This is a genomic window from Cereibacter ovatus (assembly GCF_900207575.1).
GTDB lineage: Bacteria > Pseudomonadota > Alphaproteobacteria > Rhodobacterales > Rhodobacteraceae > Cereibacter_A > Cereibacter_A ovatus.
Genome location: NZ_OAOQ01000001.1, coordinates 113,678 through 169,461 on the forward strand (window position 1 = coordinate 113,678; position 55,784 = coordinate 169,461).

Sequence of the window (55,784 nt, forward strand, 5' to 3'; positions counted from 1 at the left end):
GGCGCCTTTCGCGCCTTCGGTGATGAACACGAGTTTTGGCCCGCGGGCGAGGATCGTGCGGGCGAGGGCTGTCGCCTCGCCCTTGCCTTCCAGCCAGTGCAGGTCTTCGTCTGACAGTTTCACGATATCGGCCAGCGCGATCATCCGGCCGATCCGGGCACGGTAGGTGGCTTCGTCGCGGATGAAGCCGGGGCGGATGTTGGGGTCGATCATCATGACGCGGCGCGGAGCCTCGCGTGTCATCAGGGCTTCATAGCTGGCGGCTGCCGGTTCGTTCACCAGCGAGATGCCGCCGAAGAACAGGGTCGTGATCTGATCGGGCAGCGCGGGCAGGTCGGCCGTCGACAGCAGGCGGCCGGCGGTGTTCTCGTCATAGAAGGCATAGGTGGCCTGACCGTTCACCAGCCGGACGAAGGCCAGTGTGGTGGGGCGGTCCGAGCGGGCGCAGAGCGTGGTATCGACCTGGCTTGCGGTCAGCGTATCGGCCAGTTGCGTGCCGAACAGGTCGGTCGAGATGCCCGAGAAGAAGCCCGCCGGCGCCCCTATCCGCCCCAGCGCGATGGCGGTGTTGAACACCGCGCCGCCCGCATAGGGCGCGAAGGCATGTTCGCCCGCCGTGCTTTCGCGGGGCAGCATGTCGATCAGGGCTTCGCCGCAGCAGAGGATCATCGCGGTCTCCGGGTCAGCGGGTGAAATAGGGGGCGAGGTTGGCACGCACCCGCGCCAGCGGCGTTTCGCCCGACAGGTCGGGTTCGAAGCGGCGGCCGGTGATGGTTTCGTAGGCTTCGATATAGACGGCCGAGGTTTGGGCGATCATCTCGGGCGGGATCTCGGGGATGTCGTCGTGGTAGGGGTCGCAGCGCGACGCGACCCAGGCGCGGATCACGTCCTTATCGAAGGATGGCGGGCGTGTGCCATCGCGGAACGCCTGGTCATACCCCGAGGCGATCCAGTAGCGGCTGGAATCGGGGGTGTGGATTTCATCCGCGATCAGGATGTTTCCGGCCTCGTCAGTGCCGAATTCGTATTTGGTGTCGACAAGGATCAGGCCGCGTTCGGCCGCCATCTGCTGGCCGCGGGCAAAAAGCGCCAGCGCCTTGGCGGACACCTCGTCCCATTGCGCCTGTGTCAGCAGGCCCTGTGTCACGATCTCCTGTGCGGTCAGCGGCTCGTCATGGCCGCCGTCGAAGGCTTTCGAGGTGGGGGTGATGATCGGCTGCGGCAGGGCTTCGTTGTCGCGCAGCCCGTCGGGCAGGCGGTGGCCATACATCTCGCGCTGGCCCTGCTTGTAAAGCGTCAGGACCGAGGTGCCGGTGGTGCCGGCCAGATAGCCGCGCACCACGACCTCGACCGGCAGGATCGTCAGCCGCTTGCCGATCACCACATTCGGGTCGGGATAGGCCAGCACATGGTTCGGGCAGATGTCGGCCGTCGCGTCGAACCAGAAGCGGGCGGTCTGGGTCAGCACCTGTCCCTTCCATGGGATTGCGGCCAGGATACGGTCAAAGGCCGAGATCCGGTCGGACGAGATCAGGATACGCCGCCCGTCGGGCAGGTCATAGCAATCGCGGACCTTGCCGTAATAGGGGTTCGGAAGTTCGGGGATATGCGCATCGGGAAGAATGCGGGAAAGGTCGGGCATCGGGGGCTCCGCTGACAGGTGCGGGTTCTATCGGGCCGGGGGGCGGGTCTGTCAACCGGCGAGCGTGTGGAACCCCGCCGCAAGTGCGGCGTAGCGCCCGGCCTTGCCGATGCCCACAAGGATCAGGAACGGCCAGAACCCCACCCGCAGCGCGCCTGCCGCCACTGTCAGCGGATCGCCCACCACCGGCACCCATGCCAGCAGCAGTGACCACAGGCCATGGCGGCGATACCAGCGTTCCGCCCTTTCCAGCGCCCCGGCCGAGACCGGAAACCAGCGCCGATCGCGCCAGCGCATCAGGAACCGCCCCAGCGCCCAGTTCACCAAAGAGCCGGCAAGGTTCGCCGCCGCCGCCACCGCCACCAGTGGCGCCGCGGCATGGCCCGTGGTCAGTTGCGCCAAGAGCAGCGCCTCGGACGAGCCCGGCAGCAGCGTGGCCGAGGTGAAGGCACTGGCGGCCAAAAGCGCAAGCGTGGCGGGATCGGCCACTCAGCGGCCCTGCGCGACATAGGCCGCGGCGGCCGCCAGCAGCAGCGCCAGAACCACGGCAAAGGCGATCTTCCAGACCGACCACGGCCGTTCGCCCTGCACGCGGCCGGTCTGGCCGTTCACCACAAAGCGGTAGCTTTTGCCGTTGTAGCGGTAGGCGGCAGTCCAGACCGGCAAGAGGATGTGTTTGAACGTCTCATCCGACCAGTCGGTGTCGATCGCCGTGATGCGCTGTTCATCGCCGCCGATGTCGCGGGCCACGTCGCCCCGGATCGTCTGCGCCATGACCTCTTTTGCGCGTCCCCAGCCTTCGGCAAGGCCGACGGTGTAGCCTTCGGCCGCGAATCCGGCAAGGAAATCGGCGCGATAGGGGGCCAGTGCTGACAGATCCCACGGCGCCAGCGCCTCGGTATAGCTGCGCGGCAGACTGGCCGAGGCCATCACCAGCACGTCATTGAACGCCCGTGCGACGCGGCCCGAAACCGAAGTCCAGCGGATGTGGCGGACCTGTTCGGTGCGCTGGTGTGGCTTGCCGTCAACCATCACCGTCACGGTGCGGCTGGTGTAATAGGCATCGCCCCGCTGGCCGGAATAGCGGCTGCGGGTGGCGGTGTCGAACGTCCAGTAGGGGACATAGATCCCGGTCAGCGCGCGGCCCTTGCGGGCATAGGCGCGCAGTCCGTTCGGCGCGAACCACAGCCGGCCCAGCCAGCCCACCATTGCCGCGCGGGCCTCGCGTTCGGTCAGGCGGAACGGGATCACCGCCTGCGGCTTGATCAGCCGGCTTTCCCCGGTGCCGGCCACCACGGGCGTGTCGCAGAACGGGCAGCGCGTGGCATGGGTGGCGTCGCGGAACTCGACCAGTGCGCCGCAGGACGGGCAGGGCGTGGTGCGGATCTGTTCGGCCGCGGCGGCCGGCAGGGCGCCTGTCAGCGCCGGGCGCAACGGCAATTCGCCCAAGGCCTGCGGGTGGCCGGGGCTGGCGTCGGGGATCGCCTGCTCATGGCCGCAATGATCGCAGGCCAGATGGCTCTGGCCGGGGGCGAAGCGAAGGTCGGCGCCGCAGGCGTCGCAGGGCCAGTGCCGGATCTCGGACAAGGTCAGGCCCCCGGCGGCAGCGGTGGCGGCAGGGGGGCAAACAGCGCGGCCAGTGCCGGAACCTCGGATGCGGGGGTCCAGCCCGCCATGCCGGCCGACCACACCAGCGTGTCGCGCCGAAGCTGCCCGGCGGCGACGCGGCGGGCCAGATCGGCCTCTGTCAGTGGCCCTTCCGGGGCACCGTTCGCGGCCACATGCCATGCAACCCCGGCCGGGGGCAGCGGTGGTGGCGGTGGCGGTGCGGCCGCCGGGGCCGCCCCCCACGGCCCCTGCATCCGTTGCGCCATGCCCAGCCCCATCGCCGCCCCCATTCCGGCCGCAAGGCCCGAACCCGCGGCCCCTTCTGGCGCGGCCAGCGCCTCGGCGGCGCTGAACTGGGTATAGCGGTGCAGATCGCCCACGATTCCCATCGATGTCCGTTTGTCCAGCGCCTTCTCGACCTCTTCGGGAAGCGAGATGTTTTCGATGTAAAGTTCAGGGATCGCAAGGCCATAGGCCGCCACCGTGGGCGCGATCGCCTCGGCCACCATCCGGCCCAGATCGGCGGTGTTGGCGGCCATGTCCAGCACCGGGATGCCGGACCCCGCCAACACGCGGGTCATTTCCTGCACGATCACGTTGCGGATCTGGAAGCTGATCTCGTCCGAGGTGAATTCGCCATCGGTGCCGACGATCTCGGTCATGAAGCGGCCGGGATCGGTCACGCGCATCGAATAGGTGCCGAAGGCGCGCAGGCGCACCGGGCCAAATTCGGCATCGCGGCAGATGATCGGGTTCTTCGTCCCCCATTTCAGATCGTTGAAGCGGGTGGTGGCGACGAAATAGACCTCGGACTTGAAGGGCGAGCGGAAGCCGTGGTCCCAGTGTTGCAGTGTGGTCAGCACGGGAAGGTTGTTGGTTTCCAGCATGTAAAGGCCGGGGCCGAACACATCGGCCAGCTGGCCTTCGTGGATGAAGACCGCGGACTGCCCTTCGCGCACGGTCAGCTTGGCGCCGTATTTGATCGCATGGCCGTGCCGCTCAAAGCGCCAGACCATCGTGTCGCGGGTGTCATCGACCCAATGGATGACGTCGATGAACTCGCCGCCGAGGAAATCGAAGATCGGCATCGGGGGTCTCCCTCTGGTTCAGCTTTCGCCGCCGACAAGTTCGTAGGCGATGGTCTGCACGATCGGGCGCGCTTCCTCGACGGTCATGCCGGGACGAAGGCGGGGATCATACAGCATTTTCAGCATCAATTCGTCCTGCCGGGTCAGCAGCGCGAATTCCTCGTCGTCGTTGAAGATCGAGGGCCGCGCCGAGGGGCTGTCATTGGCCAGCCCCAGCCCCTGCGCCAGTTCCTCGTGCAGGCAGGACAGGCGCAGAAGGTCGGGATGTTCGGCCCGGATCACCGCGAAGGCGCGGGTGTAGATGCTGGTGGCATCGTCGGACAGCGCATAGACAAGGCAATAGGTCGACCGAGGCATGTCGGTGATGCCGGCGATCTCGGCCGGCGACAGGCCCGGAAGCGCCGCGCCGATGGCGGGGGCCAGCGTGCGACGTTCGTCCTCGGCGACGATATGCAGGAAGAAGTTGGGCGAGGTATCCGACAGCGCGACCGGATGGCCGGTGATCGCAGCCAGCCGCCCGAGATACGAGGCCACGCGCGCCCGGTCGGTTTCGCGCCGTTCCAGAGGGACCGAGGGGCCAAAGCTCAGCCCCACCCGCACCGGCCCCGCCCAGCGACGCAGCCGGCTTTCGGTCTCGCGTTGGGAAAAGCCGCCGTTGCCGCGGGCATATTCGTCGTAAAGCGCGATGCGGATGAAGTTTTCGGTCAGCATCCGGTCGTTGAACGGTGTGTCGCGGCCGCCGCCGTCGGTGCGCAACAGGCCCTGCGCCAGAAGGTCGGCCTGAATCCGGGCGTAATAGGCCCGCATCGCCTGCGCCTCGGGGCTTTCGGCCACGGGCCCTTGCAGGTCGTCGGGACGCGGCCGCGGGGCAAGCCCCGCTCGCGTGTCGGGCGCGGGCGGGGGGGTGCAGGCGGTCAGCGCCGCACAGGCGGCCAGTGCAAGGCCGCGCTTCAGACGATCAGTGAGGCGCGGACCCCGGTGCATGATGGCCTTTCCTCAGGGTCGGACGGCGGTGCCGGTGGTGTCGCCCGTGCCGGTGCGCCGGGCGCGGGCCGCGGCAAGCGTTTCGCGCAGTTCGGCCTCCATCCGTTTCAGTTCGACTTCGGCGGCGGCACGACGGGCGCGGCCTTCGTCAGCGATGGCAAGGCTTTCGTTGATCGTGGCGATCAGCGTGGCATTGGCCTGTTTCACCGCCTCGATGTCGAAGACGCCGCGTTCCATTTCCTGCCGGACGATCCTGTTGGCCTGCTGAAGGTTCTCGGCATTGGCAGTGAGCAGATCGTTGGTCAGGTCGGTCGCGCCGCGCACCGCCTCGGCCGCCTCGCGCGAGCGTTGGATGGTGACGGCCTGCGCCAGCTGCGTTTCCCACAGCGGCACGGTGTTCACCATCGTCGAGTTGATCCGTGTGACCAGCGCCTTGTCGTTTTCCTGCACCAGCCGGATCGAGGGCAGCGACTGCATCGTGACCTGCCGTGTCAGTTTCAGGTCATGCACCCGGCGTTCCAGATCGTCGCGCGCGGCCCGCAGGTCGCGCAGTTCCTGCGCTTTCAGCATCCGGTCGGCTTCGGGGGTGGCGGCGACCTCGGCTTCCTTGGCCGGGATCACCCGGCTGTCCAGATCGGCCAGCATCGCGTCGCCCGCCGCGATGTAAAGCGCCAGTTCGTCATAGAAATCCAGCGTGCGGGCATAAAGCAGGTCAAGCGCCTTGATGTCTTTCAGCAGCTTGTGTTCGTGGCTGAGAAGATCGGCGGTGATGCGGTCGATCTGCGACTGGATCTCTTCGAACCGGGCGACGAACCGGGCAAAGGGCGCGGCGCGGCCCATCAGGCGTTCCCACCAGCTTGCCTTGCGCCGCACGTCAAGCTCCGAGACCGAGAAGCCGCGGATGGTCGAGACGACCTCGCGCAGCGAATCGCCGGCGGGTCCGACATCCTTGTTCTTCACATCGGCCAGCATCTGCTGGCTGATGGTCTGAAGTTCCGCCTGCGCGGACGAGCCGAAGGCGATGATCGACTGGGTGTCGGCCAGATCAAGTTGCGCCATGCGGCGGCGGATTTCCTCGGCCTTGGCGGGCGGGGCCGAGGCCAGCGGCGTGATTTCGGGCATGGGGGCGGGCAGGGTGGTGCCGGTGACTTCCTGGACTTCGGGCAGGGTCTGGGCGGCTTCGCGACGGATGCTGTCGGTCATGGCAAAATCCCTTTGGGCTGAATGGAGGTCATCCGGCCACGCCGCGTCCGGCGTCTGCCTTTGGTATAGAAGCGCCCGGGGCGCTTCTCAATCATGCGCCGCAGGGCGGGACGTCCAAGGCGCGCATGGGTTGCAGTCCTGCCGCAGTCGGCGGCGGGATCGGTCAGGTTTCGCGCGCCAGACGGTCGCGCAGAACCTCGATCTCGATATCCAGTGCGGTGCGGTCGTTGGTCAGCAGCTTGCGGGTGCGGTCGGCAAAGCGGGTGCCCAGATCGTCAAGCAGGGCCTCGTAATCGGCGCGCACCTGCGGGTCGCGGCCGCGGTCGTAGATGTCGGTGAACTTCGCCGTCGCGTCACGGGCGCCCATCAGATAGACCGACAGATAGCGTCGCGCGGCCGTCAGGTCGCCCGGATCGGCCTCGACGCTGCGGAACAGGTCGCGTGCGGTGGCCGAGAAGGCGTCCACCCGCCGCGACAGTGCCGGGTCGCGCAGCCGCGCCACCGTCTCGCGCATTGCGGTCAGGTGGGTCTCGGCCTCGGCCACGGCGCGGGCGACGCGGTCGCTTTGGAAGCCGTCGACGCCGTCGGGCAGCTTGTCCTTCAGCGGATCGGGGCCGAAGGCCAGCAGGTGCAGACCCGCGCCCAGTGCCCCCCAGCCGGCGGCAAGGATCGGCCCGGCATCGCCCATCAGCCCGCCGGCAAACAGCCCTGCGCCGGTCAGGACAGAGGCCAGGATCTTGCGCGGGATCGCCGGGCGGCGGGCGATCGGGCGGGCGTCAAAGGCTTCTTCGGCGCGGATGCCTTCGCGCGTCAACCAGGCCGACAGAAGCAGCGCGCCGAAGGCCACAAAGCCGGGGATCACGCCCGAGGGCGGACCAAGCAAAGCGTTGGCGACAAACAGGAAGGGCAGGAAGAACAGGATATTCGACCGCCCGCCGGCACGGCTGCGGCGCTTGCGGTCCCACGGGTGGATGCTGCCGCGCTGGGTGGCCGGCCCACCCGAGGGCGCCGGATCGGTCGGGCGCGCGTTGGCCGGGCTGAAGCGCCCGCCGAACCGTTCGGCCATCAGGCGCCCCCCCCCCCTTGTGCGGCGACATAGAAGGTCAGGCCCAGAAGCAGCAGAAAGGCGAGTGTCCGCAGGCTTTTCACGCTCATGGGTGGTGCCCCTTCCGGTTGTCGTGCCCGGTCAATATAGGCGCGTGATGCGCCTGTTGCCAGTGAAACGGCCGAGATCCGGGTGGTTTCAGCGCCCACGCGGCCCGCCTTTCGGCTGTCGCGCGGGGCCTTGTCCGTCATTTTGCCCCGGAGGCTTCAGCGCCCGTGCAGCCTGCCTTCCGGCTGTCGTGCGGGGCCTTGGCCGTCATTGCCCCGGCGGGTTTCAGCGCCCGCGCGGCCCGCCTTTGGGGGGCGTCTTGCGCGGGCCCGGTGCCGTCCCCGCGCCCCGGCCCGAGGGTGCCCGCGCGCCCGGTGCCGTCTTTCCGGCGCCGCCGCCCCCCTGTGGGCGTGGCGGACGTGCGCCGGGTGCCGCGCCGGCTTTGCCGGCCGTCGGGCCCGCCGTCTTGCTGGCGCCGCCGCCCCCCTGCGGGCGTGGCGGACGCGCACCGGGTGTCGCGCCGGCTTTGCCGCCTGTTGGGGTTGCCGCCTTGACGGGGCGGCCCTTGTCGCGGGCGCGTGGGGCGGCGTCGATGGCCGTTTCTGGCAGTGCGGCACGCGGGGGCCTTGCGCCTTTGGGCGCGGCGGTGGGGCGGCGGCCGGTCTTTGCCGCGGTGCCGGTCTTGCCTGCGTCACCTTTCCGGGTGTCGGGGCGCGGCTCGGGGGTGGTCGCCTCGCCCAACTGGTCGCGCAGGACGCGGGGGCGGATTTCCTCGACCTCGCCGGGCTGAAGCTCGTTCAGGCGGAACGGGCCATAGCTGATGCGGATCAGCCGGTTCACCGTCAGGCCGATGGCCGACATCGCGCGGCGGATCTCGCGGTTGCGGCCCTCGCGCAGGCCGACGGTCAGCCAGGCATTGGCGCCCTGAACGCGGTCGAGGGTCACCGTCATCGGCTGGAAATTCTCGCCGTCCAAGGTGATGCCCTTGCGCAGCGGCTCGAGGTCGGGGTCGGTGGGGTTGCCCTTCACCCGGACGCGATACTTGCGCAGCCAGCCGGTCGAGGGCAGTTCCAGCCGCCGCTTCAGCTCGCCATCGTTGGTCAAGAGCAAGAGCCCTTCGGAGTTGAGGTCGAGCCGGCCCACCGGCATGACGCGGGGCAGCCCTTCGGGCAGGTGGTCGAACACGGTATCGCGGCCCTTTTCGTCCGAGGCCGAGGTCACCAGCCCCTCGGGCTTGTAGTAGAGCCAGAGCCGGGCCGGTTCGGGCGGGGCGAGCGGTTGGCCGTCGACGGTGATGCGGTCGGCGGGGGTCACGTTCAGCGCCGGACTGTCGATGGTGCGCCCGTTGACCGCGATGCGGCCGAGTTCGATCATCCGTTCGGCATCCCGGCGCGAGGCGATGCCCGCGCGGGAGAGAACCTTGGCGATGCGCTCGCCGTCTTTGGTATCGGTCATGGAGGGGTCCCGGATTGAGGGCGTTCCGAAAGGCGGAACCCCCGGGGGCCTTCCGCCCCCGGACCCCCTGAGGATATTTGTGCCAGAATGAAAGGGCAAGGCGCGGCGCTTGCGAAGGGATGTGTGGGTTGTCCGCCCGGACGCGGCGCTTGCGCGGGGGGACGTGCCGGGGCAGGAGGGGGGATGGGGTTGTTTCGCAATCATATGGCGGAGGCGCTGGCCGAGGCGCGGGCGGCCGGAGCGCGCGGTGAGGTTCCGGTAGGGGCTGTTGTCGTGGATGCGGGGGGGCGCGTGCTGGCGCGGGCGGGGAACCGTTGTCGAGAGTGGCGCGATCCGACGGCCCATGCCGAGATGCTGGCGATCCGTGCGGCCTGCGCGGTTCTGGGCGAGCGGCTGGTGGGGTGCGATCTTTATGTGACGCTGGAGCCCTGTCCGATGTGTGCGGCCGCGATTGCGGCGGCGCGGGTGGCGCGGCTTTATTATGGCGCCTCGGATCCGAAGTCGGGGGGGGTGGAGCGGGGGGCGCGGGTCTTTTCGCACCCCCAGTGTCATCATGTGCCCGAGGTTTATGACGGGATCGGCGAGGCCGAGGCTGCGGCGCTGTTGCGCGGGTTTTTTGCCGCCCGGCGTTAGCGGGGGGCGATCTCGATCGGGGTCAGGACTTCGGGTTCGATGATCTCGGTTCCGGGAAGGCCGTCGCGGAGGGGCTGGGCATCCTGTTCGAGCAGCGGGAAGGTGCGGTAGTGGCAGGGGATCACGGTTCGGAAGTTGAAGTACTTTCGGGCCGCGAAGGCTGCGCGCCGCATGTCCATGGTGAAATGGCCTCCCGCGGCAAGGATGCCGATATCGGGGCGGTGGTATTCGCCCATCCAGCCCATGTCGGCCATGATGTCAGTATCGCCCGACAGATAGATCGTGTGGCCCTCGCCCGCGATCATGTAGCCTGATTCGGTTCCGGTGTAGATCGGGCCGGCCTTGTCCGCGATCGAGGAGGAGTGGCTGGCGTTCACCATCGTGATTTTCGCCCCGCCGAGGGTGACGGTGCCGCCCTTGTTGAAGCCCAGGCCGTCGATGCCGTGGGCCTGTTGCCACCAGGTCACCAGATCGTAGATGCCGACGACCGGGATCGCGAGATCGCGCGCGATGGCGAGTGTGTCGCCGGAATGGTCGCCGTGGCCGTGGGTGAGAAGGATGTGGGTGGCGCCGGAGATCGCCTCGGGGCGGCGATCGGCGGGGAACATCGGGTTGCCTGTCAGCCAGGGGTCGACGAGCAGCACCGCCTGTTCGATCTGGATGCGGAAGCCGGAATGGCCAAGCCAGGTGATCTTCATGGAAGCTCCGGGTGACGGTTTCGGGTGTGGTGCAGTTTATGGCACTTCGGCCGCAAGGAAATGGGTGTTGGCGCCGCCGGGGCGCTGGCGGCTTGCAGCGGCAGGGCGGCCTCGTTAAACGGGGCGAAACGGCAAGCGGAGAAGACCATGTCGATCGACATCGAGACCGCGCGGCGGGTGGCGCATCTCGCGCGGATCCGCGTGGATGAGGCGGACCTGCCGGCGCTGGCGGGCGAACTTTCGGGCATCCTGTCCTTCATGGAGCAGTTGAACGAAGTGGATGTGACGGGCATCGAGCCGATGACCAGCGTCACGCCGATGCGGCTGAAGCGCCGCGAGGACGTGGTGACGGATGGCAACATGCAACAGCAGGTGCTGTCCAACGCGCCCGACGCGCGCGAGGGCTTTTTCGCCGTGCCGAAGGTGGTGGAATGAACGCGAACGAACTGACGATTGCCGGGGCGCGCGACGCGCTGGCGAAGGGTGAGCTGTCGGCGGTCGATCTGACCATGGCCTGTCTGGCCGCGATGGATGCCGGCACGCCGCTGAATGCCTTTGTGCATCTGACGCCGGATATCGCGTTGGAGCAGGCGCGGGCGGCCGATGGCCGGCGGGGCGCCGATGCGCCGGCGCTGAACGGCATCCCGCTGGGGATCAAGGATCTGTTCTGCACCAAGGGTGTGCCGTCGCAGGCGGCCTCGAACATCCTGAAAGGGTTCCGGCCCGAGTATGAATCGACCGTGACCGCAAAGCTGTTCGGGGCGGGTGCGGTGATGCTTGGCAAGCTGAACATGGACGAATTCGCCATGGGTTCGTCGAACGAGACCTCGTGCTATGGCGATGCGGTGAACCCTTGGAAGGTTGATGACCGCAAGCTGACGCCGGGGGGCTCGTCGGGCGGTTCCGCCGCGGCGGTGGCGGCGGATCTGTGTCTGGGCGCGACGGGGACGGATACCGGCGGCTCGATCCGGCAGCCTGCGGCTTTCACCGGCATCGTGGGGATCAAGCCGACCTATGGCCGGGTGTCGCGCTGGGGCGTGGTGGCCTTTGCCTCGTCGCTGGATCAGGCCGGACCGATGACCAAGACGGTGCGCGATGCCGCGATCATGCTGGGGGCGATGTCGGGGCATGACCCGAAGGATTCGACCAGCGCCGACCTTGCAGTGCCGGATTTCGAAGCCGCGCTGACCGGCGACATCCGGGGCCGGAAGATCGGTATTCCGCGCGAATACCGCATGGACGGCATGCCGGCCGAGATCGAGGCGCTGTGGACCCGTGGCGCCGAGATGCTGAAGGATGCCGGCGCCGAGATCGTCGACATCAGCCTGCCGCATACGAAATACGCGCTGCCGGCCTATTATGTCATTGCGCCGGCGGAAGCGTCGTCGAACCTCGCGCGGTATGATGGTGTGCGCTATGGCCACCGGGCCAAGCTGGGGCAGGGCGATGGCATCGTCGACATGTATGAAAAGACCCGCGCCGAAGGCTTTGGCAAGGAAGTCCAGCGCCGGGTGATGATCGGCACCTATGTGCTGTCGGCGGGGTTCTATGACGCCTATTACAACCGTGCGCGCCGCGTGCGGGCGCTGATCAAGCGCGACTTCGATCTTGTGTTTGCGGACGGGATCGACGCGATCCTGACACCTGCCACGCCGTCCTCGGCCTTTGGGCTGGGCGAGATGGCCAGTGCCGACCCGGTCGAGATGTATCTGAACGACGTCTTTACCGTGACGGTGAACCTGGCCGGTCTGCCGGGGGTGTCGGTTCCGGTGGCGCTGGATGCCAAGGGGCTGCCGATGGGGCTGCAACTGATCGGGCGGCCCTGGGACGAGGCGGGTCTGCTGAATCACGCCCATGTGCTTGAACGGGCGGCGGGCTTTGTGGCCAAGCCGCAGAAATGGTGGTAAGGGCGCCCTGTCCATGCCTTTCGGGATTGAAGTGATGCGCGTTCCTGCCGGTCTGCTGCTTGTTCTTGCCACTGCCGCCTGCCAGCCGGCGGTGCCCGATCAGGGCGTGGGATTCGAGAGCTATTCCAGCTACATGAACCGTCGCGAGGCCGAACTTGCGGGCGCCGGGGGTGCCCTGCCGCCGGCCCCGCCGATGGCGCAGGCCGCGGTGGCGCCGCAGTTCTCGACCGAGATCATCGGCTCGGCCATCGATGCGGCCGAGGCAGGGCCCTCGGCGCCGGTCGTTGCCGGGCCGTCGCTTTATGCCGCGACCGATCCGAACCTGCCGGCAACGCGCCCGCGCGGCAACGAGCCTGCCGGGATTCAGGCACAGTCCGGGGAAGTGGCGGTGATCGTCGGCGGCCATGCCAGCATCTCGGATGAGAACGATTTCAATGCCGTCTCGGCCCGGCGCACCCGCGAAAGCGATGCCGAACTGATCGCGCAGAACCGCGCCAATTACACCGTGATCCCGCCGCAGCCGCTGCCGCAGCGTCACGGCGACGAGGGGCCGAACATCGTGCAATTCGCGCTGTCCACCAGCCATATGCCGGGGACGCAGATGTTCAAACGCTCGTCCCTGCGGCTGAAGGATCCGGCGTCGGTCTGTGCGCAATATGGCTCTCCCGATCTGGCGCAACAGGCGTTTCTGGCCGCCGGCGGCCCGGATCGCGACCGCAAGGGGCTGGACCCGGATGGCGACGGCTTTGCCTGCGGCTGGGATCCGCGGCCGTTCCGCGCCGTCCGCTGACGGGTGAGCCTGTCACCGAATTGCGGGCCGCGGCGCGATGGGGCGCGGCCCGATCTGGTGGTGATTCATTACACCGGGATGAGCAGCCATCACGCCGCGCTTGAGCGGTTGTGCGATCCAGCGGCCGAAGTCTCGGCGCATTGGCTGATTTCCGAGACCGGCGACACGCTGGCGCTGGTGCCCGAGGATCTGCGCGCCTGGCATGCCGGGGCCGGGGCCTGGGGCGCGGTCCGCGACGTGAACTCGCGCTCGATCGGGATCGAACTGGCCAATCCGGGCGACCGGCCCTTCCCCGAGCCGCAGATCGCCGCGCTGGAGCGGCTGCTGGCAGACATCCTTGCGCGCTGGGCGATCCCGCCCGAGCGGGTGATCGCCCATTCCGACATGGCGCCCGGGCGCAAGATCGATCCGGGGCCGCGGTTTGACTGGCGACGGCTGGCGTTGGGGGGGCTGTCGGTCTGGCCCGAGGTGAGCGAGGGCGCTGAGAGGGGAAATCGCGGCAACGCTGAGGATCGGGAGGCGGGGGCCGCGTTCCATGCAGCGGTGCGGGATTTCGGCTATCCCGATCTGGCGCCCGATCTGGTGCTGACGGCGTTCCGGCTGCGGTTCCGCCCCTGGGCGCGCGGGCCGGTTCAGGCGGCCGATGCGGCGCTGGCGGCCGATCTGGCGCGGCGCTTCCCGGTTGACGGGGCGGGGACGGCGGCGTAATCCACCCCTTGTGCGGGTGGCCGGATGACCGCGTGCCTTCGGGCGCGAGGAAAGTCCGGACTCCATGAGACAAGGGTGCCGGGTAACGCCCGGCCGGGGCAACCCGAGGGAAAGCGCCACAGAGAAGAGACCGCCCCACCGGCCGCAAGGCCCGGGGCAAGGGTGAAACGGTGGGGTAAAAGCCCACCGCGGGACTGGCAACAGAACCGGCACGGCAAGCCCCACCCGGAGCAATGCCGAATAGGGGTTCCGCGCGGGGCTGATCCTTTCGGGGATATCGACGCAGGGAAGTCTCAGCCCGAGGAACCCGGGTTGGCAGCTTGATCCCGTCGGCAACGGCGGGACCAGAGGAATGGTCATCGAAGGGGGCGACCCCGGAACAAAATCCGGCTTACAGGCTGCCCGCACGCTGTCTGACATCGGGAGAGTCCCTGCGCGGCCGACGAGGCGCGGGGAGAGCGCGCCGGGGGCTTTGCGCCCCCGGACCCCCGCAGGATATTCCTGCCAGAATGAAAGAACGGGTGGGGAGGCGTGTGTTCCGGCTTGCCTCTGGCCCGGCGATTTCTGCCCGAGTGAAAGACTGTGCAGGGGGCCTGATTTGGGGCTAGCCGTAGGTGCGGCGGTCTTCGATCACCTTGCCGTCGTTGGGAAGGGTGCCGGGGGTGACGATCTCGATCCGGCCGCGCAGTTTCAGGGCTTCGAGGACGGAGGCTTCGTAGACCGCCGGGTTGGTGGCACGGCTTTCGATCTGGACCGTCATTGCGTCCATCTCGCCTTCGCGGGTGGCGATGACGCGGGCGCGGCTGACCTCGGAATGGCGGGCGACGAGGTCGGCCACCTGTTCGGGGCGCACGAACATCCCCTTGATCTTGGTGGTCTGGTCGGCGCGGCCCATCCAGCCGCGGATGCGGCGGTTGGTGCGGCCGCATGGACTTTCGCCCGGCAGCAGGGCCGAAAGATCGCCGGTGGCGAAGCGCACCAGCGGGTAGTCGCGGTTGAAGGTGGTGACCACGACTTCGCCCACCTCGCCTTCCGGCACCGGGTCGCCGGTGCCGGGGCGGACGATTTCGACGATCACGCCTTCGTCGAGGATCATGCCGTCCTGGGCCGGGCTTTCATAGGCGATGTTGCCGAGGTCCGCGGTGGCGTAGCATTGCAGGCAGAGGATGCCGCGGTCGGCGTATTCCTTGCGCAGCGAGGGGAAAAGGGCGCCGCCGCCCACCGCCGCGCGGGTGATGTGCAGTCTTTCGCCCAGTTCATCGGCGCGATCGAGGATGATCTTGAGGTAATCGGGGGTGCCGGCATAGGCGGTGGAGCCGATGTCGACCGCGGCGCGGACCTGAAGATCGGTCTGGCCGGTTCCGGCGGGCAGGACGCGGGCGCCGACGGCGCGGGCGCCGGATTCGAAGATCATGCCGGCGGGGGTCAGGTGATAGCCGAAGCAGTTCTGCACGATATCGGCAGGGCCGATGCCGCAGGCGTGCAGGAAGCGGCCCATGCGCCACCAGTCGGGTGTTGTCCGGCCGATTTCGTAGATCGGGCCGGGCGACTGGAAGATGTGTTCGAAGGCGCCGCCCTCCGGGGTGAAGCCGCCGAGGGGGGGATGGGCCTTCTGCGCGGCCGACAGGTCGGCCTTGCGGATCACCGGCAGGCGCGCCAGCGCGTCGAGTGTGGTGATCGCGGCCGGATCGAAACCGGCCAGCGTTTCGCGCAGTGCCGGTGTGGTGCGGGCGTGGGCGATCAGCCGGGGCAGATTGCGTGCCAGTGAGGCGGCGCGTTCATCGGCCGAGCGGGTTTCGAGATCGTCGAAATGGGTCATCGGCGCATCCCCCCTAGGCAAGCCACCGTTTCCGGCGGCGGTAAGAGCGCACGTCACGGAACGACTTCCGGCCTTTGTCGGACATGCCAAGGTAGAACTCTTTGACGTCGGGGTTCTCGCGCAGTTCCTGGGCGGTGCCTTCCATCACCACGCGGCCGCTTTCAAGAATATAGCCCGTGTGGGCATAGCGCAGCGCCACGTTGGTGTTCTGTTCGGCCAGCAGGAAGGTCACGCCTTCGGCTTCGTTCACCGCCTTCACGATCTGGAAGATCTGTTCCACCAGTTGCGGCGCAAGGCCCATCGAGGGTTCGTCCAGCAGGATCATCTCGGGGCGGCTCATCAGGGCGCGGCCCATGGCGACCATCTGCTGTTCGCCCCCCGAGGTGTAACCGGCCTGGCTTTTGCGCCGTTCGCGCAGGCGCGGGAAATAGGTGTAGACCATTTCAAGGTCGTCCATGATCGCCGCCCGGCCATCGCTGCGGGTATAGGCGCCGGTCAGCAGGTTCTCCTCGACCGTCAGATGTTCGAAACAGTGGCGGCCCTCCATCACCTGGATCACGCCGCGTTTCACCAGCGCCGCGGGGTCCAGATCCTGAATCCGTTCGCCGCGGTAGAGGATCGAGCCTTTCGTCACCTCGCCGCGTTCCGAATGCAACAGGTTCGAGACCGCCTTCAGCGTCGTGGTCTTGCCCGCGCCGTTGCCGCCCAGAAGGGCCGTGATCCCGCCCTTGGGCACCGAGAGGCTGACCCCCTTCAGGACGAGGATGACGTGGTTGTAGATGACCTCGATGTTGTTGACCTCGAGAAGGGTCTCGGTCGCGGCTTGGGCGGGTTCGTCGAACATGGGCGTTGCCTCGGCGGGGAAGGGGAGGCCCCGCAGAGCCCCCCGTGTGACGTGGATGGCGAAGCCCCGAAGGGCTTCGCGGTCGTCGTCAGTTGCAGCGTTGGGTCAGGCCGGCTTCGGCGGCATAGGCGGCGGAATCCTCGGCCACCAGCGGGGCCAGAACCTCGTCATCCGGCGAGATCCAGTCCGAGATCAGCGTCCATTTCTGCGCGGTCGCATCCCATTGCTGAAGCCGCGCCATGCCCGGGCCGCCGTGATCCTCGCACGAGGCGGCGAAGGGCTGGCCGAAGTCGGGCAGGCCCAGTTCGGCCATGCGGGCTTCGGTGATTTCCAGCGCCTCGAAGCCGTCGCGCACCTGTGCCGCGTTCACCGCCGACGTGCCGGCCAGTTCCTGCGCCTTGCGGATCGCCTCGGCGATGACCATCGCGGCATACATCCCGCGCGAATAAAGCACGGTTCCCGCGTTCGATCCGTCGCCTGCCGCCTTGCCCGCGTCATGGACATATTGCTTCAGGTCGGCATAGACCGGGTAATCGGCGCCCACGCCGTGCATGGTCAGCGATTTGTAGCCATGCGCGCCCGCGCCTGCGGCTTGCACGTCATTTTCGGACCCCGACCACCAGATGCCGATGAAATTCTCCATCGGGAAGCGGATGTTGGCGGCTTCCTGGATCGCGACCGAGTTCATCACGCCCCAGCCGTAGAAAATGACGAAATCGGGCTTTTCGCGGCGCACTTGCAGCCACTGGCTTTTCTGTTCCTGGCCGGGGCTGTCGATCGGCAGCGTGGACAGCGTGAAGCCATGCTTCTTCGACAGTTCTTCCAGCGTGCGGATCGGTTCCTTGCCATAGGCCGAGTTGTGGTAAAGCAGCGCGATCTTCTTGCCGTCAAGGCTGCCGCCGTTCTGGTCCAGCAGGTATTTCACCGCGACCGAGGCGCCGTCCCAGTAGTTCGCGGGATAGTTGAACACCCATTCGAACACCTTGCCATTGGCGGCCGAGGTGCGGCCGTAGCCGGGGGTGTAAAGCGTGATGCCGTCGGCCTGCATCTTGGGGATCAGCTGATAGGTGATGCCGGTGGACAGCGGGTTGTAGACCAGCGCACCCATGCCCTTGGTGGCCTCGTAGCATTCCACGCCTTTTTCGGTGTTATAGGCGGTTTCACATTCCGGGGTCTGGACCTTCTCGCCGCCGATGCCGCCATCGCGTTCGTTCAGCAGGGTGAAATAGTCCTGAAAGCCGTCGGCATAGGGGATGCCACCGGCCGCGAACGGACCCGTGCGGTAGCTGAGGTTCGGCACGACCAGATCGGCCTGCGCGGCGCCCGCGGTGCCGGCCGCGATGGCGGCGGCGGCGAGCAGGGTGAAACTTTTTCTCATGGTGTCTCTCCTCCCGTTGGTGTCTTGCCGGTTCTGCCCGGCGTCTTTCCGGTCCGCCCCGCCTCAGTGCGGGAAGGGCCACAGTCGCAGTTTCTCTTTCAGCACGCGCCACAGCTGTGCCAGCCCGTGCGGCTCGACGATGAGGAAGGCGATGATAAGGCCGCCCACGATCATCAACTCGATGTGCGCCGCGAGGTCCGAGGGCCAGCCGAGCGCCCCCACCAGCACGTTCTTCAGGAACACCGGCAGCAGGACGAGGAAGGCCGCGCCGGCAAAGCTGCCGAAGATGCTGCCAAGGCCGCCGATGATGATCATGAACAGGATCAGGAAGGACTTCTGGATGCCGAACGCCTCGCCCACCTCGGCCGCGCCAAGGTAGACCGCGAAGAACAGCGCCCCGGCGATGCCGATGAAGAAGGACGAGACGGCAAAGGCCGACAGTTTCGTGGTCAGCGGGTTCACCCCGATGATCTCGGCCGCGATGTCCATATCGCGGATCGCCATCCACTTGCGCCCGATGGTGCCGCGGGTCAGGTTCCGCGCGATCCAGGCCAGCACGAACAGGAACACCGCACAGATCAGATACTTGGCCCATGCGGGGGTGTTGGCGCCGGTGACGGCGATGCCCAGCACCGTGCGTTCGGGCGCCGTGATCTGCCCCGAGGCCGAGTAGTTGTAAAACCACGGCACCTTGTTGAACAGCCACACAAGGAAGAACTGCGCCGCCAGCGTGGCCACGGCCAGATAGAAGCCCTTGATCCGCAAGCTGGGCAGGCCGAACAGCACCCCCACCGCCGCGGTGATCCCGCCGGCCAGGATCACATGGATCACGACCGAGACTTCGGGAAAGGCGGTCATCAGCTTGTAGACCGCATAGGCGCCCACCGCCATGAAGCCGCCGGTGCCAAGGCTGACCTGCCCGCAAAAGCCGGTCAGGATGTTCAGCCCGATGGCGGCGATGGCATAGATCAGGAACGGCACCACCACCGCATTGGCCCAGTAGTCGTTGATGACGAAGGGCAGGATGGCAAAGCCCACCACCAGCGCGACCTGATACCACAGCCGGTCCCACCAGATCGGAAAGGTCTGGCTGTCCTGTGCGTAGCTTGTCTTGAATTCGCCCGCTTCACGGTAAAGCATGGATCAGACCCTCTCGATGATGCGTTCGCCGAACAGGCCCTGCGGCCGGAAGACAAGGAACAAAAGCGCCAGCACATAGGCGAACCAGTTCTCGGTCGCGCCGCCGATCAGGGGGCCGGCAAAGAATTCGAACAGTTTCTCGCCCATGCCGATGATCAGCCCGCCGACGATGGCGCCCGGGATCGAGGTGAAGCCGCCCAGCATCAAGACCGGCAGCGCCTTCAGCGCGATCAGGCTGAGCGAGAACTGCACCCCCGATTTCGCGCCCCACATGATGCCGGCGATCAGGGCGACAAAGCCTGCGATCGACCAGACCAGCACCCAGACGAACCGCAGCGAGATGCCGACCGACAGCGCCGCCTGATGGTCGTCGGCGACGGCGCGCAGCGCACGGCCGTATTTGGTGTATTGCGAGAACAGCGTCAGCGCCGCGACCAGCGCCGCCGCGACCAGCGCCGCCACGATGTCAAGCTTGTCGATGAAGAAGCCGTAGCCCAGCCAGTTGGCGGTCACGGTTTCGACGGTTTCGGAAATGCCCTGCGGCAGGCCCACATCCAGCGTCTTGATGTCGGCACCCCACATCACGTCGCCCAGACCTTCCAGGAAATAGGCCAGGCCGATGGTGGCCATGAACAGGATGATCGGCTCCTGGTTGATCAGGTGCTTCAGCACCAGCCGTTCGATCAGCCAGGCAACGCCCACCATCACCAGCGCGGTCAGCGCGATCGCCACAACCGCAGGCAGCGTCCAGCCGAAGTGGTGCAGGTTGGTGCCGAAGGCCGCATTGATGACGTGGGCGAACGGGATCTGGCCGTTCTGCAACCCCACCAGCGTCAGCGCGGCAAACAGCGCCAGCACCCCCTGCGCATAGTTGAAGATGCCGGATGCCTTGAAGATCAGCACGAAACCCAGCGCCACAAGCGCATACATCACCCCGGCCATCAGGCCGTTCAGCGTGACCTCCATGGCAAAGACAAGCTGGTCAGGCAGCATCGGACGCCTCCTCGGGACGGGTGGTGCGACCGTCGCGGGGACGGCCTGGAAACTCTGCGAAACAGCCGGCGCCGGCGGGTCCGCCCAAGTGATCGGGCAACAGGCAGGGTCGCGGCATGGCGATCAGGTCGCCGGGGCGCGGGGGGGTGTCAGTCATGCTGCACCCCCAGATAGGCATCGATCACGGCCTGATTGCTGCGCACCTCGTCGGGGGTGCCGTCACCGATCTTCTTGCCGTAGTCCATCACCACAACGCGGTCGGACAGGTCCATCACCACGCCCATGTCATGTTCGATCAGACAGATGGTGGTGCCAAATTCGTCATTGGTATCAAGGATGAAGCGGCTCATGTCCTCTTTCTCCTCGACGTTCATGCCGGCCATCGGCTCGTCCAGCAGCAGCAGTTTGGGCTCGGTCGCCAAGGCGCGGGCCAGTTCCACCCGCTTCTTCAGGCCATAGGGCAGGCGGCCCACCGGCGTCTTGCGGATGTGCTGGATTTCCAGAAAGTCGATGATCTTTTCGACCTTGGCGCGGTGTTCCACTTCCTCGGCCTGCGCGCGGCCCCACCACAGCGCCTGTTGCCACAGCCCGGTCTTCATCAGCGTCAGCCGCCCGGTCATGATGTTGTCCAGAACGCTCATGCCTTCGAACAGGGCGATGTTCTGGAAGGTGCGGGCGATGCCCTGCTGGGCCACCTCATAGGGCTTCATCTGGGGCCGGCGGCGCCCCCTGAACCAGACCTCGCCTTCCTGCGGGACGTAAAAGCCGGAAATCACGTTCAGCATCGAGGATTTGCCGGCACCGTTCGGGCCGATGATCGCGCGGATCTCGCCCTCGCGGATATCGAAGCTGATGTCGGTGATCGCTTTCACGCCGCCAAAGCGCAGGGTGATGTTCTTCATCTCCATCAGCACGCCGCCGATACGGGGGGCGTCGGCTTCGGGGCCGTCCATTCGTGCAACATCCATCGCGTTCATTCCGCTGCCATCCTTTGCGCCGGGCCGGTGGTCGCGGCGTCCTCGATCCGCAACGTGGCGCGGATCGCGCCCTTGCGGCCGTCTTCGTAGGTGACTTCCGTCTCGGTGTAGATGCTGGTCCGCCCGTCATAGAGAGCGGCGATAAGGTCTTGATATTTATCCTCGATCACCTTGCGGCGGACCTTGCGGGTGCGGGTCATCTCGCCGTCGTCGGCATCCAGTTCCTTGTGCAGGATCAGGAAGCGGTGGATCTGGCAGCCCGACAGCATCGGGTCGGCGGCGACGGACGCGTTCACCTCTTCGACATGGCCGCGGATCATCGCGTAGACAGCCGGATTGGCCGCCAGTTCCTGATAGGACGAATAGGCGATGTTGTTGCGTTCGGCCCAGTTGCCGACCGCGTTCAGGTCGATGTTGACAAAGGCGGTGCAGCGGTCGCGGCCATTGCCGAACACCACCGCTTCCAGGATCGAGGGGTAGAACTTCAGCTTGTTTTCGACATATTTCGGCGCGAACAGCCGGCCGTCGGCCATCTTGCCCACGTCCTTTGCCCGGTCGATGATGCGCAGATGGCCGGTGGCTTCCTCGAAAAAGCCCGCGTCGCCGGTGGCGACCCAGCCTTCGGCATCCTTGGTCGAGGCGGTGCTTTCGGGGTTCTTGTAATATTCCACGAAGGTGCCGGGGCCGCGGTAGAACACCTCGCCATTGTCGGCGATCTTCAGTTCGACCCCCGGCGAGGGCACGCCCACCGTGTCAGACCGCACCTGCCCGTCGGGCTGCTGGGTGATGAACACGCTGGCCTCGGTCTGGCCGTAAAGCTGTTTCAGGTTGATCCCCAACGAGCGGTAGAAATCGAAGATCTCGGGTCCGATCGCCTCGCCCGCGGTATAGCCCACACGCACACGGCTGAAGCCAAGGGTGTTCTTCAACGGGCCGTAGATGATCTTGTCGCCGATGAAATAGGCCAGCCGGTCGCCCACACTGACAGGCTTGCCGTCAAGGATCGCGGGGCCGACCTTGCGCGCCACCTTCATGTAATGGCGAAACAGCGCCTTCTTGATCCGGCCGGCATCCTCCATCCGGATCATCACATTGGTCAGTTGCCCTTCGAACACGCGCGGCGGCGCGAAGAAATAGGTCGGCCCGATCTCGCGCAGGTCGTTCATCATCGTGGTCGGGCTTTCGGGGCAGTTCACGCAGAAGCCCGTCCACATCGCCTGCCCGACCGAGAAGATGAAGTCACCCACCCAAGCCATTGGCAGATAAGCCAGAATCTCGTCTGAGGGTCGCAGCTTGTCGAACTCGGCCGAGTTTTTCGAGGTCTCGATGATGTTGCGGTTCGACAGCACCACCCCCTTGGGCTTGCCGGTGGTGCCCGAGGTGTAAAGCATGACGCAGGTTGACTCGTAGTCCAGTTCCGCGATGCGTTCGTCCAGTTCGGCGTCAAAGCGCCAGTGGGCGGCGCGGCCCTCGGCCACCACGTCATCCAGCCAGTTCATGCGCGAGTGGTCGTATTTCCGCATCCCGCGCTTGTCGACATAGACCACCTGCTCGATATGGTGGATGCGGTCCTGAACCTCGATGATCTTGTCGACCTGTTCCTGATCGCCGCAGATCACGAAGGTCGCGCCGCAGTGGTCAAGGACATAGGCCATCTCGTCGGCCACCGCGTCCTGATAGAGCGGCACGGGGATCGCGCCGCACATCTGCGCGGCCACCATCGACCAGTAAAGCGCGGGCCGGTTGCGGCCCACCACGGCGACGTAATCGCCCCGTTTCAGCCCCAGCGCCATGAAGCCAAGGGCGATGGCGCGGATTTCCTCGGCGGCTTCTGCCCATGTCCAGACCTGCCAGATGCCGAACTCTTTTTCGCGATAGGCCGGCGCCTTCGCAAACTGCACGGCGTTGCGCCGAAGCAGCGCCGGAATCGAGACCAGCTCTTGCGGTCCTGCCATTCGTTCCTCCCTGAAGCCGTGCGGCTTTCCCTTCGCGGCGCCGGTGGCGCCCATGCGGCGACGATTCTGCGATCCTCTTCCGCTGCGACACTCACGCTCGTCCGCAATGGTTGCGCGACTTTTTCCCAAACCTTGCGAATTGTAACAGGCGCCGTGCCCCCTTCCGCCCGGGGCGCCGGCGGTGCTAGCCAAGGCGCAGGGAGGGCCATGACATGCCGGAAAAAGACGAGGCGCGGGCGGCGTTGACGCGTGCCGGGCTGAACCTGATCCAGCAGGGCCTGTCGATCTATGACAGCGACCTGAAGCTGGCGGTCTGGAACCCGCGGTTTCGGGCGATGTTCGATCTGCCGGAACGGCTGGCCAGCGAAGGCGCCGATTTTGCCGAGACGATCCGCTGTCTGGTGGAACGCGGCGAATACGGCCCGGTCGAGGATGTCGAGGCGGCGGTGAAAAGCCGTGTGGCCGCGGCGCAGACCTTCCAGCCGCATTACATGGAACGCGAACGCCCCTCGGGGCGCTGGATCTCGGTCGAGGGGGCGCCGCTGCCGCAGGGCGGCTGGGTTACCGTCTATACCGACATCACCGAGATCAAGTTGCAGGAAAGTCTGCTGCGGGCGCGGTCGGAAGTGCTGTCGGGCGAGGTTCTGGCCAATGCCGAGCGGCTGGCGCAGGCCAACCGGGCGCTGGCCGCCACCAATGCCGCACTGGCCGAGGCTCAGCGCGAACTGACCGAGATGGAGGCCCGCACCCGGCTGACCACCGAGATGATGCCGGCCCATATCGCCCATGTCGGCCGCGACCTGCGCTATACCTATTCCAACCGGCGCCTGTCGCAGGTGATCCCCGGGCGGCCCACCGACATCCTTGGCCTGACGGGGCGCGAGGCGCTGGGGGACGAGGTGTTCGACAAGATCCGCCCCTGCCTGATGCGCGCGCTTGAAGGCGAGGCATCGGTGCTGGAATTCACCGCCGAGGACAGCGGCACCCGCATCCGGTCGGCCTTCACGCCGGACCGGATCGGGGCAGGGCCGATCAATGGCGTCTATATCCTGTCGATGGATGTCACCGCCGAGACGCAGGCCCGCGAGGCGTTGATCCAGACCCGCAAGCGCGAGTTGACGGCGCAGCTGACCAGCGGCCTTGCGCATGATTTCGCCAATCTGCTGACCGTGATCCTTGGGCTTCAGGGCCGGCTGGAACGGCTGGGCCTGCCGGACGAGGGGCGGCAGCTGGTTTCGGCCACGGTGGCGGCCGCGCGGCGCGGGGGGGGGCTGCTGGATCAGATCGCCTCGATCTCGGGGCGGCGGCAGTTGCAGCCCCGGCCCACCGATCTGGCGCAGGTGCTGTCGGATCTGCGGCTGATCGCGACGCCGACCCTGCCCGAGAATGTGGGGCTTGAAATCGTGATGCCCGCGCCGATCCCGCCGGTGATGCTGGATGCGGGTGCCTTGCAGGATGCGGGGCTGAACCTGATCCTGAACGCGCGCGATGCGATCGGGGCGTGTGGCGGGCAGATCCGGCTGACCGCGCGGGCGGTGCGCGCGACATGGATCGAAATTCTGGTCGAGGATGACGGGCCGGGATTTTCGGAAGCCGCGCTGGAACATGCGCTGGACCCGTTCTTTACCACCAAGGCGGGGATGGGGTCGGGGCTGGGTCTGTCGATGGTCTATGACCAGATCAAGCTGGCCGGTGGCACGGTGCGGCTGGGCAACCGCCCCGGTGGCGGTGCGGCGGTGCAGTTGCGCCTGCCGCTGAAACCGGCGGATGTGCCCAGCCAGCCCCTGCTGGTTCTGCTGGTCGAGGACGATCCCGACATCCGCGAAACCGTGCGCGAGATGCTGCGGGCCGAGGGCCATGCCGTGATCGAGGCCGCCAGCGCCGACGAGGCGTTAAGCCTGATCGACATTCCGGGCGTGGGTCTGGTGCTGTCGGATGTGAACCTGCCGGGGCGGCTGTCGGGGCTGGATCTGGCCGAGCGGCTGGCCGCGCGTGGCCATCCGGCGCGACTTCGGCTGATGACCTCGTTGCCGGTGGGCGATCCGCGCCGCCAGCGTGCGGCCGAGCTTGCCCCCGTCCTGCCCAAGCCTTTCGATGCGGCCACCCTTGCCGCCTGTCTCGGAGCCCTCGCATGAGCCGTGCCCCCATCGCCCAGTCCCCGCTGGTCGCCATTCTGGACGACGAGCCGGAAATCCGCCGGATGCTGGCCCTTGCGCTTGAGGAGGCGGGCTTTCAGACCACCGCCTATGGCCGCGCGACCGAGTTCGAGGCCGCGTTGAAGCGGCGGGCGCCTGATGTCTGTCTGGTGGATCTGGGCCTGCCCGACCGCGACGGGCTGGCGGTGGTGCATCGGCTGGCGTTGGAATCGGGGGCGGCGATCATCATCGTCTCGGGGCGGGCGCAGGTGCAGGACCGGGTGACGGGGCTGGAGTTGGGCGCCGACGACTACATCATCAAGCCCTTCGATCCGGCCGAGGTGGTGGCCCGCGTCCGCGCCCGGCTGCGCAAGGGGCGGGCCGAGGTCGCACCCACCGCGCAGACCGCGCGCTTTTCGGGCTGGACCGCGCAGTTCGACCGCTATCTTCTGGTATCGGATGACGGGACCGAGGTGCCCTTCAGCCATGCCGAGGGCGAGGTTCTGCGCCTGTTTCTGGAAGCGCCGCGGCGGCTGATCTCACGTGCGCAGATGCAGGAAAGCCTTGGGGGGGCTGCGGGCGAAAGTTTCGACCGGGCGATGGATGTGCGGATTTCGCGGCTGCGCACCAAGCTGGGGGAAGATCCGCGCAATCCCACGCTGATCAAGACCATCTATGGTGCGGGCTATATCTTTCTGGGCGAGGTCGAGTGGCGCTAAAGCGCAAGCGCCCCCACCGCTGCCGCCCCCAGCACCACCCATAGCGGCGCCACCCGCCACTGGGTCAGCAGCACGAACCCCGCCAGCGCCAGCGCGAAGGGCAGCGGCCCGGTGATGCCGGCGGTAAAGACCGGATCGTACAGCGCCGCGCCAAGGATGCCCACCACAGCCGCATTGGCGCCCTGCATCGCCGATTGCGCCGCGGGAAACCGGCGCAGCCGATCCCAGAACGGCAGCAGTCCGCACAGAAGCAGCATCCCCGGCGCAAAGATCGCAACCAGTGCGACGGCGGCCCCGACCGGCCCCTGCACCACCGCGCCCAGATGGGCGGCAAAGGCAAACAGCGGCCCCGGCAGCGCCTGCGCCGCGCCATATCCGGCAAGAAAGGTGTCATGGCTGACCCAGCCCGGCTGCACCACCGCGGTTTCCAGAAGCGGCAGCACGACATGGCCGCCGCCGAAGACCAGCGCACCCGCGCGCGCAAAGGCATCAGCCAGCGCCAGCAGCGGCGACAGACCTGCCAGCAGCGGCAGCGCCAGCAGCAGCGCCGCGACTGCGGCCAGACAGGCCCCCCCCGCACGCCGCGACAGGGGAACCGGCAGATGCCCGCCCATGGCCGGGGCGCCGCGCGCCAGCGCCAGCGCCAGCCCCGCCAGCGCGCCCAGCCCGATCGCCCCGATCTGGCCCAAGGCCCCCGGCGACAGCACGGCCAGCACCGCCGCGGCGGCGGCAAGGCTGGCCCGCGCGCGGTCGGGGCACAGGCTTTTCGCCATGCCCCAGACCGCCTGCGCCACGATCGCCACTGCCACCACCTTCAGCCCCGCCAGCGCCCCGGCCGCCGCCGGATGCGACAGCCGCGCCGCCAGCAGCGCAAACGCCAGCATCAGTGCGGCCGAGGGCAGGGTGAACCCCACCCATGCCACCAGCGCGCCCCACGGCCCCGCCCGCGTCAGCCCGATGGCAAATCCCATCTGACTCGAGGCCGGCCCCGGCAGGAACTGACACAGCGCCATCAGATCGGCATAGGCTTGGTCGCCCATCCAGCCGTGCCGCACCACCAGTTCGTTGCGGAAATAGCCCAGATGTGCCACCGGCCCGCCGAACGAGGTCAGCCCCAGCTTCAGGAAGGCCAGGAACACTTCGGACACCCGACCCAGCCCGTTCTGCGGCATCGTGCGTCGATCCGCCGCCATGGGGCTTGGGTCACCCGCGGCGCCACCTTCCTCTGGCACGACATGCCGTTCGTTCCGCTGCATCTGATCTGACGGGCTCCGGTTGCTGCGGGGCGAAGAATGGCGCATCGGGCGGGTGGCGCAAGCCCCTGGTTGCCCGGTTTGCGGCCTGTTGACACTGCGGTCCGGCCTTGTATAAGCGCGCATCCCCGGGTGTCGCCTGGGGCTTTTCATTGGTGTTGGTGGCCCCCGCAAGGGGATGACCTGTCGCCCGGCAACGGGAAAGGACAACGCCCTTCACAGACCGAAGGAGATCAGCGGTGACCAAACGCACCTCTGCCAAGTACAAGATCGACCGCCGTATGGGCGAAAACATCTGGGGCCGTCCGAAGTCCCCGGTGAACAAGCGCGAATACGGCCCCGGCCAGCACGGCCAGCGCCGCAAGAACAAGCTGTCGGATTTCGGCACCCAGCTGCGCGCCAAGCAGAAGCTGAAAGGCTACTACGGCGACCTGACCGAAAAGCAGTTCCGCAAGATCTTTGCCGAAGCCGAGCGCGTCAAGGGCGACACCGGCGAGATGCTGGTCGGCCTGCTCGAGCGTCGTCTTGATGCGATCGTCTACCGCGCCAAGTTCGTGCCGACCGTCTTTGCCGCCCGCCAGTTCGTGAACCACGGCCATGTGACCGTGAACGGCCAGCGCGTGAACATTGCTTCCTACCGCTGCAAGGAAGGCGATGTGATCCAGGTCCGCGAAAAGTCGCGCCAGCTTGCCGTCGTTCTCGAAGCCACCCAGCTGACCGAACGTGACGTGCCGGACTACATCGAAGTCGACTATTCGAAGATGACGGCCACCTTCGTCCGCACCCCGGGTCTGGGCGATGTGCCCTATCCGGTGCAGATGGAGCCGAACCTCATCGTCGAATTCTACGCCAAGAACTGATCGGCCGGGGGGCTTGGCCCCCCCGCCTTTCTGTTACGGAACGGCCGCCCGCAGTCGCGTGGCGGCTGTTTTCGTCCTCAACATACGGTGTCGCGCGCCAGAATTTGTGGCCGATGCGCCGCATCGACATAGGTCGTGCCCGGCGCCGGGACTTCGCGCTGGCCTCGCCGCCGCTGCGGCGATAGAACCCGGCTGGCAGAGGAAGGTGACCCATGAGCGACGCCATACGCCCCCAGCCCGGAATTCTCGACATTGCCCTTTACGAAGGCGGCAAAAGCCATGTGGCGGGGATTCACAACGCGCTGAAACTTTCGTCGAATGAAAATCCCTTTGGCCCCTCGCCAAAGGCGAAAGAGGCGTTCCTGCGTTCGGCCCATACGCTGCATCGCTATCCTTCCACCGATCACGCCGGCTTGCGCCATGCGATTGCCGAGGTGCACGGGCTGGATGCGGCCCGGGTGATCTGCGGCTGCGGCTCGGACGAGATCATCACCTTCCTGTGTCAGGCCTATGCCGGGCCGCATACCGATGTGGTGTTCACCGAACACGGCTTTCTGATGTATCGCATCTCGGCGCTGGCCGTGGGGGCGACCCCGGTCGAGGTGCCCGAGCGTGAACGCACCACCGATGTGGACGCGATCCTGGCCGCCTGCACGCCGCGGACCCGGCTGGTGTTTCTGGCCAATCCGAACAACCCCACCGGCACGATGATCGGGCAGGCGGATCTGGCGCGGCTGGCCGCCGGGTTGCCGCAGCAGGCGATCCTTGTGCTGGATGGCGCCTATGCCGAATATGTGCCGGGCTATGACGCTGGTCTTCAGTTGGTCGAAGAGCGGACGAATGTCGTGATGACGCGGACGTTCTCCAAGATTTACGGGCTGGGCGGCCTTCGGATCGGCTGGGGCTATGGCCCGAAGGCGATCATTGATGTGCTGAACCGCATCCGGGGTCCGTTCAACCTGTCGACCACGCAGCTGGAAACCGCCGAGGCCGCGGTGCGTGATCAGGATCACGTTGCCCGCTGCCGTGCCGATAACGCCCGCTGGCGGGTCTGGCTGGCCGAGGCTTTGGCGGAAATCGGCGTTCCGTCAGACACTTCCATGGCGAACTTCATCCTCGCCCGATTTGCCGATACCCAAGAGGCCGAAGCCTGCGACCTGTTCCTGCAAAGTCAGGGCCTGATCGTGCGCCGCGTCGTGGGCTACAAGCTGCCGCATTGCCTGCGCATCACCATCGGTGACGAGGCGTCCTGCCGCCGGGTGGCCCATGCGATTGCCCAGTTCAAGGGTCTGCGCTGATGGCGCTTTATGACCGGGTGGCGCTGATCGGGCTGGGGCTGATCGCCTCGTCCATGGCCCATGCCATGCGGCAGGGCGGGCTGTGCCGGGAAATCACCGGCCATGCCCGCAGCGCCGAAACCCGCGCCACCGCGCTGGAAATCGGCCTGTGCGACCGGGTGTTCGAGACGGCGGCCGAAGCGGTGAAGGGCGCCGATCTGGTCGTGCTGGCGGTGCCGGTGGGCGCCATGGGCGCGGTCGCGGCCGAGATCGCGCCGCATCTTGAGCGGGGCGCCACGGTGACGGATGTGGGGTCCGTCAAACAGGCGGTGATCGATGCGGTGCAGCCGCATATCCCCGCGGGCGTGCATTTCATCCCCGGCCACCCGCTTGCAGGAACCGAGCATTCGGGGCCGAGGTCGGGTTTTGCCACGCTGTTCAAGAACCGCTGGTGGCTGCTGACGCCGACCGATACCACTGATCCCGCGGCGCTGGCGCGGCTGCGCGGCCTGTGCGAGGCGATGGGGGCGAATGTCGATACGATGGACGCGCCGCATCACGATCTGGTGCTGGCCGTCACGAGTCACACCCCCCACCTTATCGCCTACACGATGGTCGGGGTAGCCGATCATTTGCGTCGTGTGACCCAATCGGAGGTTATCCGCTACTCGGCCGCCGGCTTCCGCGACTTTACGCGCATCGCGGCTTCTGATCCGACGATGTGGCGCGATGTGTTCTTGACCAACAAAGAGGCGACGCTGGATATTCTCGGACGCTTCACCGAGGAACTTTTCGCGTTGCAGCGTGCCATCCGTCTGGGCGATGGCGATCACCTTCACGAATACTTTACCAGAACCCGCGCAATACGGCGTGGAATCATCGAGGCCGGTCAGGATACCTCGGCACCGGACTTTGGCCGTGTGGCCGAGGGGGCAACGACAACAGGGAAGGTTCGGGAACGATGAAGGCATGGGGTGCGACGGTTCTGCTGACAGGACTACTGGCCGGAACCGCTTTCGCAGATGCCCCCGCCGTCTCGGTCCGGCCGCTGGCCAATCCCGCGGTGCTGCGCATGGCGGCGGAAGCCGCGCCCGCGACGCAGGACGCGCTGCGCCCCCGCCCGCGCCCCGAGGTTCACGTTGCCGCCGCGGTCCCCATGCCGGGTGATGCCCCCTCGATGAGCTTTCTGGCCAGACCCGAACCCGGCCGCGCCCGTGCCGGCCTGCTGGGGGCGCTGTTCCGCCCCAAGGCCCGCCCGCAGGAACAGCTGGTCGCCGCCGCCGCGGTTCGCACCCGTCCGGGTGCAGCCCTGGTGCAGCCGCGGCGCGGCTCGGTCTGTGGCGACCCCGCGATCCGTGGCGAGACCGTGGCCCCCATCGTCAGCCGCACCCGTGGCTGCGGTGTCGAGGCGCCGGTGACGGTGACCGCGATCGATGGGGTGAAGCTGTCGATGGCCGCGACCATGGATTGCACCACCGCCAAGGCGCTGAAAACGTGGATCAATCGTGGCCTGCGCCCGTCGGCCGGCGATGTCGTCCGGCTTGAGATCGCGGGCGCCTATGTCTGCCGCGGCCGCAATAACCAGAAGGGCGCCCCGGTCAGCGAGCATGGCCGCGGCAAGGCGGTCGATATTTCGGGCTTTACGCTGGCCAATGGCAAGCGCGTCACCATCGCGCGCGATTACCGGCGTGAGAAGATGATTCAGGCGGCGCATCGCGCGGCTTGCGGGATCTTCGGCACCACCCTCGGGCCGGGCTCGGACGGCTATCACGAGGATCACCTGCATTTCGACACCGCCGCCCGCCGCAGCGCCTATTGCCGCTGAGCGATTCGCGGCACCGGGCCGAGGGGCAGGGGGCCAAGGCTCATCCGTCCCCCGGCCATGACCAGCGGCAGGTCCAGCCGCTCGCCGCCTGACGATGCGGCGAACATGGCCAGCATCCGTTCCCATGTCGGTGCGGCTTCCGGGGTGACCAGACCCAGCGCCACCGCCGCTTGCAGCGCCTCGCGCCAGTTGGTCAGGCCAAGGTCGATCCGGCCTTCGGGCCGCCCGGTGGCGTCCACCGCGATCTCGCCCGCTGCGGCAAGGGTCATCGTGCCCCAGCGGATGCGGCTGTCTTGCACCACAAGACTGCGCAGCGCGGGCCGGCTGTTGCCGGCATGACGGTCGAGCGGGGCCGAGAACCCGGCCACCGCCCGCAGCGCGATCTCGGCCACGTCTGGCGGCAGCGTGGCTTTGGTGGCGGCGCGGGCCAGCCAGCCGCCAGTGGCAAGCCCGGCCAGATCCAGCGTGATCGCGTGCCGCGTGGCATCGCCCTCGACCTGACGGGTCGTCAGCCGGGCGGTGTTGATCCCCAGATCCCAGCCCAGGGTCGAGCGCAGGTCCAGCGCCTCGGCCGACGCCGCGACCCTGTTCAGCGCCAGCGCCGGCCCCGGCTTCAACACAAGGCTGCCGCCCAGTGCCTGCGCGGCGATGCTGACGGTCTGGCCGGGCAGGTCCATCTCTTGCCGGGCGGGCAAGGTTGCGCTTAGGTGCCACGGCTGCCAGCTGGGCGCGGAAAGCTGCACCACCGGCGTCCGCCAGCCGGTGCCGCGGCGCGGGTCGCTGAATGCCACCTCTTTGACAGTCAGATCAAACCGGGCCGGAAACCCCGCGACATCAACGCTTTGCGGCGCATGCAGCCGGGCGTCGCTGGCAAAGAGTGCGCGGGTGCCCTGCGTGACCGCCTGCGCGCCCAAGGCCCACCATCCCGCCCAAAGCAGGACAAGCCCCAGCCCCAGCCCCAGAAGTCTTCGCATCGCGCCGCCTCTTTTCTTCCGCGTCCCGCTGATGTTTACAGAAGCCAGACAGGAGAACCAGCATGGACCGGCCCTTGTGGGTCTTTGGCTATGGATCGTTGATCTGGGATCCGGGATTTCCAGTGGCCCGGACCCTGACGGCGCGGCTGTCGGGCTGGCACCGCAGCTTCTGCATGACGTCGATCCACTACCGCGGCACGCCCGATCTTCCGGGGCTGGTGCTGGCGCTGGATGCGGCCCCCGATGCGCATTGCGACGGGGTGGCGTTCGAGGTCGCCCCCGGCTCCGAGGCCGAAACGCTGGCCGAGCTTCGGGAGCGCGAGCTGATCTCGCGCGCCTATCTGGAACGCTGGCTTCCGGTGCGGCTTGTCTCGGGCGAGGTGGTGACGGCGCTGGCCTATGTGATCGACCCGGATCATGCGCAATATTGCGGTGGGCTGGATCTTGAGGCACAGGCGCGGATCATTGCGCAGGCGGTGGGCGGGCGCGGGCCGAACCGTGATTACCTGCTGAACACGGCCGACCATCTGGCCGCCCTTGGCATCGATGATGCCGATCTGGGCTGGCTGGCGCAGCGGGTGCGCGAATTGGGCAACGGTCTGCCGGGCTGAGACCGGACCCCGTTGGCACTGGCGCCGCCTGCGCCTATTCTGACGGCCGCAGACCAGAAGGGGCCGCCACCCGCGATGATACGAACCGCTGTCGAGGCCGAGCCGCGTTTCACCCAGCCCATCCGCCAGATTGCCATGATGCTGATCGTCACGGCGCTGGTGATTGCGGGCGCATGGGTCATCTTTGCCATGGTCGAGCGGGTGTTCTTTTCGAACCCATGGCTGAACGGGCTGATCGTCTTCGTCTTTCTGCTGGGGGTGGCCTCGTGCATCTTCCAGATGGTCCAGCTTGTGCAATCGGTTGGCTGGATCGAGAATTTCGTGAAGGATCGTCCGGGGTTCGAGTTCGTCCGCGCGCCGCGGCTGCTTGCCCCACTGGCCTCGCTGCTGCGGTCGCGCGGCAAGCGGATGCAGATTTCCTCGACCAGTGCGCGGTCGATCCTCGATTCCGTCGGCACGCGGCTGGATGAGGCCCGCGATGTCACCCATTATATCGCCAACCTTCTGATATTCCTTGGCCTTCTTGGCACGTTCTATGGGTTGGCGATCACGGTGCCGGCGCTGGTCCAGACCATCCGCGCGCTCTCGCCAGAGCCGGGACAAAGCGGGATCGACCTGTTCGGGGAACTGATGGCGGGGTTCGAGGTCCATCTGGGCGGCATGGGCACGGCGTTTTCGTCGTCTCTGCTGGGGCTTGCCGGGTCGCTGGTGGTGGGGTTGCTGGAATTGTTCGCCAGCCACGGCCAGAACCGGTTCTATGGCCAGCTTGAGGAGTGGTTGTCGTCCTTTACCCGGCTGTCGATGGCGGGCGCCGAAGGCGAAGGCGCCGAGCCGTCGATGGTTTCGGCGGTGGCCGAGCAGATGATGCAGCAGATGGACCGGCTGCAAGAGCTTCAGGCGCAGGCCGATGCCAGCCGCAGCCTTGTCGATCTGCGCATGGCGGAACTGGCGGCGGCGGTGGCGCGACTGGCCGACCGGGTCGAGGCGCAGTCTGTCGGCCAGACCGATGTGCAGGGCCGGATCGCGGTGGGGCTGGAACGGCTGGTGATGGCGCTGGGGGATGCTGAATCCTCGGCGCTGTCCGATGCCGAGGCACGGATGCGGTTGCGCTCGATCGATGGTCAGTTGCTGCGGATTCTGGAAGAGATCGCCGCCGGCCGGCAAGAGGCGGTGTCGGACCTGCGCAGCGATCTGGCGGCACTGACGGCTGCCGTGCGGCAGTTGTCGCGCAGTCCCTCCGTGCGAGGCTAGGCCATGGCGCTTTCCCGGCGCAACGGTCGGCGCGAGATCAACATCTGGCCCGGTTTCGTCGATGCGATGACGGCACTGCTGCTGGTGCTGATGTTTGTCCTGACCATCTTCATGGTGATCCAATCGGTCCTGCGCGAGACGATCACCACGCAGGACAGCCAGTTGGACAGCCTGACCGGGCAGTTGGCCGATCTGGCCGATGCGCTGGGGCTGGAACGGCAGAAAAGTGCCGAGTTGACCGCCGCCGTCGATGCCGCACGGGTTGAACGCGAACGGCAGGTCGCCACCATCGCCACCCTGACCGCCACGCTTTCGACGCGCGAGGGCGAGTTGGCCGCCGCCGCGGGCCGGATCGCCTCGTTCGAGGAACAGGTGGCGGGGTTGCTTGCCGAAAAGGGCCGGATCGAGACCGAACTGGCCGGCGCACGCACCGATCTTGATCGGCAGGCCGAAGAGGCCCGCCTTGCCGCCGCCCGCCGCGCCGCGCTTGAGGCGCTGGTGGCCGAACTTCAGGGCAAGGCGGCCGAGTCTGCTCAACGCCTGTCGGAAGCCGATGCCGCGCGTCTGGCCGATGCCGCGGCGGCCGATGCCCTGCGCAAGCGGCTGGAGACCAGCCAGACCGAACTGACCGCGATGACCCTTGCGCTGGAAGAACAGCGCAAACGCGCCGAGGACACGCTGACCCTGCTGGCCGCGGCCCGCACCGAGGCGGCAAAGGCCGTCAGTGCCGCTGAACGCCGTGAGGCCGCCCTTGCCGCCGCGCGCGAGGCGCTGTCACGCCAAGAGGCCGAAGGTCTTGAGGCCGCCCGCCGCGTGGCGTTGCTGAATGAACAGGTGGCGGCGTTGCGGACGCAACTGGGGGCCTTGCAGGGCTTGCTGGATGCGGCGGAGGCCAAGGATGCCGAAGCGCAGGTGCAGTTGCAAAGCCTTGGAACGCAATTGAATTCCGCGCTGGCGCAGGTGGCGGCCGAACAGCGCCGCCGCGCCGATCTGGAAGCGGCCGAGCGGCGCCGGCTTGAGGCGGAAAAGCTGGATCTGGAAAAGTTCCGGTCGGAATTCTTTGGCCAGCTTCGGCAGGTTCTGGCCGGGCGCGAGGGGGTTCGGGTGGTGGGCGACCGTTTCGTGTTCTCGTCCGAAGTGCTGTTCGAGGCAGGCTCGGCCCAGCTTGCGCCCGAGGGGCAGGCGCAGATCGCGGGCGTTGTCAGCACCTTGCGCGATGTGCAGGGCCAGATCCCCGAAGGGATTGACTGGATCATCCGCGTCGATGGCCATACCGACGACGTGCCGCTGTCGGGTCTTGGGGCCTTCCGCGACAACTGGGAACTCAGCTCTGCGCGGGCGCTGTCGGTGGTGCGGTTCATGCAGGACGGGCTTGGCTTCCCGCCGTCGCGGCTTGCAGCCACGGGATTTGGCGAGTTCCGTCCGGTGGTTGCAGGCGACACCCCCGAGGCACGGGCGCAGAACCGCCGGATCGAGTTGAAGCTGACCGAACGCTGAGCGGATCGGGCCGCCGCTCACTCCGCGCGGTTCGATCGCGCCAGCAGCGCCACCGCGGCCAGCCCCACCAGCATCACCAGAAGCGCCGCGGGCGCGGCGTCGCCCAGCCGTTCAAGGCTGGCCTGTTCATGGGCGCGGGTGGCCAGCGTGTCATAGTTGAACGGTCGCAGCAGCAGCGTCGCGGGCAATTCCTTGACGCAATCGACAAACACCACCAGCAGCGCCGTCGCGACAGAGCCGCGCATCAGCGGCAGATAGACCGCGCGCAGCGTGCCGCCGGCTCCCCGGCCCAGTGACCGCGCCGCCATTGGCAGGCTGGGCGAGATCCGCCCGAAGGCCGAATCCACCGCGCCCTGCGCCACCCCGAAGAACCGCACCATATAGGCCAGCACCAAGGCCGCCGCCGTCCCGGTCAGCAACAGCCCCGGATCGGTTCCGCTCAGCGCCAGCACCGCATCCGCGACCCGGTGATCCAGCGCCGCCAGCGGCACCAGAAACCCCAGCGCCAGCACCGCCCCCGGCGCGGCATAGCCCAGCAACGTCAGCGGCAGCACCAGCCGCGGCAAACCCCGCCGGGACAGTCGCACGCCATAGACCAGAAACACCGCCGCAGCCACCGTCAGCACTGCCGCTGTTCCGCCCACCGTCAGCGTGTTGCCCAAGGCGCGCAACAGGCCGGGCGAGGTCCATGCCTCGGGCTTTTTCAGCGCGTGGGACAGCATGACGCCCACCGGCAGCAGAAATCCCATGGTGAAGGGCAGCAGGCAGGCCACCGTCGCCAGCCAGCCGCGCAGCCCCCGCAGTTGTGACCGCACGATCGGCCGGCCGCCCCGCGACATCCGGTGATAGCGGGCATTGCGCCGGCCCGCACGTTCCAGCGCCAGCAGAAGCAGGATCAGCCCCAGCACCACGCTGGCGATCTGCGCCGCCCCGCCGGCATTGCCCCCGGTCAGCCAGACCGAGAAGATCCCGGTTGTCAGCGTCTGCACGCCGAAATGCTCGACGGTGCCGAAATCGGCCACCGTCTCCATCATTGCCAGTGCCACGCCCGCGGCGATGGCGGGGCGGGCCAGCGGCAGCCCCACGCGGCGAAACAGACCGAAGGGGCCGGTGCCAAGGGCGCGGGCCACCTCATACGAGGCGCCGGATTGTTCGCGGAACGCCGCGCGGGCCAGCAGGTAGACGTAAGGGTAAAGCGCCGCCGACAACACCAGAACCGCCGCCCAGCGGGATCGGACCTCGGGGAACCAGTAGTCGCGGGCGGATTGCCAGCCCATCAGATCGCGCAGGCCGGTCTGGACCGCGCCAGAGTAGTCAAAGAAATCCGCCAGCGCATAGGCGCCCACATAGGCCGGGATCGCCAGCGGAAACAGCAGCGCATGATCCAGCAGCCGCACCCCCGGAAAGCGGTGCATCGCCACCAGCCACGCCGCCCCCGTGCCCACGGCACCCGTCAGCACCGCCACCCCCGCCATCAGAACCAGCGTATTGCCAAGATAGCGCGGCAGGACGGTCGCGCTGAGATGTGGCCAGATGTTTTCGACCGGGTGGAAAGCGATCCAGATCACCGACAGGATCGGCGCCAGCACAAGGGCCGCGATCGCCAGCGCCCCCACCGACCAGCCATCCGGCAAAAGGCCCAGCACGAAGGCTGCACGGCGGGCGGGCGGGGTGGTCCCTGTCGGATCAAGCATGGCCGGCGATTATCCGAAAGCGGTTTCACTGTCCAGAAAAGCAAGTATAGTCCGTCACATCCTTGTCCAGCCGGTTTCTGCCCCGATGCGCATCGTCTACCATCTTGGCCTGCATTGCACGGATGAGGAGCGCCTGCTGCGCTGCTTGCAGCAGAATGTCGACATGCTGGCCGATGCCGGGATCGCGGTGCCGGCACCGGCGCTGTATCGGACGCTTCTGCGCGACACGGCGGTGACGCTGAAAGGGGCCAAGACCTCGCCCGAGGCACAGTCGATGGTGATCGCCCAGATCCTTGAAGGCGAACCGGCCGAAAGGGTGATCCTGTCGTGGGACAATTTTCTGGCCTATCCGCAATGGGTGTTGCGCGGCGCACTGTATCCTGCCGCGGGCGAGCGGTTGCGCGCGCTGGCCGACATCTTTCCCGACCATACCGCCGAGGCGCATCTGGCGATCCGCAATCCCGTGACCTACCTTCCGGCGCTGCTGCAAAAGCAGCGTGGCCGCAGCTCTGCCGAGTTCATGGAAGGCAGCGATCCTGCGGCGCTGCGCTGGTCCGACACGATCCGCGCCATGCGCGAGGCCGCGCCCGATGTGGCGCTGACGGTCTGGTGCGACGAGGATACGCCGCTGATCTGGCCCGAGGTGCTGGCCGCGGTCTCGGGCCATCCGCAGGCCGACGAGTTCGAGGGCGCCGACGAGCTTCTGGCCCAGATCATGTCGCCCACCGGGACCAAGCGGATGCAGGCGTTTCTTGCCGAACATCCCGCCGACGGGCCGGCGCGGCGCCGGCGGGTGGTCTCGGCTTTCCTTGAAAAGTTCGGCCTGCCCGAGCGTCTGGAGTTCGAGTTCGAGATGCCGGGCTGGACCCCGGATCTGATCGACGCCATGACACGGGCCTATGACGAGGATGTGGCCCGCATCCGTGCCATGCCGGGCGTAACGTTTCTTGCATCCTGAGGGTCTGCCTGTCCCTTCACCACGGCGCCATAGTCCCCCGGCCTGTGCCAAGTGACGTAGCGTCCCGTGCGCTTTACAGCCGCGCAGCCGCTGACATACCCTCGCCCTCCGGGAGAGCCGGGCCAAGGTGGGAGGATATATGGATTTCGCGCTGAGCGAGGAGCAGCAGGCCATTTTCGACATGGCGCACGCGTTCGGGCAGGCCGAGATCGCGCCCCATGCCCGGGCGTGGGAAGATGCGGGAACGATCCCTCCCGCGCTTTGGCCGAAGGTGGCCGAACTGGGACTGGGCGGGGTCTATGTCTCGGAACAGTATGGCGGATCTGGCCTTGGCCGGCTGGATGCCACACTGGTGTTCGAGGCGCTGGCGATGGCCTGCCCGTCGGTCGCGGCCTTCCTGTCGATCCATAACATGTGCGCGGGCATGATCGACCGCTTCGGCTCGGATCAGGTGAAGGCGCGCTGGCTGCCGGGGATCTGCGCGCTGACAACGGTGGTCTCTTACTGCCTGACCGAACCGGGCGCGGGGTCGGATGCGGCCGCGTTGCGCACACGGGCGGCAAAGGGGCCGGACGGCTGGCGGCTGACGGGCACCAAGGCCTTCATTTCGGGCGGCGGCTATTCGGACGCCTATCTGGTGATGTGCCGCACGGGGGGCGAGGGGCCGAAGGGGATCTCGACGCTGATCGTGCCCTCGGATGCGCCGGGCCTGAGCTTTGGCGGGCTTGAGGACAAGATGGGCTGGCGGGCGCAGGAAACCCGGCAGGTCCAGTTCGACGACTGCCTTGTGCCGGATGCCAATCTGGTGGGCGATGAGGGGCGCGGGTTTGCCTATGCCATGGCGGGGCTGGATGGCGGGCGGCTGAACATCGCCGCCACCGCGCTGGGCGGCGCGCAGGCGGCCTTTGACGCAACGCTGGCCTATATGGCCGAGCGCCGCGCCTTCGGACGCCGGCTGGATGAGTTTCAGGCGCTTCAGTTCCGGCTGGCCGAGATCGAGGTTCGGCTTCAGGCCGCGCGAATCTTCCTGCGGCAGGCGGCATGGAAGCTGGATCGGCATGACCCCGACGCCACCAAGTTCTGCGCCATGGCAAAGATGCATGTGACTGACGCGGCCTTCGATGCGGCCAACCAGTGCCTGCAACTGCATGGCGGCTATGGCTATCTGGCCGATTACGGGATCGAGAAGATCGTGCGCGACCTTCGGGTGCATCAGATCCTTGAAGGCACGAACGAGATCATGCGCGTGATCGTTGCCCGCTCGCTGGGGGCGGGCGCATGAGCGATGTCCTGATCCGCAAGGTGGGCCGGGCCGGGCGCATCACGCTGAACCGGCCCGAGGCGCTGAATGCGCTGACCTATGCCATGTGCCTGAAGATCGACGCGGCGCTGAAGGCATGGGCGGGCGATCCCGCGGTGGATCTGGTGGTGATGGATGCGACCGGACCGCGCGCCTTCTGTGCCGGTGGCGACATCGCCGAGCTTTACGCCCGCGGCACGGCCGGCGATGTGGCCTTTGGTCAGCGGTTCTGGCGCGACGAATACCGGATGAACGCGCGGATTGCGGACTATCCCAAGCCGGTGGTCAGCCTGATGCAGGGTTTCACCATGGGCGGCGGCGTCGGGCTGGGCTGCCATGCGCGCCACCGGATCGTGGGCGAAAGCAGCAGGATCGCCATGCCGGAATGCGCCATCGGGCTTGTGCCGGATGTGGGGGGCACGCATCTTCTGGCGCGGGCGCCCGGACGGGTCGGGGTCTGGCTGGGCCTGACCGGCAGCCGGATGGGGCCGGGCGACGCGATCTTCGCAGGCTTTGCCGACCATTTCGTGCCCGAGGCCGACTGGCCTGCACTGATCGCCAATCTGGAGGGCGGTCGGCTGGCGATCACCGACCATGCGGCGCCAGTCTCGGCGCTGCCCGCGCAGCAGGCTGTGATCGACCGGCTGTTCGCGCCCGGCACGCTGGCCGAGGTCGTGGCGCGGCTTGTGGCGGACGGGTCCGATGTCGCGGCCGCGGCGTTGAAGGCCATGCGTGCGGGCTCGCCGCTGGCGATGGCTGCAACGCTTGAGATCCTGCGCCGGCTGGGGCCCGCCCCCTCGATTCGGCAGGCACTGGAGACGGAATATCTTTTCACCTTCCGCGCGCAGGACCGGGCCGATTTTCTGGAAGGCATCCGTGCGGCGATCATCGACAAGGATCGCACCCCGCATTGGCGGCACGCCGATATCGGCGCCGTCACCCCGGCCGAGGTGGCGGCGCTTCTTGCGCCGCTGGAAGCGGACGCCCTGACATTCGAGGAGGAGAAAGTATGAAAATCGGTTTCATCGGTCTGGGCAACATGGGTGGGCCGATGGCGGCCAATCTGGCCAAGGCAGGCCATGCGGTCACGGGGTTCGATCTGACAGCGCCCATGCCCGAGGGCGTGACACCGGCCACCTCGGCCGCCGAGGCGGCCCGCGGGGGAGATGTCGTCATCACCATGCTGCCGAACGGCCAGATCCTGCGTGCGGTTGCGGCCGAGGTGATCCCGGCGATGACGCCGGATGCGGTGCTGTGCGACTGCTCGACCGTGGATGTCGAAAGCGCGCGGGCGGTGGCGGCCCTTGCTGCGCAGGCCGGGCTTGGGGCGCTGGATGCGCCGGTCTCGGGTGGGGTGGGGGGCGCGGCCGCGGGCACGCTGACCTTCATGGCCGGCGGCAGCGACGAGGCTTTCGCCAAGGTGCAGCCGCTGTTCGCGGTGATGGGCCAGAAGGCCGTGCATTGCGGCACGGCCGGTGCCGGGCAGGCGGCCAAGATCTGCAACAACATGATCCTTGGCGTCACCATGGTCGCCACCTGCGAGGCCTTTGCGCTGGCCGACAAGCTGGGGCTGGACCGGCAGAAGATGTTCGACGTGGTCTCGACCTCGTCGGGGTATAGCTGGACGATGAACGCCTATTGCCCGGCGCCGGGCGTGGGGCCGAAAAGCCCCGCCGACAACGACTATCGTCCGGGCTTTGCCGCGGAGCTGATGCTGAAGGATCTGCGCCTGTCGCAGCAGGCCGCCGAAGCCGCCGATGCCGATACGCCGATGGGGCGGCTTGCGGCCGAACTGTATGAAACCTTCGTCGAGGATGAGGACGGCCGCGGCCGCGACTTTTCGGCCATGCTGCCGCGGTTTGAAAAACGCAACCGGGCTTAGGGGTGACCTGCCGGGCCGGTGCCTGTCACCGGCCCCCACCAGCCTGTTCTGGCCCGGCCGGGCTGGTGTCTGCCAGCGGCCAGCTCGTGTTCCGGCAACGTCGGGCGGTCGCTGCAATCCGTCTCCCGCCGATGGCAAAAATATGTAATCCTGACGGGGCGCCATGCGGGGAACCTTGGCGCCGCCGTCGCATTGACAGGTGACAGAGGCAGGGTATGACATGATCTTCGTACTGGCTCCTTCCACCATCCTGAACCGCTGGACGCTCAAGGCGCCGCGACTTCCGAAACTGATGCTGGCCGAGGCCGGGCGGCCTTGGCCCCGGCGGCTTGTGCTGTCCAGCGCCTTCTGGCGGATGACGGCCGAGTCGCCCATTCTGCGCAACGCGGCCGTGGTGGCGCCGATCCCGGTCGCGATCATGGGGGCGCCCGATCTGGTGACCGCATCGCTGGCGCTGTCACCGATCCTGTTGTTTCTGATGCTTTTTGCCGAAGGCAACGTGGTTCCTGTCCGGGCCCGCGCCGGAGAGGCGGACAATGCCGACCGCGTGTTGGATCTGCTGCGGCTGCGCGGGCGTCTGGCCTTGACCCGGATCGCGGCGGGGCGGGGGATCCTTCAGGGGCGGCTGACACTGGTGGTCGAACAGTCGACGCTTGCCCGGCTGCCGCCGATCACGCTGGTTTCGGTGAAAAGTGCCGCCGACAACAACGTGATTGACCTGACCCGCGACGAACAGAAGGTGCTGCGCGACGGCCTGTTCGGCGAAGGGCTGGATGAGGGCGCGTTGAAGCGGGTGAACCTGCTTCAGAAAACCCCGGTGCGCGAAATCACGTTGGATGTGGCCAGTATCTCGGCCCATGCGCGTCTGGCCGGAATGGCGCGCGGAACGGCCAATTAAGGCGCATCCCCTGCCATGAAAAAACCGCCCGGAGATTGGTCCGGGCGGTTTTTTCATGCCGTTCAGTGGGCAAGGCTGATGACCCTGCCAAACGGCGGCGCCGAGGCGCTGTCTTGCGGGATCGCCCAGATCACCGGCACCTTCGGCGCCGGGCCGCAGGGGCCGTCAAGGTCGGTCAGCATCACGATCACCGAAGGGTCAAGCTCCATCGCTTGGGCGATCACCGGGCCGAAGTCGGTGCCACCGCCACGGGCAAAGCCGATCCGCTGGATTTCGGATTCCCAGGCCATGCCCTGCATTTTCGTGTGGCCGGTCACCACGGTGTCAAAGGCCAGCACATGCACCTCGGCGCCGGTGCGGCGGCCGATGCCTGCGACCTGTGCCGCAAACAGCGCCAGCCGCGCATCGTCGATCGAGGTCGAGGTATCTACGGCAATCGCCACCCGGGCGCGGCTGCGGTCGGGGCGGCGGGCGGGTTGAAACGCCGGCTGATAGCGCCGCTCGTGTCTGGCCGCACTGTCGGCGGCCAGCCAGCGTTTGGCCGGGATGCCCCAGTCGGGCCGCGGCACCTGCGCCACCGCCTTCGAGATCATCCGGCGCAGCATGTGTTCCCAGCGTGGCAGCCCGACCTGCGGCAGATCCAGCAGCTTGTGCGACAGCGTGCCGATCCCGCGCCCGGCCGAGCGTCCAGCCTCCATCGCGCGGGTGATGCGTTCCTGCCAGTCGGCGTCAGGCGTTTCGGCCTCGTCGCCATCGACGGGGCCGGGGGCGGGTTCCAGATCGGCGCCGAAGCCCTTCTGCCGGGCAAAGTCGCGCGCCGCGGTGGCGGGATCGGGGCGGGCGTTGCGGTTGTCGCCCTTGCCATGGCCTTTGCCATGCGATTCGCCGGTGCCCTTGCCGGACCGGGCCGCATCGGTCATCAGACGGATATAGAGACCCTCGGCGTCCCAATGGCTTGTCCGGGTTTCTTCGGGCAGCGCCGCCTTCAGCAGTTCGGGCAGCAGGACGGCAGGCCGCGGGATGCAGTGGTCCGCCTCGACCAGCGTCTGGTTCAGGATCGCATCGCAGGCGATGTTGAACAGTTCGTCGTCATAGCGGTCGCCAAAGCGGCCATGCATCGCCTGTGCCCGCGCGGCATGGCGCAGCGCCAGATGCAGCACCTGATGCGCGGCAAGGCCGGCCTGTTCATGCGGGGCCAGCGATTCGAAGCGGGGGCCGTAGAAGATCGACCGGCCGTCGGTCCAAGCGGTGGCATCCTTGTCGTCGCTGTCGCGATGCGCGCACCACAGCGCCAGCGCCCCCAGCGCCGGATCGTCTTCGGACAGGCGGCGCAGCGCGGCGCCGGCCCGGCGCGAGTGCCGGCTTTTCATTCCAGCCCCATCGCCTTGCGTTCCCTGGCATAGGCGGCATAGGCGGGATGGCTGATGAAGTCCTGTGCAAGGCCCTGTTCCAGCCCGCGCCGGATCGCCATTTCAAACCCATGGGTGCAAAGCTCGGCCAGCGGCATCTTTTCATAGGCGCAGTCGGTGCGGTGACGATCAAGCGTGCGGATACCTGCCATCACATCGATCACCGGCACTGCCGTCTGCGGCCCCAGCGCACCCACCAGCCCATAGATCAGCGCATGAAGCCCATGCATCGAATCGGGATACAGGTTGATCCGTTCATGCGGGGCGGCGGTCAGCAGGCGCTCGACCGAGACCGAGGTCTCGATATCGTCGGCCACCAGCATGAACTCGGCCGAGATCGCCTCGCCCACGGTGCCCGCGACCATCACCCGTCGCAAGGCGCGGTCGGGGACGGCCCGCATGATCCGGCTGACCCGTTCCCAGCTTCGCGGTGTGGTCGCGATCATCAGGCCGCGGTCCAGTGCCTCGGATGTGGTTTCCAGCAGGTCGGGGCGCATCCGGATGAAGGCCAGAACCGCCGGATGAATCCCGGCCGGAATCGCATAGTTTTCCAGCCAGTCCGATGCGGTCGCGCGGACGTGCAGGTGGATCAGGCGGTCGGACAGCGCGCTGCCCATCTCATAGGCCACGGCGCCGTCCTCGATCATGTTGCCGGCGGCGACAAGGAACACGGTGTCGGGCAGATGGTGGGGGCCGACGCGGCGTTCCAGCAGCAGGCCATAGACGGCCGGGTGCAGATGCGGCGGGGCGGCGGTCAGCTCGTCCAGAAACAGCAGCGAGGGGTGCGCGGGATCGTCGGGCAGATCCTCGGGGCGATACCACAGCGTCTTCTTCGTCTCGTGGTCGTAATAGGGCAGGCCACGCAGATCCTGACTTTCGATGGTGGTCAGCCGCAGATCGTAAAGCCGGGCATCCTGTTCGGCGGCAAGCTGGCGGACGATTTCGGTCTTGCCGACGCCGGGCCGGCCATGCAGCATCCACGATGCCGTCAGTGCGCCTGCGCGCTGCGCCGCCCATCCCGCGCGCAGAACCCGCATCGCATGCCCGGCAGAAACGTCCATGGTATTGACGGTCATTCCTGTTCCTTTCACCTAGACACACCAGACCCGCATCGGACCGTTCGATCCGGCCTGTGGGGGGCTTTGGCCGGGGAGGCGAACGGGCCCCCAGTCATGCAGATCGTCAAGATCATGATAGGGTCCGAAGTTTCCAAGTCATGCGCGCTTTTGCCGCATTGACAAGTAAATTGTTTGAGGATGGCCGGTTGTGCGAAATTTGGCGGGATCAAAGGCCCTTCCGCGCGCCCAGATGCTGGCGCAGCATCCCCTTGGCAGGGCGCGGTGTCGCGCTGACCTGAAGATCAGCTAGGCCGATCAGGGGGTATTTCAATTGGTTCAGGTGCCGGCGTGCAGCGGCGTTCCCCTTTGGCGGTTCCTGTCGGGCGCGGCCTTCATTGCGCGTCTTGCGGTCTCGGTGACCTGGCTGGGCGGGCAGCCCGAGGTGGCGGCCGGCGCGACCGTTGTGATCCGCTTTCCGCCGGTGGATCCGGTCTGACGCCGCCGCGATCCCGGCCTTTGTGCGGGCCTTGCCTCGACCCTTCCATGATCGCCCGACGGGCGCTGCGCAATCCGGTCCAGTCGACGAAAGCCTGTCTGAACCGTGGCAGGATCGGTGCCGCGCTGACGTCGCGTGATCCCGTCATCCATGCGAAAGGGCGCCCGAAGGCGCCCTTTCCTGTCCCTCACCGCCTTGATCAGCAGCTGTAGTACATCTGGTATTCGACCGGGTGGGGCGTGTGCTCGTAGGCGTAGACCTCTTCCCACTTCAGCGCGATGTAGCCATCAAGCTGGTCGCGGGTGAACACGTCGCCCGCCAGCAGGAAGTCGTGATCCTTTTCAAGCTCTTCCAGCGCCTCGCGCAGCGAGCCACAGACGGTCGGGATCGCGGCCAGTTCTTCCGGCGGCAGGTCGTAAAGATCCTTGTCCGAAGCCGGGCCCGGGTCGATCTTGTTCTTGATGCCGTCAAGGCCGGCCATCAGCAGCGCCGCGAAAGCGAGATAGGGGTTCGCCGAGGGATCGGGGAAACGGGCTTCGACGCGCTTGGCTTTCGGCGATTCGGTCCACGGAATACGGACGCAGCCACTGCGGTTGCGGGCCGAATAGGCGCGCAGAACCGGAGCCTCGAAGCCCGGGATCAGGCGCTTGTAGCTGTTGGTCGCCGGGTTCGTCAGCGCGTTCAGCGCCTTGGCGTGCTTCAGGATGCCGCCGATGAACCACAGGGCTTCCTGCGACAGGTCGGCATATTTGTCGCCGGCAAAGAGCGGCTTGCCGTCTTTCCAGATCGACATGTTGACGTGCATGCCGCTGCCGTTGTCGCCCTTCATGGGCTTCGGCATGAAGGTCACGGTCTTGCCATAGGCGGCCGCGACGTTGTGGATGACATACTTGTATTTCAGGATGTTGTCGGCCTGCTCGGTCAGGCCGCCGAAGATCAGGCCCAGTTCGTGCTGGCAGGTCGCCACTTCGTGGTGGTGCTTGTCGACCTTCATGCCCATGCGCTTCATGGTCGAGAGCATCTCGCCGCGCAGATCCTGGGCTTCGTCGATCGGGTTCACCGGGAAGTAGCCGCCCTTGTGGCCGGCGCGGTGGGCAAGGTTGCCCATCTCGTATTCCGAGTCGGTGTTCCAGGCCGCCGCATCGGCGTCGATCTGGTAGGCCACCTTCGCCGGCGTCACCGAATAGCGCACGTCGTCGAAGATGAAGAATTCGGCTTCCGGCCCGAAATAGGCGGTGTCACCGATGCCCGATGCCTTCAGATAGGCTTCGGCCTTCAGCGCGGTGCCGCGCGGGTCGCGCGAGTAGGGCTCGCCCGTGTCGGGTTCGACGACGTTGCAATGCACGCACATCGTCTTTTCGGCATAGAACGGGTCGATATAGACCGAGCCTGCGTCCGGGATCAGCTTCATGTCCGACTGGTCGATCGACTTCCAGCCCGCGATGGACGAGCCGTCGAACATGAAGCCTTCCTCGAAGAAGTCCTCGTCGACGAGATCGGCCACCAGCGTCACATGCTGAAGTTTGCCGCGCGGGTCGGTAAAGCGGATGTCGACATATTCGACCTCCTCGTCTTTCATCAGTTTGAGAGCATCAGCTACTTTGCTCATAGTTTTCCCTTTGCTGAAGGATCGCTGTCGGATGGGGTCGGTTCTGCCCGTCCGGCCCCGGTCTTGATTTCGGGGGTCAGATCGCGTCTTCGCCGGTTTCGCCGGTGCGGATGCGGATGGCCTGCTCGACGGGGCTGACGAAGATCTTGCCGTCGCCGATCTTGTCGGTGCGCGCGGCGGCGATGATCGCCTCGACCGCGGTTTCGACCATGTCATCGGGAAGGACGACCTCGATCTTCACCTTCGGCAGAAAATCCACCACATATTCAGCACCACGATACAGTTCTGTATGGCCCTTCTGGCGGCCGAAGCCCTTGACTTCCGTCACCGAAAGCCCCTGCACGCCCGCGGCCTGAAGCGCCTCTTTCACTTCGTCGAGCTTGAACGGCTTGATGATCGCTTCGACCTTTTTCATGGCCCGACTCCCCCTCTTGCCCTTGTCCGAGAGCCACTGACCACTTCTCGCAGGCGGGGACAATTGCGTAGGATCGGTGGACAGGCAGGCGCTGCGGGATTCTGGCGGGGCCGATGAAAGTTGCATCAAGACGCCCAAGGAATAAGCGCAAAATGAACGCAAACGACGGTGAACCGGTGCGGAGTGTCACATCTGCCCAAATGCGCGCCACCGCGGCGCGGGCGATGGCCGAAGGACGGGCGGCGGCACCTTGCCCCCCATGGAATGCCATCAAAGCGTCGGATGGACCCGCCGGGTCGGCGGTTGGCGTCCGCGTCGGTCCTGCGCCGTGACCCTGCATCAGATCGGTCCGCCCGACCCCGCCCGCCTGTCCAAGCACGAGGGGCAGCACAAATACGATCACGGCCATGCGCTGATCCTGTGCGGCCCGCCGGGCCATGGCGGTGCGGCGCGGCTGGCTGCGCGGGCCGCGCTGCGGGTGGGGGCGGGGTTGGTGACGCTGGCCTGCCCGGCGGCCGCCATCCCCGAGAATGCCGCCCGGCTGGATGCCGTGATGCTGCGCGCGGTCGATGGTGGCGCGGATCTGGCGCAAATGCTGACCGACAGGCGCCTGAACGCGCTGTGCCTTGGGCCGGGGCTGGGACTGGGGCCGGTGCAGGCCCATCTTGTGGCGGTGGCATTGGCCGCGGGGCGGGCGGTGGTGGTGGATGCCGACGCGCTGACGCTGATTGCGCGCAGCCCGGATCTGGCTGCGGGGCTGCATCCCGGCTGCATCCTGACCCCGCACACGGCCGAGTTCGCGCGGCTGTTCCCCGATCTGGCCGGCGCGGTGGGGCTTGCCGCCCGCGCCGATGCCTGCCGGATTGCAGCCGGACGTGCCCGCGCGACCGTGCTGTTGAAAGGGGCGGAAACGATCGTGGCGGGGCCGGACGGATCGGTGGCCGTTCATCGCGCAACCGGGGCGCGGGCGGCGCCGTGGCTGGCCACCGCGGGGGCAGGGGATGTGCTGGCCGGGCTGATCGCGGGGCTGTTGGCGCGCGGGTTCGCGCCCGCCGAGGCAGCCGGCACCGCCGTCTGGCTGCATGTCGAGGCCGCGCGCGTCACAGGCCCCGGCCTGATCGCGGAAGACCTTTCCGAAGCCTTGCCGGCGGTCTTGCGTGCGCTGTTGCGTCAGGCCGAGACGGACAGCGGTTCGGGCGTGGTGACCGGCTGAAGATCGCCGGCGTAAATCGTGGCGGGTTCGTCGAAGGCCAGCACCACCAGACGCGCCTCGGCCCGCAGCACGATGCGGTTCAGTCGCCCGTCCGCGATCCGGCCCGCCGCAACCACCCCCAATGCTGCGCCATGCAGCAGATCGGCGCGCGCACCCTGCACCAGAACCGGCTGATCGGCCGGCATCAGCATCGGATCAAGGGGGCGGCCATGGCCAAGGGTGCCGGGGGCCACGCGCAGCATCGCGGCGTGACGATGAATCTCTGGCCGGCACGCCACCAGCCGCAGCGCGCCCTGCCGGGCGATCAGCCGGTCTCCCGGGCAAAGGTGTTCAACCGGCAGGACGCCGTCCAGCGTCATCACCGGCGTTCCCACGGCCAGCCGCACAAGGTGCAGCGTCGGCCGGGCGGCATCCGTGGCGACGGTCATGCGTCGGTCCCCTCTGCGGCTGCGGTGTCCGGCGACGGATCGCATCCGGGTGCAGCATTTCCATGGCAAAGGCGCGGAAGTTCGTGGCGAAGGCAAGGCAGCGGCGCCACGCTTTTCCTCTCGCATCGCGGGCGGCGCTTTGCTAGAACGGCGCGGATTTTCGGGTCGGCCCACGGGTGCGGCGCGAAGGCGGGTGTGGCGAAACTGGTAGACGCAGCAGGTTTAGGTCCTGCCGCCGAAAGGCGTGGGGGTTCGAGTCCCTTCACCCGCACCAGAGGAACAAGAAGGACGTAAGAAGATGCAGGTCACCGAGACCCTGAACGAAGGTCTGAAACGCGCGTACACCATCACGGTGACCGCTGCCGAACTGGAAGCGAAAGTCCAGGAGAAGCTGGTCGAGGCGCAGCCCGACATCGAGATGAAGGGCTTCCGCAAGGGCAAGGTGCCGATGGCCATGCTGAAAAAGCAGTTCGGCACCCGGCTTCTGGGCGATGCGATGCAGGATGCCATCGATGGCGCGATGCGCGAGCATCTGGAAACCTCGGGTGACCGTCCGGCGATGCAGCCGGAAGTGCGCATGGTCGATGGCGAGACCTGGAAGGAAGGGTCTGATGTCGTTGTCGAGATGAGCTATGAAGCCCTGCCCGAGATTCCGGAAATCGACTCTTCGGTGATTTCTCTGGAACGTCTGGTGGTGAAGGCCGACGAAGCCGCGGTGGAAGAAGCCCTGAAGAACCTTGCGGAATCGGCGCAGAATTTCGAAGACCGCCGCAAGGGCTCGAAGGCGAAGGACGGCGATCAGGTCGTGATCGACTTCAAGGGTTCGGTCGATGGCGAACTGTTCGAAGGCGGCTCGGCCGAGGATTATCCGCTGGTTCTGGGCTCTGGCTCGTTCATTCCGGGGTTCGAGGAACAGCTGGTCGGCGCCAAGGTCGATGAGGAAGTGACCGTGAAGGTCAGCTTCCCGGCCGAATACGGCGCCAAGCATCTGGCCGGCAAGGATGCCGAATTCGCCTGCACCGTGAAGGCGGTCAAGGCGCCGAAGCCCGCCGAGGTCGACGACGAGCTGGCGAAGAAATACGGTGCCGAGGATCTGGCCGCGCTGAAGGCGCAGATCGCCGAGCGTCTTGAGGCTGAATACAAGGGCGCTTCGCGCGCGATCCTGAAGCGCGCGCTGCTGGACCGGCTGGATGAGATGGTCAGCTTCGACCTGCCGTCGAAACTGGTCGAGGCCGAAGCGCATCAGATCGCCCACCAGCTTTGGCACGATGAGCACCCGGAAGAGCATGGCCACAACCATGGCCATATCGAAGCCACCGACGAGCATAACACGCTGGCCGAGCGCCGCGTGCGTCTGGGCCTTCTGCTGGCCGAGATTGGCCGCAAGGCCGAAGTGGCGGTGACCGACGCCGAGATGACCCAGGCGGTTCTGGCGCAGGCCCGGCAGTATCCGGGGCAAGAGCGCGCCTATTTCGAGTTCGTTCAGAAGAACCCGCAAGTGCAGCAGCAGCTGCGCGCCCCGATCTTTGAAGAAAAGGTTGTGGATCTGATCCTGGCCGGCGCCACCGTGACCGAGAAAGAGATCAGCAAGGACGATCTTCAGAAGGCGATCGAGGCCCTCGACGAGATGTGAGCCGTGTCGGTCGCACCTCGATTGGTGTGACCGCACCGCGTCTTGACCTTTCGATCCTTCCCCCTGTGGCTCATTCCGGGTTTTGGGGCACAACTGCCGCAGCTGCCGAGAGATATCTCGGCAGCCGTTTGATTTTATGGGCCTATTCATCGGCGCATCGCATGCGGATGGCGGGAGTTTTGTCCCGCCGCAACACTGACCAGAATAACCGCCGCGGGATCTCTGCGCCGTCCCAGACGGCCGATATTCCGTCCGCTGTCCGGGGCCTTCCTGAACGCAGATCACGATCGAAGGTCGCAGGGTCAAGACGCCCCAGCAACCAAGCCGTGCCGAAGTCTACCCCGCGGCGTCCGCCGATTTCACCCTGAATACCTGTCACGGCCGCTTTGGGGGCTGCGGATTTCACGATCCCAGGGTTCAAGGGAAAAACGCCGCGAGCGTTGCGGTGCTGACAACCGGGCTGGCCGCCGACACCCTGTCAAGCGACGATAGATCCCCCGCGGACGCTTTCGACCACGAAGATGATCGCCTTGGCCGGGATGACGGCCGCACAATGGAATGCGGCCATCAGCTTGACCATCCTGTCGAACGAGCCCGTCCGGAAAGAATATGACCGCCTGCGCTTCGCCGGTGGCGCCCTCGAAGGCCCGGTGTGCAGGGCATGTGGCGCGCGATATCCCGAGCGACCCGACGGGGTCATCTTCAACCGCACACATGAAAAACCGGAGGCGGGCGGCAACCGTCGCAAGGCGAAGCCGTCGGGTTTTCGGATCATCCATCGGCCCCGCAACGGCAAGGCCGGCGCCGGCGTCTCGGTCTTTCTGGATCGCCCGGCGCAGAAGCAGGCAACGCGACAATGGCCGCATCGTCAACGGCGACGCCATCACCACGCTGCGCCGCATCCTGGCCGACCCGGACATCGGGAAGCGGATCGGCGTCAGTCATCTCTACAGCCGGATCTTCTGGCCGAAAAAGACCCTGCCGGCCTTCGCGCGCGCGAAACTGAAGAGGGCGGACGCCTCCGGCCGCTACAGCCACATGCGGATCGCCCAGAATGGCGTGACGATTTCGGTCAACCGGGAAAGCCGCCTCGACTGACCTGCCACGGGATTTTTTCTCCATCTGCGATTAGAGTCTGGCCCATGGAGAGGACGGACGATGAAGAAGGCACGACTGACGGAAGAGCAGATTATCGGCATCCTGCAGGAGCATGAGGCAGGCGCGAAGTGTGCTGACCTCTGCCGCAAGCACGGGATGTCGGAAGGCACGTTCTATGCTTGGAAGGCGAAGTATTCCGGGATGACGGTGTCCGAGGCCAAGCGGCTGAAGGCACTGGAGGACGAGAACGCCAAGCTGAAGAAGCTCTTGGCCGAGCAGATGCTCGACATGGCAGCGATGAAGGAACTGCTGTCAAAAAATGGTAACGCCCGCCGTGAAGCGCGAGGCTGTCGCACATCTGAAGGCCCATCTCGGGCTGTCGGAACGGCGGGCGTGTCAGATTGCGGGCGCAGATCGCAAGATGGTCCGCTATCAGTCGCAGCGTGCGCCGGACACGGGGCGCTGCGCGGGCGGTTGCGTGATCTGGCCAACGAGAGGCGCAGGTTCGGCTACCGACGGCTGTTCGTCCTGCTCAGGCGAGAGGGCGAGGTGTCGGGGATCAACCGCATCTACCGGCTTTCCCGCGAAGAAGGGTTAACGGTGCGTAAACGCAAAGCGCGCCGCAAGGCCATCGGCACAAGGGCCCCGATCCTGATCCAGGCGCGGGCCAATGCGCGCAGGGCGCTGGATTTCGTCCATGACCCGTTCGCTTGCGGGCGGTGCTTCCGGGTGCGGCACGTGGTCGATGACGTCACGCGCGAATGCATCGCCGCCATCACGGACACGTCGATCTCTGGCCGCCGCGTGGCGCGGAAGCTGACCGCGCTGATCGAACGCCGCGGCAAGCCGGGGATGATCGTCAGCGACAACGGGACGGAACTGACCTCGAACGCGATCCTGAAGTGGTGCGCCGAGCACAAGGTCGAATGGCACTACATCGCCCCCGGAAAGCCGATGCGAGACACGGCTTTGTCGAAAGCTTCAACGGCAGGATGCGGGACGAGTTCTTGAACGAGACGCTGTTCCGCAACCTCGCCCATGCCCGCGATCTGATCGCGGCCTGGGTCACCGACTACAACACCGAACGGCCCCACTGGGCCCTCGGCGACCAGACGCCTGCAGGCTTCGCCCTGCACCTGACCACCACAATCGCCCGTCCCGCTGCACGCGACGAGGGTTCCGCGCGCCGGGCGATTGCTCAATCCGCGCCAAAGGGCGTAAATCAGCTACCGGCTCCGGTCGCGATTGGATGAAAGACCGGTGGCAGGTCACGCCATCCGCTTGACGCAGCACGCCCATGATCTGGGCTTCGGTGAAACGGCTCTTCTTCATCGGAATCTCCTCGTCCATCCTGCCGAGAAAATTCTACGTCCGCATCCCTCTAACCTCGGGGAGGATGACCCCTGTATTTGGCGAACGAGGGCGGCAGAAATGACAAGACCTGCCGGATCTGAACCGGCAGGTCTTGCAGTCTGTCACTCGGGTCGCAGGTTCAGTGGCCCGAGGCCGCCTTCAGCGCCAGCATGTCAGAGACCATCTTCTCTGCCATGTCCTTGTCTTCCGGCAGGGCCACAGCGGCAAGCTCTCGCGCTTCGGCGATCAGCTCGTCCACCACGGTTCCGGTCAGTTCCTCGATCGGGACCGCCTTCTCGGCCAGAACCGACACCGACGCGCCGTTGATCTCGGCGAAGCCGCCGGTCACGGCAAAGGCTTGCATGCCATTGGCGGCATGCGCCCGCAGGATGCCGGGGCGAAGCGTGGTGATGGTGGGGGCATGCCCCTCCATCGCCGTCAGATCGCCCTCGGTCCCCGGGATCTGCACCTCTGTCGCGGGGAAGGAGGCAAGCCTCCGCTCCGGCGCGACGAGGTCGAATTGCAGCGTTCCCGCCATGTTACCCCCTTAAGCCGCTTGCGCCGCGAGACGCTGCGCCTTGGCGATCACTTCCTCGATGTCGCCGACCATGTAGAAGGCGGCTTCCGGCAGGTGGTCGTATTCACCCGCGACCACGGCCTTGAACGAGGCAATGGTCTTTTCAAGCGGAACCTGCACACCGTCCGAGCCGGTGAACACCTTCGCCACGTCGAAGGGCTGCGACAGGAAACGCTGGATCTTCCGCGCGCGGGCCACCGTCAGCTTGTCCTCTTCCGACAGTTCGTCCATCCCGAGGATGGCGATGATGTCCTGAAGCGACTTGTAACGCTGAAGAATGCCCTGAACCGCGCGGGCGGTCTCGTAGTGTTCCTGCCCCACCACCTGCGGGTCAAGGATCCGCGAGGTCGAGTCGAGCGGGTCGACCGCCGGATAGATGCCGAGTTCCGAGATCGCACGCGACAACACGGTGGTGGCGTCGAGGTGGGCGAACGAGGTGGCCGGCGCCGGGTCGGTCAGGTCGTCGGCCGGAACGTAGATCGCCTGCACCGAAGTGATCGAGCCGGCCTTGGTCGAGGTGATGCGTTCCTGCAGCGCGCCCATGTCGGTCGCCAGCGTCGGCTGGTAGCCCACGGCCGAAGGAATACGGCCGAGAAGCGCCGACACTTCCGAACCCGCCTGAGTGAAGCGGAAGATGTTGTCGACGAAGAACAGCACGTCGGTGCCGGACTGGTCGCGGAACTGCTCGGCCAGCGTCAGGCCGGTCAGCGCCACGCGGGCACGCGCCCCCGGAGGCTCGTTCATCTGGCCATAGACAAGGGCCACTTTCGAGTCCTGAAGGTTATCGATCTTGATAACGCCGGATTCGATCATCTCGTGGTAAAGGTCGTTGCCTTCACGGGTCCGTTCACCCACGCCGGCGAACACCGAATAGCCCGAGTGCACCTTGGCGATGTTGTTGATCAGTTCCATGATCAGAACGGTCTTGCCCACGCCGGCGCCGCCGAACAGGCCGATCTTGCCGCCCTTCGAATAGGGGGCCAGAAGGTCGATGACCTTGATGCCGGTCACGAGGATTTCGGACGAGGTGGATTGTTCGGCGAAGGTGGGCGCCGGCTGGTGGATGGCGCGGGTCGAGGTCGCCGCGACCGGGCCCTTTTCGTCCACCGGCTCGCCGATGACGTTCAGAATGCGGCCGAGGGTGGCGTCACCCACCGGCACCGAGATCGGCGCGCCAAGGTCTTTCACCGGGGCGCCGCGAACGAGGCCCTCGGTCGCGTCCATGGCGATGGTCCGCACGGTGTTCTCGCCAAGGTGCTGGGCCACTTCCAGCACCAGACGCTTGCCGTTGTTCTCGGTTTCAAGCGCGTTCAGAATGGCCGGCAGGCCGGCGTCGAACTGCACGTCCACGACGGCGCCGATGACCTGCGTCACCTTGCCTTGGGATGCTGTTGCCATGTCGTTTCTCCGTCGGATCAGAGCGCCTCGGCGCCCGAGATGATTTCAATGAGCTCTTTGGTGATGGCGGCCTGACGCGACCGGTTATACTGAATCGTCAACCGGTTGATCATGTCGCCCGCGTTGCGCGTGGCGTTGTCCATCGCCGACATCCGGGCACCTTGCTCGGACGCACCATTTTCCAGCAGCGCCGTGAAGACCTGCGTGGCCACCCCGCGCGGCAGAAGGTCGGCAAGGATGCCTTCCTCGGACGGCTCGTATTCGTAGAAGGACGAGGCCGGCGCCTCGGCCTTTTCGAACACGGCAGGGATCACCTGCTGGGCGGTCGGCACCTGCGCGATGACCGACTGGAAGCGGGCGAAGAAGATCGTCGCCACATCGAACTCGGCCTTCTCGAAACGGTCGAGAATGTCGCGCGCGATGCCCTGCGCCACCGGATAGCCCATGCGCTTGACCTCGGAGAGGTCGACATGGCCGATGAAGTGCTGGCCGAGGTCGCGGCGAAGCTGCTCGCGGCCCTTCTTGCCGACGGTGAGGATCTTCACCGTCTTGCCTTCCGACAGCAGCTTCAGCGCATGTGCCCGGGCCAGCCGGACGATCGACGAGTTGAAGCCGCCGCACAGGCCGCGTTCGGCGGTCATCACCACCAGAAGCTGCACCTTGTCGCTGCCGGTCCCCGACAGGAGACGCGGCGCGCTGTCAGACGAGCCGACGGAGCCCGCGAGCGCCGTCATGACGGCGGTCATCCGCTCGGCATAGGGACGGGCGGCCTCGGCAGCCTCCTGGGCGCGGCGGAGCTTGGCCGCCGCGACCATCTGCATGGCCTTGGTGATCTTCCGCGTGTTCTTGACGCTTCCGATCCTGTTCTTCAGGTCCTTGAGGCTGGGCATCCGTTATCTCCCTGCCGCGCCCTCAGGCGAAGTCTTTGGCGTAGGCGTTCAGTGCGGCGCGGATCTTGTCTTCCAGCTCACCCTTGACCTTGCGGTCGTTGTTGGTGATGTCGGCCAGAAGATCCTTGGCGTTGGTGCGCAGGTGCTTCAGCAGCCCT

At 66.9% G+C, this 55,784-nt stretch carries 54 protein-coding genes, 1 tRNA gene and 1 other RNA gene (2 of these 56 running past the window's edge); 27 read left to right on the top strand and 29 right to left on the bottom strand.

The window, feature by feature from the left end; genetic code table 11:
* The 9 genes from CRO07_RS00485 to CRO07_RS00530 form a co-directional block, all read right to left on the bottom strand.
* Positions 1–669, bottom strand: the 5' portion of a protein-coding gene (locus CRO07_RS00485; RefSeq protein WP_097028732.1) for a carbohydrate kinase family protein. 252 nt of this gene lie to the left of the window's left edge; the window shows 669 of its 921 coding nt (coding positions 1–669); the start codon lies at positions 667–669; its stop codon lies beyond the left edge, outside the window.
* 13 nt (positions 670–682) lie between these two features.
* Positions 683–1,642 (bottom strand): phosphoribosylaminoimidazolesuccinocarboxamide synthase, encoded by a 960-nt coding sequence (locus tag CRO07_RS00490; RefSeq protein ID WP_097028733.1) that lies wholly within the window; start codon positions 1,640–1,642, stop codon positions 683–685.
* Positions 1,643–1,693: 51 nt separating this feature from the next.
* Positions 1,694–2,131 carry a YqaA family protein gene (locus tag CRO07_RS00495; RefSeq protein WP_097028734.1) on the bottom strand — a complete coding sequence of 146 codons (438 nt, stop codon included), beginning with the start codon at positions 2,129–2,131 and terminating at the stop codon, positions 1,694–1,696.
* A complete protein-coding gene (locus CRO07_RS00500; protein WP_097028735.1) occupies positions 2,132–3,229 on the bottom strand; it encodes a primosomal protein N' (replication factor Y) - superfamily II helicase in 1,098 nt (365 codons plus the stop codon). It abuts the gene before it with no gap.
* A 2-nt stretch (positions 3,230–3,231) separates the two neighbouring features.
* The gene (locus CRO07_RS00505; protein WP_097028736.1) at positions 3,232–4,338 is read right to left on the bottom strand and encodes an SPFH domain-containing protein; all 1,107 of its coding nucleotides are present in this window, start codon (positions 4,336–4,338) and stop codon (positions 3,232–3,234) included.
* Between the two features lie 18 nt (positions 4,339–4,356).
* A complete protein-coding gene (locus CRO07_RS00510; RefSeq protein WP_097028737.1) occupies positions 4,357–5,322 on the bottom strand; it encodes a DUF2927 domain-containing protein in 966 nt (321 codons plus the stop codon).
* A 12-nt stretch (positions 5,323–5,334) separates the two neighbouring features.
* Positions 5,335–6,525, bottom strand: coding sequence for a toxic anion resistance protein (locus CRO07_RS00515; protein WP_097028738.1), 1,191 nt, complete (start codon positions 6,523–6,525; stop codon positions 5,335–5,337).
* Positions 6,526–6,688: 163 nt separating this feature from the next.
* Entirely contained in the window at positions 6,689–7,591 is a 903-nt protein-coding gene (locus tag CRO07_RS00520; RefSeq protein WP_097028739.1) for a 5-bromo-4-chloroindolyl phosphate hydrolysis family protein, read from the bottom strand.
* Positions 7,592–7,903: 312 nt separating this feature from the next.
* Positions 7,904–9,073 carry a pseudouridine synthase gene (locus CRO07_RS00530; RefSeq protein ID WP_097028741.1) on the bottom strand — a complete coding sequence of 390 codons (1,170 nt, stop codon included), beginning with the start codon at positions 9,071–9,073 and terminating at the stop codon, positions 7,904–7,906.
* Between the two features lie 183 nt (positions 9,074–9,256).
* On the opposite strand from CRO07_RS00530, the gene CRO07_RS00535 reads away from it, so the two are divergent.
* Positions 9,257–9,706: a nucleoside deaminase gene (locus CRO07_RS00535; protein WP_097028742.1), complete on the top strand. Its 450-nt coding sequence runs from the start codon at positions 9,257–9,259 to the stop codon at positions 9,704–9,706.
* On the opposite strand, the gene CRO07_RS00540 is transcribed toward CRO07_RS00535, so the two are convergent.
* On the bottom strand, positions 9,703–10,404 hold the full coding sequence (locus tag CRO07_RS00540) for a metal-dependent hydrolase (RefSeq protein WP_097028743.1): 702 nt from the start codon (positions 10,402–10,404) through the stop codon (positions 9,703–9,705). The genes CRO07_RS00535 and CRO07_RS00540 overlap by 4 nt on opposite strands.
* A gap of 147 nt (positions 10,405–10,551) precedes the next feature.
* Between CRO07_RS00540 and gatC the strand changes: the two genes are divergently transcribed.
* From gatC to rnpB, 5 genes are all read left to right on the top strand, one after another.
* Complete coding sequence (gene gatC, locus CRO07_RS00545; protein WP_097029024.1) at positions 10,552–10,839, top strand: Asp-tRNA(Asn)/Glu-tRNA(Gln) amidotransferase subunit GatC; 288 nt, start codon at positions 10,552–10,554, stop codon at positions 10,837–10,839.
* Complete coding sequence (gene gatA, locus CRO07_RS00550; protein ID WP_097028744.1) at positions 10,836–12,311, top strand: Asp-tRNA(Asn)/Glu-tRNA(Gln) amidotransferase subunit GatA; 1,476 nt, start codon at positions 10,836–10,838, stop codon at positions 12,309–12,311. The genes gatC and gatA overlap by 4 nt, the downstream gene beginning before the upstream one ends.
* Positions 12,312–12,345: 34 nt before the next feature.
* A complete protein-coding gene (locus CRO07_RS00555; RefSeq protein ID WP_097029025.1) occupies positions 12,346–13,101 on the top strand; it encodes a hypothetical protein in 756 nt (251 codons plus the stop codon).
* A gap of 3 nt (positions 13,102–13,104) precedes the next feature.
* Entirely contained in the window at positions 13,105–13,809 is a 705-nt protein-coding gene (locus CRO07_RS00560; protein WP_097028745.1) for an N-acetylmuramoyl-L-alanine amidase, read from the top strand.
* A 12-nt stretch (positions 13,810–13,821) separates the two neighbouring features.
* Positions 13,822–14,219, top strand: an RNA gene (gene rnpB / locus CRO07_RS00565) — RNase P RNA component class A.
* A 194-nt stretch (positions 14,220–14,413) separates the two neighbouring features.
* Here the strand turns inward: rnpB and CRO07_RS00570 are convergent.
* From CRO07_RS00570 to CRO07_RS00600, 7 genes are all read right to left on the bottom strand, one after another.
* On the bottom strand, positions 14,414–15,628 hold the full coding sequence (locus tag CRO07_RS00570; protein ID WP_097028746.1) for a phenylacetate--CoA ligase family protein: 1,215 nt from the start codon (positions 15,626–15,628) through the stop codon (positions 14,414–14,416).
* A gap of 13 nt (positions 15,629–15,641) precedes the next feature.
* Positions 15,642–16,472: an ABC transporter ATP-binding protein gene (locus CRO07_RS00575; protein WP_097028747.1), complete on the bottom strand. Its 831-nt coding sequence runs from the start codon at positions 16,470–16,472 to the stop codon at positions 15,642–15,644.
* 88 nt (positions 16,473–16,560) lie between these two features.
* Positions 16,561–17,850 carry an ABC transporter substrate-binding protein gene (locus CRO07_RS00580; protein WP_097028748.1) on the bottom strand — a complete coding sequence of 430 codons (1,290 nt, stop codon included), beginning with the start codon at positions 17,848–17,850 and terminating at the stop codon, positions 16,561–16,563.
* Between the two features lie 63 nt (positions 17,851–17,913).
* Entirely contained in the window at positions 17,914–18,990 is a 1,077-nt protein-coding gene (locus CRO07_RS00585) for a branched-chain amino acid ABC transporter permease (protein WP_097028749.1), read from the bottom strand.
* Positions 18,991–18,993: 3 nt separating this feature from the next.
* The gene (locus CRO07_RS00590; protein ID WP_097028750.1) at positions 18,994–19,983 is read right to left on the bottom strand and encodes a branched-chain amino acid ABC transporter permease; all 990 of its coding nucleotides are present in this window, start codon (positions 19,981–19,983) and stop codon (positions 18,994–18,996) included.
* 149 nt (positions 19,984–20,132) lie between these two features.
* Complete coding sequence (locus CRO07_RS00595; protein ID WP_097029026.1) at positions 20,133–20,951, bottom strand: ABC transporter ATP-binding protein; 819 nt, start codon at positions 20,949–20,951, stop codon at positions 20,133–20,135.
* 5 nt (positions 20,952–20,956) lie between these two features.
* Complete coding sequence (locus tag CRO07_RS00600; protein WP_097029027.1) at positions 20,957–22,915, bottom strand: long-chain fatty acid--CoA ligase; 1,959 nt, start codon at positions 22,913–22,915, stop codon at positions 20,957–20,959.
* Between the two features lie 212 nt (positions 22,916–23,127).
* On the opposite strand from CRO07_RS00600, the gene CRO07_RS00605 reads away from it, so the two are divergent.
* Both CRO07_RS00605 and CRO07_RS00610 read left to right on the top strand, forming a co-directional pair.
* Positions 23,128–25,050 (top strand): hybrid sensor histidine kinase/response regulator, encoded by a 1,923-nt coding sequence (locus CRO07_RS00605; protein ID WP_097028751.1) that lies wholly within the window; start codon positions 23,128–23,130, stop codon positions 25,048–25,050.
* A gap of 11 nt (positions 25,051–25,061) precedes the next feature.
* A complete protein-coding gene (locus CRO07_RS00610; RefSeq protein ID WP_097029028.1) occupies positions 25,062–25,769 on the top strand; it encodes a response regulator transcription factor in 708 nt (235 codons plus the stop codon).
* Here the strand turns inward: CRO07_RS00610 and chrA are convergent.
* Entirely contained in the window at positions 25,766–26,941 is a 1,176-nt protein-coding gene (gene chrA / locus CRO07_RS00615) for a chromate efflux transporter (RefSeq protein ID WP_204839978.1), read from the bottom strand. The two genes, CRO07_RS00610 and chrA, sit on opposite strands and share 4 nt — an antisense overlap.
* Positions 26,942–27,261: 320 nt before the next feature.
* On the opposite strand from chrA, the gene rpsD reads away from it, so the two are divergent.
* The 4 genes from rpsD (at position 27,262) to CRO07_RS00635 (ending at position 30,984) form a co-directional block, all read left to right on the top strand.
* The gene (gene rpsD, locus CRO07_RS00620; RefSeq protein WP_097028753.1) at positions 27,262–27,882 is read left to right on the top strand and encodes a 30S ribosomal protein S4; all 621 of its coding nucleotides are present in this window, start codon (positions 27,262–27,264) and stop codon (positions 27,880–27,882) included.
* A gap of 212 nt (positions 27,883–28,094) precedes the next feature.
* Positions 28,095–29,180: a histidinol-phosphate transaminase gene (gene hisC, locus CRO07_RS00625; RefSeq protein ID WP_097028754.1), complete on the top strand. Its 1,086-nt coding sequence runs from the start codon at positions 28,095–28,097 to the stop codon at positions 29,178–29,180.
* Positions 29,180–30,124 (top strand): prephenate/arogenate dehydrogenase family protein, encoded by a 945-nt coding sequence (locus CRO07_RS00630; RefSeq protein WP_097028755.1) that lies wholly within the window; start codon positions 29,180–29,182, stop codon positions 30,122–30,124. The genes hisC and CRO07_RS00630 overlap by 1 nt, the downstream gene beginning before the upstream one ends.
* The gene (locus CRO07_RS00635; RefSeq protein ID WP_097028756.1) at positions 30,121–30,984 is read left to right on the top strand and encodes an extensin-like domain-containing protein; all 864 of its coding nucleotides are present in this window, start codon (positions 30,121–30,123) and stop codon (positions 30,982–30,984) included. The genes CRO07_RS00630 and CRO07_RS00635 overlap by 4 nt, the downstream gene beginning before the upstream one ends.
* Here the strand turns inward: CRO07_RS00635 and CRO07_RS00640 are convergent.
* The gene (locus CRO07_RS00640; protein WP_097028757.1) at positions 30,972–31,958 is read right to left on the bottom strand and encodes a DUF2125 domain-containing protein; all 987 of its coding nucleotides are present in this window, start codon (positions 31,956–31,958) and stop codon (positions 30,972–30,974) included. The two genes, CRO07_RS00635 and CRO07_RS00640, sit on opposite strands and share 13 nt — an antisense overlap.
* Positions 31,959–32,020: 62 nt before the next feature.
* On the opposite strand from CRO07_RS00640, the gene CRO07_RS00645 reads away from it, so the two are divergent.
* The 3 genes from CRO07_RS00645 (at position 32,021) to CRO07_RS00655 (ending at position 35,317) form a co-directional block, all read left to right on the top strand.
* Positions 32,021–32,569: a gamma-glutamylcyclotransferase gene (locus CRO07_RS00645; protein ID WP_097028758.1), complete on the top strand. Its 549-nt coding sequence runs from the start codon at positions 32,021–32,023 to the stop codon at positions 32,567–32,569.
* Between the two features lie 75 nt (positions 32,570–32,644).
* Positions 32,645–33,820, top strand: coding sequence for a biopolymer transporter ExbB (locus tag CRO07_RS00650; RefSeq protein WP_097028759.1), 1,176 nt, complete (start codon positions 32,645–32,647; stop codon positions 33,818–33,820).
* A 3-nt stretch (positions 33,821–33,823) separates the two neighbouring features.
* Positions 33,824–35,317: a peptidoglycan -binding protein gene (locus CRO07_RS00655; RefSeq protein ID WP_097028760.1), complete on the top strand. Its 1,494-nt coding sequence runs from the start codon at positions 33,824–33,826 to the stop codon at positions 35,315–35,317.
* A gap of 17 nt (positions 35,318–35,334) precedes the next feature.
* Here the strand turns inward: CRO07_RS00655 and CRO07_RS00660 are convergent, their stop codons facing one another.
* A complete protein-coding gene (locus tag CRO07_RS00660; protein ID WP_097028761.1) occupies positions 35,335–37,011 on the bottom strand; it encodes an ABC transporter permease in 1,677 nt (558 codons plus the stop codon).
* An 85-nt stretch (positions 37,012–37,096) separates the two neighbouring features.
* Between CRO07_RS00660 and CRO07_RS00665 the strand changes: the two genes are divergently transcribed.
* The 5 genes from CRO07_RS00665 to CRO07_RS00685 all read left to right on the top strand — a co-directional run bounded on the left by CRO07_RS00665 (position 37,097) and on the right by CRO07_RS00685 (position 42,049).
* Complete coding sequence (locus CRO07_RS00665; protein ID WP_097028762.1) at positions 37,097–37,969, top strand: hypothetical protein; 873 nt, start codon at positions 37,097–37,099, stop codon at positions 37,967–37,969.
* 139 nt (positions 37,970–38,108) lie between these two features.
* Entirely contained in the window at positions 38,109–39,251 is a 1,143-nt protein-coding gene (locus CRO07_RS00670) for an acyl-CoA dehydrogenase family protein (protein ID WP_097028763.1), read from the top strand.
* Positions 39,248–40,282 (top strand): enoyl-CoA hydratase/isomerase family protein, encoded by a 1,035-nt coding sequence (locus tag CRO07_RS00675; RefSeq protein WP_097028764.1) that lies wholly within the window; start codon positions 39,248–39,250, stop codon positions 40,280–40,282. The genes CRO07_RS00670 and CRO07_RS00675 overlap by 4 nt, the downstream gene beginning before the upstream one ends.
* Complete coding sequence (mmsB, locus tag CRO07_RS00680) at positions 40,279–41,151, top strand: 3-hydroxyisobutyrate dehydrogenase (protein WP_097028765.1); 873 nt, start codon at positions 40,279–40,281, stop codon at positions 41,149–41,151. Before CRO07_RS00675 ends, mmsB begins: the two co-directional genes overlap by 4 nt.
* 220 nt (positions 41,152–41,371) lie before the next feature.
* A complete protein-coding gene (locus CRO07_RS00685) occupies positions 41,372–42,049 on the top strand; it encodes a hypothetical protein (protein WP_097028766.1) in 678 nt (225 codons plus the stop codon).
* A 62-nt stretch (positions 42,050–42,111) separates the two neighbouring features.
* Here CRO07_RS00685 and CRO07_RS00690 read toward each other — a convergent pair whose 3' ends face one another.
* Positions 42,112–43,419: a vWA domain-containing protein gene (locus CRO07_RS00690; protein WP_097028767.1), complete on the bottom strand. Its 1,308-nt coding sequence runs from the start codon at positions 43,417–43,419 to the stop codon at positions 42,112–42,114.
* Complete coding sequence (locus tag CRO07_RS00695; protein WP_097028768.1) at positions 43,416–44,534, bottom strand: ATP-binding protein; 1,119 nt, start codon at positions 44,532–44,534, stop codon at positions 43,416–43,418. Before CRO07_RS00695 ends, CRO07_RS00690 begins: the two co-directional genes overlap by 4 nt.
* A gap of 313 nt (positions 44,535–44,847) precedes the next feature.
* On the opposite strand from CRO07_RS00695, the gene CRO07_RS18585 reads away from it, so the two are divergent.
* A complete protein-coding gene (locus CRO07_RS18585) occupies positions 44,848–45,012 on the top strand; it encodes a hypothetical protein (protein ID WP_176504454.1) in 165 nt (54 codons plus the stop codon).
* Between the two features lie 199 nt (positions 45,013–45,211).
* On the opposite strand, the gene glnA is transcribed toward CRO07_RS18585, so the two are convergent.
* On the bottom strand, positions 45,212–46,621 hold the full coding sequence (glnA, locus tag CRO07_RS00700; protein WP_097028769.1) for a type I glutamate--ammonia ligase: 1,410 nt from the start codon (positions 46,619–46,621) through the stop codon (positions 45,212–45,214).
* A gap of 76 nt (positions 46,622–46,697) precedes the next feature.
* Positions 46,698–47,036, bottom strand: a complete 339-nt coding sequence (locus tag CRO07_RS00705) for a P-II family nitrogen regulator (protein ID WP_097028770.1) — start codon at positions 47,034–47,036, stop codon at positions 46,698–46,700.
* 328 nt (positions 47,037–47,364) lie between these two features.
* On the opposite strand from CRO07_RS00705, the gene CRO07_RS00710 reads away from it, so the two are divergent.
* Positions 47,365–48,249 carry an NAD(P)H-hydrate dehydratase gene (locus tag CRO07_RS00710; RefSeq protein ID WP_097029029.1) on the top strand — a complete coding sequence of 295 codons (885 nt, stop codon included), beginning with the start codon at positions 47,365–47,367 and terminating at the stop codon, positions 48,247–48,249.
* Here the strand turns inward: CRO07_RS00710 and CRO07_RS00715 are convergent.
* Positions 48,207–48,677 carry a Hint domain-containing protein gene (locus tag CRO07_RS00715; RefSeq protein ID WP_097028771.1) on the bottom strand — a complete coding sequence of 157 codons (471 nt, stop codon included), beginning with the start codon at positions 48,675–48,677 and terminating at the stop codon, positions 48,207–48,209. The two genes, CRO07_RS00710 and CRO07_RS00715, sit on opposite strands and share 43 nt — an antisense overlap.
* Before the next feature lie 189 nt (positions 48,678–48,866).
* On the opposite strand from CRO07_RS00715, the gene CRO07_RS00720 reads away from it, so the two are divergent.
* The 5 genes from CRO07_RS00720 to CRO07_RS19005 all read left to right on the top strand — a co-directional run bounded on the left by CRO07_RS00720 (position 48,867) and on the right by CRO07_RS19005 (position 52,661).
* Positions 48,867–48,951 (top strand) — tRNA-Leu (locus CRO07_RS00720).
* A 24-nt stretch (positions 48,952–48,975) separates the two neighbouring features.
* A complete protein-coding gene (gene tig, locus CRO07_RS00725) occupies positions 48,976–50,310 on the top strand; it encodes a trigger factor (RefSeq protein WP_097028772.1) in 1,335 nt (444 codons plus the stop codon).
* 609 nt (positions 50,311–50,919) lie between these two features.
* Positions 50,920–51,408: a hypothetical protein gene (locus tag CRO07_RS00730; RefSeq protein WP_141400032.1), complete on the top strand. Its 489-nt coding sequence runs from the start codon at positions 50,920–50,922 to the stop codon at positions 51,406–51,408.
* 60 nt (positions 51,409–51,468) lie between these two features.
* Positions 51,469–52,419 carry an IS3 family transposase gene (locus CRO07_RS00735; RefSeq protein ID WP_235840895.1) on the top strand — a complete coding sequence of 317 codons (951 nt, stop codon included), beginning with the start codon at positions 51,469–51,471 and terminating at the stop codon, positions 52,417–52,419.
* Positions 52,401–52,661 carry an integrase core domain-containing protein gene (locus tag CRO07_RS19005; RefSeq protein ID WP_235840896.1) on the top strand — a complete coding sequence of 87 codons (261 nt, stop codon included), beginning with the start codon at positions 52,401–52,403 and terminating at the stop codon, positions 52,659–52,661. Before CRO07_RS00735 ends, CRO07_RS19005 begins: the two co-directional genes overlap by 19 nt.
* Positions 52,662–52,900: 239 nt before the next feature.
* On the opposite strand, the gene CRO07_RS00740 is transcribed toward CRO07_RS19005, so the two are convergent.
* The 4 genes in view from CRO07_RS00740 to atpA are tightly spaced (at most 22 nt apart) and all read right to left on the bottom strand, a layout consistent with a single transcriptional unit that may run on beyond the window.
* Positions 52,901–53,299, bottom strand: a complete 399-nt coding sequence (locus CRO07_RS00740; RefSeq protein ID WP_097028774.1) for a F0F1 ATP synthase subunit epsilon — start codon at positions 53,297–53,299, stop codon at positions 52,901–52,903.
* Positions 53,300–53,308: 9 nt separating this feature from the next.
* Positions 53,309–54,736, bottom strand: a complete 1,428-nt coding sequence (atpD, locus tag CRO07_RS00745) for a F0F1 ATP synthase subunit beta (protein ID WP_097028775.1) — start codon at positions 54,734–54,736, stop codon at positions 53,309–53,311.
* A 17-nt stretch (positions 54,737–54,753) separates the two neighbouring features.
* A complete protein-coding gene (locus CRO07_RS00750) occupies positions 54,754–55,626 on the bottom strand; it encodes a F0F1 ATP synthase subunit gamma (RefSeq protein ID WP_097028776.1) in 873 nt (290 codons plus the stop codon).
* A gap of 22 nt (positions 55,627–55,648) precedes the next feature.
* Positions 55,649–55,784, bottom strand: partial view of a F0F1 ATP synthase subunit alpha gene (gene atpA / locus CRO07_RS00755; protein ID WP_097028777.1) — the 3' end only. Its footprint extends 1,403 nt past the window's final position; 136 of the gene's 1,539 nt are visible here — the last part of the coding sequence; its start codon lies off the right edge, out of view — the gene reads right to left on this strand; the stop codon is at positions 55,649–55,651.

Bases quoted from the DNA above. Each gene is read 5' to 3' on its own strand.
- CRO07_RS00505 (WP_097028736.1), bottom strand. From the start codon at position 4,338: ATGCCGATCTTCGATTTCCTCGGCGGCGAGTTCATCGACGTCATCCAT.
- CRO07_RS00540 (WP_097028743.1), bottom strand. From the start codon at position 10,404: ATGAAGATCACCTGGCTTGGCCATTCCGGCTTCCGCATCCAGATCGAA.
- mmsB (WP_097028765.1), top strand. From the start codon at position 40,279: ATGAAAATCGGTTTCATCGGTCTGGGCAACATGGGTGGGCCGATGGCG.
- glnA (WP_097028769.1), bottom strand. From the start codon at position 46,621: ATGAGCAAAGTAGCTGATGCTCTCAAACTGATGAAAGACGAGGAGGTC.
- CRO07_RS00595 (WP_097029026.1), bottom strand. From the start codon at position 20,951: ATGGATGTTGCACGAATGGACGGCCCCGAAGCCGACGCCCCCCGTATC.
- CRO07_RS00685 (WP_097028766.1), top strand. From the start codon at position 41,372: ATGATCTTCGTACTGGCTCCTTCCACCATCCTGAACCGCTGGACGCTC.
- CRO07_RS00490 (WP_097028733.1), bottom strand. From the start codon at position 1,642: ATGCCCGACCTTTCCCGCATTCTTCCCGATGCGCATATCCCCGAACTT.
- CRO07_RS00665 (WP_097028762.1), top strand. From the start codon at position 37,097: ATGCGCATCGTCTACCATCTTGGCCTGCATTGCACGGATGAGGAGCGC.
- CRO07_RS00630 (WP_097028755.1), top strand. From the start codon at position 29,180: ATGGCGCTTTATGACCGGGTGGCGCTGATCGGGCTGGGGCTGATCGCC.
- CRO07_RS00605 (WP_097028751.1), top strand. From the start codon at position 23,128: ATGCCGGAAAAAGACGAGGCGCGGGCGGCGTTGACGCGTGCCGGGCTG.
- CRO07_RS00575 (WP_097028747.1), bottom strand. From the start codon at position 16,472: ATGTTCGACGAACCCGCCCAAGCCGCGACCGAGACCCTTCTCGAGGTC.
- CRO07_RS00730 (WP_141400032.1), top strand. From the start codon at position 50,920: ATGACCGCCTGCGCTTCGCCGGTGGCGCCCTCGAAGGCCCGGTGTGCA.
- CRO07_RS00590 (WP_097028750.1), bottom strand. From the start codon at position 19,983: ATGCTGCCTGACCAGCTTGTCTTTGCCATGGAGGTCACGCTGAACGGC.
- CRO07_RS00735 (WP_235840895.1), top strand. From the start codon at position 51,469: ATGAAGAAGGCACGACTGACGGAAGAGCAGATTATCGGCATCCTGCAG.
- CRO07_RS00695 (WP_097028768.1), bottom strand. From the start codon at position 44,534: ATGACCGTCAATACCATGGACGTTTCTGCCGGGCATGCGATGCGGGTT.
- CRO07_RS00675 (WP_097028764.1), top strand. From the start codon at position 39,248: ATGAGCGATGTCCTGATCCGCAAGGTGGGCCGGGCCGGGCGCATCACG.
- CRO07_RS00635 (WP_097028756.1), top strand. From the start codon at position 30,121: ATGAAGGCATGGGGTGCGACGGTTCTGCTGACAGGACTACTGGCCGGA.
- hisC (WP_097028754.1), top strand. From the start codon at position 28,095: ATGAGCGACGCCATACGCCCCCAGCCCGGAATTCTCGACATTGCCCTT.
- chrA (WP_204839978.1), bottom strand. From the start codon at position 26,941: ATGCCGCAGAACGGGCTGGGTCGGGTGTCCGAAGTGTTCCTGGCCTTC.
- CRO07_RS00645 (WP_097028758.1), top strand. From the start codon at position 32,021: ATGGACCGGCCCTTGTGGGTCTTTGGCTATGGATCGTTGATCTGGGAT.
- atpD (WP_097028775.1), bottom strand. From the start codon at position 54,736: ATGGCAACAGCATCCCAAGGCAAGGTGACGCAGGTCATCGGCGCCGTC.
- CRO07_RS00530 (WP_097028741.1), bottom strand. From the start codon at position 9,073: ATGACCGATACCAAAGACGGCGAGCGCATCGCCAAGGTTCTCTCCCGC.
- CRO07_RS00585 (WP_097028749.1), bottom strand. From the start codon at position 18,990: ATGCTTTACCGTGAAGCGGGCGAATTCAAGACAAGCTACGCACAGGAC.
- CRO07_RS00750 (WP_097028776.1), bottom strand. From the start codon at position 55,626: ATGCCCAGCCTCAAGGACCTGAAGAACAGGATCGGAAGCGTCAAGAAC.
- CRO07_RS19005 (WP_235840896.1), top strand. From the start codon at position 52,401: ATGCGGGACGAGTTCTTGAACGAGACGCTGTTCCGCAACCTCGCCCAT.
- CRO07_RS00650 (WP_097028759.1), top strand. From the start codon at position 32,645: ATGATACGAACCGCTGTCGAGGCCGAGCCGCGTTTCACCCAGCCCATC.
- CRO07_RS00580 (WP_097028748.1), bottom strand. From the start codon at position 17,850: ATGAGAAAAAGTTTCACCCTGCTCGCCGCCGCCGCCATCGCGGCCGGC.
- CRO07_RS00520 (WP_097028739.1), bottom strand. From the start codon at position 7,591: ATGGCCGAACGGTTCGGCGGGCGCTTCAGCCCGGCCAACGCGCGCCCG.
- CRO07_RS00515 (WP_097028738.1), bottom strand. From the start codon at position 6,525: ATGACCGACAGCATCCGTCGCGAAGCCGCCCAGACCCTGCCCGAAGTC.
- tig (WP_097028772.1), top strand. From the start codon at position 48,976: ATGCAGGTCACCGAGACCCTGAACGAAGGTCTGAAACGCGCGTACACC.
- CRO07_RS00655 (WP_097028760.1), top strand. From the start codon at position 33,824: ATGGCGCTTTCCCGGCGCAACGGTCGGCGCGAGATCAACATCTGGCCC.
- CRO07_RS00740 (WP_097028774.1), bottom strand. From the start codon at position 53,299: ATGGCGGGAACGCTGCAATTCGACCTCGTCGCGCCGGAGCGGAGGCTT.
- CRO07_RS00670 (WP_097028763.1), top strand. From the start codon at position 38,109: ATGGATTTCGCGCTGAGCGAGGAGCAGCAGGCCATTTTCGACATGGCG.
- CRO07_RS00570 (WP_097028746.1), bottom strand. From the start codon at position 15,628: ATGACCCATTTCGACGATCTCGAAACCCGCTCGGCCGATGAACGCGCC.
- CRO07_RS00600 (WP_097029027.1), bottom strand. From the start codon at position 22,915: ATGGCAGGACCGCAAGAGCTGGTCTCGATTCCGGCGCTGCTTCGGCGC.
- CRO07_RS00705 (WP_097028770.1), bottom strand. From the start codon at position 47,036: ATGAAAAAGGTCGAAGCGATCATCAAGCCGTTCAAGCTCGACGAAGTG.
- CRO07_RS00690 (WP_097028767.1), bottom strand. From the start codon at position 43,419: ATGAAAAGCCGGCACTCGCGCCGGGCCGGCGCCGCGCTGCGCCGCCTG.
- CRO07_RS00715 (WP_097028771.1), bottom strand. From the start codon at position 48,677: ATGACCGTCGCCACGGATGCCGCCCGGCCGACGCTGCACCTTGTGCGG.
- CRO07_RS00510 (WP_097028737.1), bottom strand. From the start codon at position 5,322: ATGCACCGGGGTCCGCGCCTCACTGATCGTCTGAAGCGCGGCCTTGCA.
- CRO07_RS00535 (WP_097028742.1), top strand. From the start codon at position 9,257: ATGGGGTTGTTTCGCAATCATATGGCGGAGGCGCTGGCCGAGGCGCGG.
- CRO07_RS00640 (WP_097028757.1), bottom strand. From the start codon at position 31,958: ATGCGAAGACTTCTGGGGCTGGGGCTGGGGCTTGTCCTGCTTTGGGCG.
- gatC (WP_097029024.1), top strand. From the start codon at position 10,552: ATGTCGATCGACATCGAGACCGCGCGGCGGGTGGCGCATCTCGCGCGG.
- CRO07_RS00555 (WP_097029025.1), top strand. From the start codon at position 12,346: ATGCGCGTTCCTGCCGGTCTGCTGCTTGTTCTTGCCACTGCCGCCTGC.
- CRO07_RS00660 (WP_097028761.1), bottom strand. From the start codon at position 37,011: ATGCTTGATCCGACAGGGACCACCCCGCCCGCCCGCCGTGCAGCCTTC.
- gatA (WP_097028744.1), top strand. From the start codon at position 10,836: ATGAACGCGAACGAACTGACGATTGCCGGGGCGCGCGACGCGCTGGCG.